Genomic DNA, 57,671 nt, shown 5'->3' with positions numbered 1-57,671 from the left:
AGAACAGCCGGTACGCCTAGGGCAGAGAACTGTAGGGAGTTGATGATGGTGGCCTCAATAAGGCGGGCTGTAAGGATAGCCCAAGAGGGAAGTGGGGTTGAAAAAAGGAGGGTATAGTCCTCGGCAAGCAGGAGAGTCGAGGCCACAAAGGGGACGGAGCCGGCCAGCAGCAGCAAAAAGAGGTAATAATAGAGCAGGAAGAGACTTTCTCGTAGGACGCCAAGTTTCTGAGCTGCGACTAAAGCCCAGAGAAAGAAGACACAGGTGAAGCCGAAAGTAGCCAGACCGGCGACGAGAACGGCCATCGCTCCAACCGGTTGGTTGTGTAGAGAGGTTCTACAGCTGTTTTTGAGCGTCAGCAGGTGTAGGCGCAACAGAAAAAAAAGCATTCCGTTTCCACTGTATCTCTGAGAATGACCGCTTCCATTTTAGCACAAGTCGGCGCGTTCGCCATTCGTCCTCCAACCTTTGAGCGTCCGCAGCCTGCACCGAGCCTCATTTTAGGTAGACATGCCTTCTTCCGGTTCCTTGTGCCAACACGTGTGAGAAGAAAGGCGACAGCCTTTTTCACTGGAAGCCCTAAACCGAGTATGATCGGAAGTTATCATCACGGGCTGCTGGTATAATTACAGAGAGATAAGCCGGGTTACCAATGACTCTGTAGGTTTCGGCGATTTTGCCGATACTTTAGAAAGCGCTGAAGCAGAGCAGGGTGGTGCGTTTGTGGCCTCATGATATGTGCGGAAGGGGAGAGGAGCGTAGACCAGGGTGACGGAGGTCGGTGCCGCACGGGCATCTGCAACAGAATGGCGTAGCATCTGTCTAAAAAAACGGAAGGGATGGTTTCGCCAAGCGTATACGATCCTGAGGAAAGACATAAAGGCCGAGTTGCGCACGCGGGTTGCTCTCTGTGCCGTAGGTCTCTTTACCTTTGCTGCGCTGCTATTGTTGGCGTTGGCTACGGAAAGTCTAAGACAAGAGTTCGTTGTCGATCCACGTGGCGTAATGCGACCGGCCTGGAACGCGCCGGCGAAGATGGGAATGCTGTGGGTGCTGCTCTGTTTTGCAGCGTTCTCCGGTTTGTCTCATGCCTTTGTACATGAGGAGGAGACCGGTACCGCGCTGACGTTGCGGCTTTATGCAACCCCAGAGGCTGTTTACGCCGGGAAGCTGCTTTTTAATCTACTACTGCTGTGCGGCGTCGCGCTCGTTGTGACACCAATCTATATGGCGATTACCGGTTTGCCGATGGGCGAACCCATCGCCTTTCTGGTGCTCATGCTGAGCGGTTGTTTAGGTTTGGCCAGCACGGCCACCATTATCGCCGCTCTCACGGCCAAAGCGCGAGGCAGTGGAGCGCTCTATGGAGCGGTAGGGCTGCCGATGCTGGTGGTATTTCTGCTGCTTTTGCTAAACGCTGCGGGGACACTTTATATACAAGGGGCGCCGACGATACTGCACGTAAAGAATATTGGGGGAGCGCTAAGTTTCGGTGTGCTGATCGTGGCGGTTTCGGCGCTCCTTTTTAACTATATCTGGGAAGATTAGGGATGACCGCTATACATAAAGAGCTGAGTGAGGCCCAAGTTCGGTCTGAACGACGTTCAGGTACACTGTCGGGCGCTTGGTGGAAGATCGGCACGGGTCTTTTGATGACCTATGTCATAGTAGGAGCCTTCTTTATTGCGAAAGGCGCCGTAGGGTTTGGAAAACAAGGCGATCCGGCTCGAATCGTCTTCTTCCACGTACCCTGTGCCGTTTTATCTTCTATCGCCTATTTTGTGGGGGTTGTCTATGCGGTTCTCTGTTTATCGGCCGTTCGGCGAGGAGAGCGAAGCAAAGCTACTCTGAACGATATAAAATCGGCAACGGCGATGGAGCTTGGGTTTCTCTTTTGTCTATTGGCTACAATTACCGGCTCCCTATTTGCTGGTGTGCAATGGGGCAGCTTTTGGAACTGGGACCCTCGTGAGACCTCGATTGTGATCATGCTGCTGCTTTATGCCTCTTATCTCGTGCTACGGGGTGCCCTAGCGGAGCGTTTAGACCGGAGAATGCGGCTTAGTAGCGTGTACGCTCTCGTGGCTCTAGTGCCGGCTCAATATCTTATTTGGGCTGTGCCGCGCTTGGTGCAGACAATGCACCCAACCACTACGCTCTCCGATCCGTCCAACACAAGTCTGAGCTACAAATTGGTGCTCTATCCGTCCTTTCTTGCGTTTACCCTGCTGTTTGTATGGCTTTTTCAGCTTCGCGTACGACAGGCACAGCTAAGCCTTCGACCAGGCACGCAGAAGGCTATGGAGCAGCAGGCTGCTGAAAAAATTAAGGAATAGGAGTATGTATTCTATGAGTCACTCAGCCGTTCTCTTTTTCGTGATGCTTGTGCCGCTGATTGTGTGGTTAGGCCTCTTCTGTTACCTCTTCATTATAGATCGTGCCATTCGGCGCATGGAAATTCGTATAGAGGAGAAGGAGGTTCTATAGCGTCCATGCAGGGTCTAGCGGAAGAGTTAGGTACTTTACCTGCGAAGCGTGGGGCGGGCGGGTTTAAGCTCGGACCGATCATCGCGGGGTTGATCATCAGTATCGCCATCGGTTTCACGCTTTGGGCGTTTACCAGTTCGATGACGCCCTATGTAGACATCGCCACCGCCCTGCGGAGTACTGGCCCAGTGCAGGTGCGTGGCAAGATTCTACACCAGACCGTGCGTTGGGATCCTCAAATGAAAGCGCTTACCTTCATTTTGCAGGACCCCCATAATCAGACCATTGAGGTGGTCTATAAGGGGGCGAAGCCAGAGAGCTTTGATACGGCGCCAGAAACCGCGGTCACAGGTACGGTACAGCACCTGTCAAACGGTCAGACGGTTTTCGTTTCTACGAGCATGGTGGTAAAATGTCCCTCGAAGTACGATGACACTCGAAAGCCCTTGCCCTATAGCAAGGGAGGGATATCTTAATGACACCGGGAACCATTGGCAGCACGGCCGTTTTTGTGGGGTTGGTTGCGTCTATTTTAGTTATTATCGCCTATGTCTTAGCGCTTTGGCGACCTTCTGGCGAAGCCCTGTGGCGTTCTATTGCCCGAGCTTGCTATGCGTTGACTTCGGTAAGTGTGCTCACCGCCTTTGGTGCGTTAGCTTACATCGTCTATCATCGCCTCTATCAGTACGATTATGCGGTGCAGCATACAGGCAACGATCTGCATAACCACTGGTTTCGTTTGGCTGCAACCTGGTCGGGCCAGGAGGGTAGTTTCCTCTTATGGGCTTGTTGGACGGCCCTTATCGGCTGCGTCGTGATGTTACGGGCGCGACGCTATGAGGCTCGCGTAATGCCAATCTATACTTCCGTCATCGCCTTCCTCTGCGCTATTCTCATAAAGCAGTCACCCTATACTCTGTTCCTCAAGGCACATCCGGGCCTACCAGGCGTTCCTTCGGATGGATTTGGGTTAACACCCTCGCTTCAGAACTATTGGATGACCCTCCATCCTCCCACCATTTTCTTTGGTTTTGCCTCATTAGCGGTGCCCTTTAGCTATGCAGCTGCCGCCCTTATTTGGCGGGATTATGAGGGGTGGGCTCCCCGTGTATTTCCTTATGCGTTGTTGTCGAGTGCAGTGTTGGGACTTGGGCTTTTTATGGGAGGCTATTGGGCCTATGAGACGCTAGGGTGGCACGGCTTTTGGGCATGGGACCCTGTAGAGAACGCCTCTTTCTTTCCCTGGTTAGCGGTGACGGCGTTAGCACACGGATTGCTGGCCCAGCGCACGCGTCGGACAATGGTGCGCACGAACTTGTTTTTCGGGCTTCTCGCGTTTTGGCTTTTTTTGGTGGGTACCTTTTTGACACGATCCGGAGCGCTGGCTTCGAAAATGCCTAATGGACAGCTGCTGTCGGTTCATGCCTTTGATAACATTGGTAAAAGCGGCCTAGTGCTGATGGTTACTATGTTGCTGTTTTATGGCATTGGTGGCCTAGCGTTATGGTTATGGCGCCTAAGGACAATGCCGAAGCGGCCCTCTATGGGGGATTCGCTTCTGTCTCGTGACTTCGCTCTCATGCTCTCCGTTTTGCTGATGGGTATCGCCTGTGCAATTGTGACGCTTGGCTCGACAACACCTCTCTTCCTCAGTTGGTTGCATCGTCCACCAAGTGCACCTGCACCGGTGTTTTATAATAAGGCGATGTTCCCTATCGTGCTAATCACCGCCTTCGTGATTGCCTGCGTTCCTTGGTTGGCATGGCGAAGAACCGACCCTGAGAAGTTTAAGCAGAAGCTCCTTATTCCTTGGCTTATCATGATCGCGTTCGGGTTTGGACTGTTCTTCTGGGTACTAAGCTCTCAACGTGCGATAGCTGCTGTGAGCGATCCGCAGGTATTGAAGGATACACTGCATCAATGGATGGGGCCGGGGGGCCAGCGGGTTTTGGTTATTTCTATGGCCTCATTGGGCTTTTTGGCTGCTTTATCGAACGCGATGCTAGCCTATCGGGTATTTCGCAAGAAGCCTTTATCGGCCGGGGCCTGGATCGCTCATGTGGGGGTTGGTGTGCTGATTATCGGTGTTATTCTCTCGAATACCTTTGAGCGAACCGCCCTAGTCACTCTAAAGGAGGGGCAAGGACCCGTTAAGGTTTTTGGCTATACCATCTCCTTTGAAGGGATGACCGGCAAGCCGTTACCAGAGCGTCCGCTCGATCCGGAGTACGACCCAGAAAATCGGGTGATGTTGCGCATTACTCCGCCTGGTGGAGATAGGATTGATGCTTCGGGCAACAGTCAAACGTTTTTGATGGAGCCTCGGTGGTTCGTGCCGCGCCCCTCGGTGGAGGAGGAGGCACAAGGCAACCCAGATACCATGATATGGCCTTCCATCAAGAAGTATGTGGGACATGATCTGTACATAGCACTGGCCAGTCAGCCAGGTGTGGAACTGCCCTATGTTACCATGCGACCGCGGTCGGTGACGCAGTTAGGCCCCTATCGCATCTACTACTATAAAGCTGTAACACGACCCCTGCAATACATGGGAGCCATCATCGGCATCACCGATCCCGAACAACCCTTTAATACACCTGACCATATTGTTGCAGCCGAGCCAGGCATTGAGTTCGTGCACGGCCCGGACGGTTCCCTCATGCGCACCCCACAAGGGATGCCCATGTTAGTAAAGACCGGTGAAGCTCTCCCGCAGATTACCGACTCGCAGGGAAGACCTGGGGTAGCTATTTTGGATAGCCTAAAGGTTGGAAGCGACGAGGCACGTATAGCGTTTAGCTTGCCCGATCTGCCTGCCATGTGGACGATTCCGCTTTCGGTTACCTATAAGCCCGGAATCAACTTAGTGTGGACGGGTGTACTTTTGGCCGTAGCCGGAATTCTTTTAGCCATGGTGCGGCGTGCTCGCGAGGCTCAAGAGGTTGAGGAGACCGGTTTCCTCTTACCGGCCGATCCTGATGATGAGGAGGGGATCGATAGGGAAAAACCTGCCCGAACTCCACCGACACAACAAGGTAAACCCTCCCGCCCTGAGCCGGTACGTGCTGCCATTCGGAGGGCAAGCCGTCCCTAACAAACGGTTTTGAGTTATTTCGTTCTCCTCTGTTAGTAGGCAGACCCGGTAGCTAGGGTCTGCCTTTTACCGTTTCACCAAAAAATGTAGCTACCGTGCGGAACTACGCGGTGAACAACGACGGATGATGTGCCTTCCGATGCTCTATTCAACGCCGGTTATGCTAAAAAGCAGGGGCCCCGCGAACGGGTTATCGGCACGAAAAGTAAGGGAGCGGATGTCTTTGCGCGGATAGGGGTTGTGCCAGCGAAAGAGGCGAAGTGCCACGGTACGTGCCCCGATGCTGTAGGGAATGGTAGAGACAAAATAGGAGCGTGAGTGCGTGAGATCGCTTAGCGCCGCTGTCTCATATCCCGAGCGAAGAGGGATGGTGATCTTAGTACCATCGGTATAGGTGACGATCAGAGAGGCTGCCACTTTTCCTGGCCCAATGTCGCAGGTGAGGGCGCTGAGAAGGGCAATAGTACGTGCAGGTCGGTCTATGGGAATGTTAAGACTTGTTGGGGGGGAGTTATCGGGGCCTGCAGTGTAAAGTCCGCGTAACAGAATACCGCGGCCATCGTTGGCATAGAGGATACCCGTCGTCGCGTCGTTCACTTCTGGAGTGGGCGTTTGCGATGGGGTAAGGACCGTCTGCCAAGGTAGGCCATTGTCTGCTTGTGCTAATTGAATGTTAGCCGAGTCTGAAAGTGAAACAAGCCACCCTGGACGCGATACTCCGGGAGGCGGTAGATCGCCGTAGAGCCGTGTAAAAAGCTCGGAAGGCGAGTAGGGCAGGGTATCCGCATTAGGGGACTGGCCTAGAGAGAGAGGCTTTAGATTTGAGCCGCTCCAAGCATATTCGGCGGCCAAAACGAAGGCGCTGAACTGTGGGAAATCTTCAGAGAGAAGGCTTTCATTGCTGTTATAGCCTGCCCAAGTCGTTTGGAGCGTGCCTAAGGAGCGGTTTTGTATGACCTGTTGAGCCCAGCCACGGATATTCTCCGGCTCGTACCATGCGCTGCCGATGGTCTGAAAACCATCCTTTTGAAAGAGATCAAGACCATTTCGCTGCTCACTACCGGGGGCATAGCGCCAATCACAGATAATGATGTCCTTTGGTAAGGCAGCACGCATCGCCTGAGCATCGGCTATTGTGGGAGCGTTGGCTGCAGATAGTGAGGGGTTTTGTGGTGTTGGCTTTCCCTCTAGTGGATTGAGCAGCATATCCGACCAGATCATAGTACGGATGTCACGCTTAGCGAGCCAGTCGTGCAAGCGTTTCGTGTCGGTTACAAAAAGTTTGACGAGTCCCTCCTGTTGATTTTCAGGTCGAGCCGGATACTTCCCAAAAAGGGTGACCTCGTCATGCCCGATATGGAAGAGATGAGGATGAAATAGAGAGATCGCCTCATTGAAAATATCAAAAACGATTTGGTAAGTACGTGGGTCATTTACGTTATAGGCATAAGGAGTGGTGACGTCTTCTGCAAGCTCTTTATGTTGGTTATTCACGAAGAGCCATTGGGCATGGCCTAGCGTTTCGATGAGCGGAATGGGTTCCATAAAGTGATCACGACAGAAAGCGATCTCTTTGGCAAGATCGTGAGGTGCCATTGCAAAGGGAACATGGAGCTCAGGATGCGATTTCCATGCCGTGTATTCACACTCGATTACCATTCTATTAAGCTTAAGGCGTGAGAGAACACGTTCGATGAGCTTTTCATGGAAAGGAAGCGCCTGCTTTCCCACAAAGAGATGGGCACCGCGAAAGGCGAGCGTAGGCCAATCTGAAATGGAGACTTGAGGTAGCATCGGTTGTCCAGCTTTATCTCGTTGTAGAAGTTGACGAAGGGTTTGCAGGCCGTAGAAGGCACCTGCTGCGTCTCTGCCGACAACCATAACAGCGGTTGGAGTTACCTCCAGTGCGTAGCTTTCGGGGACGACAGGAGGCACGGGCGCTTGCACGGGCAAAGGCCTATCCGCTATGGCCACAAGAAGCCCTTGGTTTTCCCAAGCGCCATGGGCGGTTACAAATTGAACGCCCTCCAATGCCCATTCACGTGCTAGCTCTATAAGGGCTTTGTTAACGCGCTGACCCTGCTGGTTATGCGGCAGATAGAGGTAGATCGGTAGCTTTTTAGGGAGTAGATAGTCGGTCTGTGAGAATTCCACCTGCTTGGGCTGGGGTACGAGGACGGGGTGCCCTTGCGCATCGGTGAGCGGTGGTGGGCCTACTTGGGCTTGTTGTGTATCGAGCCGCTTTGCAGGGAGCGTTTCGCCTCTCGCGACGGTCTGTAGAGACGGCAGAGTTGGAGAAGGAACGACTTTCAACGATAGCGTTTCGTTAAATGTCTCTCCTGGGGACAGTGTGCTCCCGGCAAGCCCACACCAGAAAAACGGCTCTCCTTCAAGGTAGGGGTCGGAGCGAGCATCAAAGCAGACCCCCTGATCTCCTTGAAAGGCTACATCTATCTCTCCGATGGCGGTGTGTTGGAAAGTAGTGTTAAGAAAGGGAATTTCGGCAGCGCGCCAGGGAACCGGAAAGTAAGAGATGGGCTGCTGGTTTTGCTGACCATCACGGGTAACCCATTTTTGGGTAGAACCGACCAGCAAGTAGGCCCAAATTCGAAGCGGATTCCACTCTATAAGCGCTGGAGTTGTATCTTGCCAGTTGGCTTGGAGGGTAGCGCGAATCGTCCCGTTTGGCGAAACCGTGATCTGTTGTACACCGGTGAAATGGCGACTGGCCTCATCGTAATGAAAGTCGGCACGATAGGTAAGACCGCCATCAGGCTGAGTGATTACGGAAACATCCGGAGGATGAGCCCCAGAGCTAAAGTAGCCTTGTGCATAGTTTGGAGCAAAAAGTTGTAGTTGACCACCACGGGCAAACGGAATGCCTTGGTAGTCTAAAGAAAGCGCCCCGTTTTCCATCCAAGCTTTCCACGGTCCAATAGAGGTAGGTGTTTCAGGATGAGGTGTAGAGGCTTGTGCCATGGCTGCAATGCTAGAGAAGAGCGAGAGGGCTAAAACCGCAAGAACAGACGTCACAGAACGTATCATACATTTTAATTAAAGAAAGCCCACGAAAAATCCTGCATGCTGTCTCGAACGAAAAATGGAAGCCCCTATCAAGGGGCTCTTATCTGTCGTTTTGATAGGGCAGCAGGTCTTCTTGACAGAGGAAGTGCAAAAATGCTACATTCCCAAATCCTAGCAACTCTGCCGGTTTTGGAGGAATAACTCTGTGAAGCGTATTGCAGCTATTATAGCACTTATCATCGGATGTTCATTCACGCTCCTACGAGCTTCTGCACAAACCTCCCCGCCTTCCAACAGCACGGCGTTAGAGTTGGCTGAGCCCGAGCGTCCTAATCGAGTTGTTGGCTATACAGGGTGGGACGATCAGTATCTCTACATTGGGGTCGTAGTCAATAAAGCGACGCTTCAAGGCACAAACTCGGCCCCTTTTAGCGATCCCCTCAAAGACGATGCGATCCTTGTGCTCATCCAAACAGATGATGACCACACGATTACCAAGCCGAATGCCAAGACTGTAATGGTGGCCGCAAGTGCCGTTGGTGGACTGCAGCTGTATCGCGGCCCTGATTTCAAGCCGTTATTTAACGGGATGGAGGATATCAACGATCGCCTCAAGCAGATACAGGAGAGCAAGGAAGATGAGAAGCAGCGCGAGGCCGCGCGCATTGCCTTGCTTTCGCAGATCATCAAATATGCTGTAGCACCTCACGGGGCACAGCGTATTACAGGAACCTATGTGCCGGGCTACACGCTAGAAGCAGCGATTCCTTGGGTAGATTTAGGAGTGAAACCATCGCCAGGATTGCGTTTGGGATTTACGGTTGCAACACAGTCTACCACGCCGGATAGCCCCAAGTTGCTCTGTTTGTCGCCTCGGATTACCAGCCGGGCAGACCTTTACAACCCTTCTTTGTGGGGGCAGCTTGTGTTGAGCGAGGCTGCAGAACCTGCACATATTGATACCCTTATTTGCCCACGTTTTGCAGCCGCCAAGCCGGTTATTGATGGCACTGTTAGCCCAGGAGAGTGGAATGCCGAATCGGCCTTTGTGTTCGGTGGAGAGACAAGTGCTGGCTTAGTAGTCCTCAACACACAACAGGCTCGTGAGCATCCACCGTTTCAGCCGCAAGCTCCCCGACCGATTATTCCAGTAACTTCTTATCCTAGCCGGCAGGTTGTTCCGCATAAGCCTCAGCCTGTTACACCTGCACTCATGGCCCTCTATTACTATAACTATCAAGCCGATCCAAGAAAAGAGGCGCCTCCTATGGGGGTGGTGGGTAATGATGGAAGTACTGCATTAGCTCATCATCCGCTAGATGGCTCAGGCCCTTGGTTTTCTTATGATTGCGCAGACTGGCACTTGCAGCAGATTGTGGCAGCACGTCAAGCGGGCATAGATGTGATTTTGCCGGTGTACCGCTTAACGGCACGAAAGGAATACGCAGATAAAGGGCTAAGTGCGTTGGTGGTGGCTTTGTTAGCTGCAAGGGCCTCACGCCAGGACTATCCTCTTGTTGCCCTCTACCTCGATCTGAAGGACGCTCGTGAACTAACAGAAGAGGCTTTATATAGTGGAATTCGTGACTTTTATCGGCACCTTCCGTCTGAGTTTCGCTTTAGTGTACCGCTAGATGCAGAGAATGGTGGTGGCATTGCCTATCCGATCTTTATCAACCATGAGGATGCTATTTCATCGCCCACACCCTCGCTTTTCGCCGACTTACGTCGGCGGTTTTCTGAGGAGTTTGCAGGAGCCGATCTCCTCTTTATCGGTACGCCCGATTACCGCGGGATGCCGTTGGACGGTTTGTTCGAGTTAGCTCGTGACAAAGGCGTGACTGCGGAGCAGGGAGGGTGGATACGACTTGCGACTTTGTCGCCAGGATATGACCCCACCGTGAGTGACCATAGTGCAGAGGCACTGAAGCGATATGTGTCTCGAAATGACGGCGCGACCTATCGCGATCACTGGAACGCAGCGCTTTCGGCAGACCCGAACTGGATTTTGGTGGATAGCTGGAATGGCTATACTGATGCCACAGAAGTGGCTCCCTCCCTAGAAGACGGTTACATTATGGTGGATATTACCCGCGAGTATGCTCAGAGGTGGATAGGACTGCATCGGACGTCGGCACGTTTCTTTGCGGTCGGGTTGCCACAGCGCGTTGAAGCAGGCTCCACGGTGGACGCCTTGATCCGTGTGGAAAATACCGGCACGGAGGTTTGGGGTGCAAAACAGGCACCGATAGCATTGGCCTATCGGTGGGTAAAAAACGGTACACCCGTTGCTTACGGTGAACCTATTCCGTTGCCCGAATCGGTGGCTCCTGGCCAAAACGTCAGTATTCCTTTGCAAGTACATGTGATTAGCCCCAATGGGGCCCCTCTGACGCCGGGTGCCTATACTCTTGAGATCGGTTTGACCACACTCCAACGCGCCACCGCAGATAGTCCCTTCCTCGATACGAATTTGCCAGGTGGAATGGTTCGTCTGCCGGAACAGGTTGAAAACGCATCCGAGTTGCCATCAATAGCTGCCGAGGTTATCCAATCCGATTTGCGCCCAATAATGGAGAGTGGGAGCGTCTATACGGTTCACGCGCTTCTAAGAAATGATGGGGCAGTGGCGTGGAAGGCCTCGGAAGGGTTTCGTGTAACGCTGCGGCTTTATCGGGTGGAGGAGGCGGTGTCGGGGCACGAAACGGAGATACCCGTTGATATGGCCGATGCTTCCATGACGCTCACTAAAGATGAGGTGCCCGGCAGTGTAATAGCGGTTACCCTACAGTTGCCTTTGATGACGCCGGATGGGAAACCGCTGCCAGTGTGGCATCAGCGTGACAACTGGACCTATCTCGCCCGTTGGGAGATAGCGGATGGCAAAGGGAATGGAGTCTCGATAGATGCAATGCCCATCTGCGTGGTACCCTACGATTTTGGTCCACGTTTTCTATCTACTCAGATTCCAGGCGAACTACCTGCCGCTCATCGGCTGCCGGTGCCGATCTCTTTGATGAACGACGGCCCGCAGATATGGAAGAAGAACCTTGTACGGGTAGGTTATCACTGGTACTACCTCGACGGCACGGAGTATGTATTTAACGATGAGACCACCCCGATCCCCCAGGATATCGCTCCGGGGCAAAAGCTGAACGGTTTCCTTGCATGGGTAACGGCGCCTCCTTATGATGGTCTGTACTATCTTGTTTGGGATTTACAAGTGGGCGATACCTGGTCATCTACAACGTCCTGCACACGCGTAGATGACCGTTTGGTGCAGCTTGTGCGTGTGGTGGACGGCAAGTTGCAGTTTGTGGATCTTTCAACACTCTACAATATTAAGGGTGTCACAAGTGAGATGATGCCTGGCATAGGGAGTTTTGATGATCAGGGGCTGTCGTTTCCTAGAGCGTTAATACCGAACTATGCCGTCAGCGGGCCCATACCCTCTAATATCTGGATGCCTGTAGACCATGGCGGACCAGACTCCAATCGCCGTATAGCCTTTCTATGGGGTAGCCCTAACGCGAAGGGGGAAGACTTTTTGGCCTGTATGGGTCAACGCCTTGAGCTAGGAAAGCAGAGCGGGGTCTATCGGTTTATTCACATTTTGGGCGCTAGCGCGTCGAAATCTCTTCCCACCCAGCTGCGACTGGTATTTGCCATTCCGGGAGGAGGTGATTCGGCCGATCTATGGGCACTGAGCGTGGACCCATGGAACGCTTTGGAGTCCAATTTGCAGAAGGTGGGGTTCTACTGTCGTTGGCACAATGGGCCGAGTGGCCCTCAGCCGGGGGCGGTTGGACTTTATCACTATGTGGTGCCAGTTACCGAGACGAGCAAGTTGGTTGCCATTCAGCTGCCGAACGCGCCTGATTTTCGTATCGCAGCGATCACGTTGGAGAAATAGCACAAGAGCTTCCTAATTTGGATACACCTTTAATTTCTGGCAATGCGTAGAGAGTCGAGAAACTCAACCGTGTGAAGAGGTCGCTCGGCGCGGAAGCGAATGAAACTTCTGAGAGCACGTTCGATGGAAGAGACCACCGTTTTAGGCGGCAAATAGTGGAGCAGCGCCTCTGGAGGGGCCGTTCGCAACGTTTGCAGCGCGATGAGGGTATCGGCGGGTAAAGGGAAGACATCAAGCGAGGTATGTCGGCAACGCGCGCACAGTGCGCCACCAGCCGCAGGGCTAAACCCAAAGGGGGGTTCCTGAAGCGGTTCGCCGCAGTGTGCGCAGTATTCAAGAGCGGGAGCGTAGCCTAAGATCTCCAAAAGGCGAATGTCATAGGCGTAGATGATGGAATCGAGCCACGCGGAGGGTTGTGTGAGGAGGAACAGGGCAGCGCAGGTAAGTTCGAAAACGGCTTCACTGGAAGAGGCATCGTGAGGGTGAGAGAAAGCGTCGAGCAGGTCACAGATGTAGGCAGCACGGGAGAGGCGTTCGATGTCGGTTCGTAGGGCAGGATAAGCATTGACGATCTCACATTGGGTAATGATGTCAAGACTGCGTGCGGTGGCAAGAAGAAGACGGACGTGCGTAAATGGCTCGGTGGCACCAACAAGGCGACTGGTAGTGCGTTGGGAACCTTTTGCAACAGCCGATATTTTCCCGTGTTCTTTCGTAAAGAGGGTGAGAATACGATCGTGCTCACCTAGACTTCGGCGATGAAGCACAAGGGCCTGAGCGGTGTAAGTCGGCATGGTGGTTCCTCATCGGGTAAACGATTTGAGATAGTTCTGCATCGATACGGAGAGATCGCTAAGTGCGAACCGCATAGCATCCCGTAGAACGGTCTGCACGGCCTGTTGATCGGATATGGGAGCCGATACGCGCATTGTGTCTATGACACGGTGGTGCCAAAGAGTCTGCAGATTCTTACCGTCTATAAGATACCCTACGGCTTCAGCGCTGCCTTCAAGTTGAGGGGTAGAAATATCCGTTGTGACGCTCTGCTCTATCCAACTGCGCAGTTCCAGGTCGGTTATCCGAAAGCAGAGGAGGTAGTCTGCTTTCATCTGTTTTTCGACGCTTTGAAGATGCTGAGTATCCGGTGTTTCATCGTGCCAAAGGGAGAGGGGAGTCAAGTGGAGCTCTACCAGAGTTTTTTTAGTTGCATCGGGTGTATAGATTTGCTGAGCTGAGAGAGGCAAGAGGTTTATGGAGAGCAGGTCACTACGATCGGTTGGGAGGTTTTGTGCGCCTACGAGCAGAACGCGACCGGAGGATTTAAAAAGGATGGCATCTGCCATTTGAGGGGCGGGGACAGGTAAGATGGCGAGGTGTACGGAGGGAGGAGCGAACGGCGAGGTCTGTCCTGTTTCTAAGGCATGAAGGCCCATTTGAGCAGCTTGTAGCGCCGCGAGGCGGATAGCATCAGCCTGGGTGAGTTCGTAGTTTGAGTGGAGGAAGACGTGAGCGATCTGTGCGAACCCAACGATAGGAAGCGGGGTGAAGGAGAGCTTGTCCGCAGATGAGACAGAGAGCACATGCAGGGTAGCGTGTAGGATGACGATGCGGAAGCTTCCATCTTGAATCTTCAGGTTATCTACGTGAAGGACAATCGCATAGTTCATATGCAATGCCCTACAAAGCTTACAAATTTGGACAGGATTAACAGGCCAGGTAAGCGGTATACCTAGAGTCCTAGCCTTCTGTTCAACGGTGCTAGCTGTTGGAGTTTCAATAGCGAAGCGTTGTTGGAGGAGCATCTGAAACGCGTCGTTCAGGAGCGTCTGTGCCACCGGCAGCTGCAAGGAGGAAGGCAGTTTATCTAGGGGTACAGCCTTCGGAGAACCGAAGAGAGGAAGATTGCGAATGAGCGTGTCATCTTTGTGGGGCGCGTTTGGAAGGCGAATTCCGATGGACTCTGCGAGGAGCTGTTTTTGATGTTCAAGCTCCTTTTGAATATCCGTTGGTAAGCTATGTGCTATGGGGCTGAGCACCACGATCTGACGGGCCGTAGACAGCACTGAGGAAGGTGGGATAGCTTTTAGGGGCAAGGTTAACAACATTAGCCCGATGAAACCAGCGGCACTTCCGCTTCGCCTATTGACAACTCTACTCCGCATTCGTATACTTTACCTTAACCAAAGGGTACTTAATAGCGAACGAGACGTTTTATCTCGGAACTCGTTTTAAGGATCGTAATAGATGTCTACTGAAGAGAGAGAACTCTATACGGTTGCCCAAGCGGCAGACTATCTTCAACTGACCTGTGCGAGCATTCGATCTTATATACGACAAGGAAAAATAAAAGCCTTTCGTGTGGCTGGAGGACGCAAGATACTTATTCCTCGGGAGGAGCTTCTCGGATTATTGGAACCTGTTGTGTGGAACGCTCGGCTTACGCGATCGGGCAAAGCCATAAAAGATGTCTGAAGAACTAAGAGAGCTTTGGCGCTACCGTTATCTACTCTATATGCTGGTTCGTCGCGAGTTGAAGGTGCGCTATAAAAACTCCGTACTCGGCTTTTTATGGTCTGGTATTCCGCTTTTACTGCAGGTATTTGTCTATACTTTTCTCTTTCGCAACGTGGTCGGAGTGCGCGCCCCCAACTACAGCGCCTATCTTCTAACTGGCATCATTCCGTGGACGTTCTTCTCTACAGCTATTTTGGATGCGAGCCAGTCCCTTTTGATCAACTACCCGATCATTCGGAAGGTCTATTTACCACGTGAGGTTATTCCGCTGGCAAGCGTTTTAAGTAACTTTGTCCATTTTTTATTGAGCTGGGCTCTCTATTTCATCGTTTTTTTAGGAGTTGCTCCGCTCTTTGGTTTAGGGACACCGCTACTTGGAAGCATGGTGTGGTTTCCCTTCATAACGATCATAGAGCTACTGTTGGTGATCGGATGTGCGCTTGTCGTGGCGTCACTGAACGTTTTTTACGAGGACGTCAAGTTCATCGTACAGACCGTGTTCCAACTTGGCTTCTTTCTTTTACCGGTGCTCTATCCAGCCGATCAGATATACTATACGTCGCATCTTATCCGAGCGCATCCATGGCTCTATAAGGTTTACCTTCTCGACCCGATAGCGGCCATTATCACGGCTTACCGGCGTATGCTCTTACAGCCGATAAGCCCTGTAGCGTTCAACGCTTCGTTGAGGGGAGCCAAGCCTTTGCCGTTCGACTGGACGCTCTGGTTTGGGGCATGTCTGCTTTCGTTTCTCATTGCATGGGCAGGATATGCCTATTTCAATCGCCGCAAGTGGCTTTTTGTGGAGCGGCCATGACAGAGACGATCGCGATGAGAGGTCTGGATGAGACCGAAGAGGGAAAGCAGTATGCTGTGGTGGTCTCCCATTTAACGAAAGAGTTTCGGGTTCGTTATCGGACATCGGTTAAGCGGCGATTGATCGGTCTCTTTGGAGGATCGGAGCCGACGTTAAAACGTTTCACGGCCTTAAGCGACGTGTCGTTTTGTGTGCCGCATGGGCAGACCGTAGCGATCATCGGGCGCAACGGTTCGGGGAAATCTACGCTAATGGGGCTTTTAGCACGGGTCTATAAGAAGACATCGGGGGAGATCCGTCTTTATGGGGTAGACGGAGGATCTGCACGGATCGCGCCGCTGCTGGAGTTAGGGGCGGGATTTCATATGGACCTGACTGGAGAGGAGAACATCGAGTTTTACGGAGCTATTTTAGGCATGTCAGCCCGTGAGATGCGCCAGAAGTTCGACCGCATTGTTGAGTTCGCAGAGCTTGGAGATAAAGTTCGGACAGCGGTGCGAAACTGGAACGACGGTGCACGGCTGCGGTTAGGGTTTGCGATTGCAATTCATACCGATCCGGATATTCTATTGATTGACGAGGTGTTAGCGGTTGGGGATGAGGCCTTTCAGGCCAAGTGTTATCGCAAGGTAGAGGAGCTACAACGCCAAGGTAAGACGATACTTTTTGTGTCGCACGATCTTGCAAAGGTGGAGCGGGTGGCTCAGCGGGTCATATGGCTTATGGACGGGCAGATCCACATGGATGGTGAGGTAAAGACGGTTTTAGAGGCCTACCGCCTCTATAGTGCCGAGCAGGCGGGTTCATAGCGGTGAAAGAGAGAATACGTTTATACCTAGGCATTGATGGTGGGGGCACAAAAACGGCGGTGACAATCATCACCGATACAAGGGCCGTTGTTGGTGAGGGAACGGGGGGGCCGGGCAACATCGCGGTTACCGCCGAGCCGGTGTTACGGCGTTCTGTGTTAGAGGGCGTGAGTCAGGCCTGTGCCATAGCCGGTTTAGAAATTGCCGACACTCACTTTGCTGGTGTTTGTGCCGCAATGGCGGGATATTCCGATGAGGAGAGAAGGCAGCGATTTTTTGAGCTATTAAAGGGTCTTGTAAAAGCCGATAGGTATCGTATAGAGCCAGATTATGTGGCGGCCTATTGGGGTGCTACTCTGGGAGAGCCTGGAATCGTTGTGATCGCTGGCACGGGAGCTGTGGCCTATGGGCGGAATGCAGAAGGCGAGAGTTATCGTGAAGATGGGCTTGGATATCTGCTCGGCGATCGGGGGAGTGGATTTAATTTGGGGCTTCATACTTTACGTTATACGTTAGACCGTATGAAAGAGGGGAATGTAGACCGGTTAGCGGCGGCCGTTTTAGAGTTTACGGGGGCACAGTCACAGAGTGGGATCGTGCGATGGTTATACGGCGATTTTGTTCCTGCAAAGGTAGCTGAACTTGCACCTGTTGTGGGCGCGTTGGCGGATGAGGGGGATAGGGCGGCTAGGGATTTAGTGGCCAAGATGGCTCGCTGTTTACGTCATTCGGTACGTCAGGTTAGGCACAAGCTTTGGTTACCGAGAGATGTACCTGTTTACATGCTGGGGGGCTTGTGGAACATTGGGTCATTTTTCCGTTCTGAGTTTATCCAACCTACTTGGCGTGTGGAGGGGGAAGGCGACGATTTATCTGGAGGTCGTTTCCTCATCGGGACCCCGCATGCCGACGCGGCATACGGGGCAGCCTTGTTGGCGTTGGAGGCATCTTTGACCGGTTCTTAAGGAGGGGTTTCTAGCCAGATACCCCAGCTGAAGGCAGGGCGGGTTGCGCCTAACCTTTGAGGCTCTGCCGTCTAAGACAGACGGGGCTGACACAAGAGGCCCTCTGAGGCAGGCAATAGCCTGCAGTCTCGCTTTGATGTTCAACGCAGCGTTCTTGTCAGCGTTGAGTTCAAAGCCACATCCGAGGCGTTTAAAGTGCGCCTGAGATTTGCAGTTGGCCTTAGACAATACCTACCACAGGAACAGGTGATGGACGTAGATTTCAGGGCTTTTGGGCGCCTGCCTCTGCGCCGACACGATGAGCCTGAGGGAAACGATGGGTAAGCAACGCGGAGGGGCTTGTAGGTGGCATGATGCAGCCGTGTCCCATTGCGTTCTCTGTTGTCCCACCTGTAACCGCATACGGTGTTGAAGCAGACCGTGGACTGCGCAGGGTCCCCACAGGGCTACTTTACCAGCGTCGTCGGTGTTCAGTTTCACGCGCAGGGTAAGGTTCACCTTTCGATAGTTTCTGTTCATTGAGGAGAGGATTACCGAAAAAGTAGTATGTGTCAAAGGACAGGAGATTGTGAAGGTGTCTTGACCGCTTCTGTCCTTCTAGGGAGGAGGCAGGGCAATTCCTCCCCCGCCTAAAGGCACGGAGGGGTCTTCTTGCCCTATTTTTATGAAAAAGCGGCGGGTGCAGGAAACCTGCTGATCCGCCGCTCGCAATAGATTTAGCTTCATAGTTTAAGGGTTTGAGCCTATTGGCCCATGACGTATGATATTGGGTGGGAGGGGTGGAGGAACGGCAGGTCCTGAAGGATGTGCTTGAATCCTGGGCTTTGGGCGGGGGATGCTTCGGAATGGATTAAAGAGCACGTAGAACAGGCCTCCTACAATCAGAATGGTCAGTAGGATCAGGAGCGTGGCCGTTTGTGGACTGATCTCTTTTCGCACGGTGTCATCTCCTTAATTATTGGCCCACCAAGGCCCCCAGTAGTCTATATCATAGCCTCCTTGCCCATTGATAGACTGTTCAGAGCCGTAGGGTGTATATTTGGCATGACCGTCTACAAAGACAGTGTTATAGCCTCCGCCTGCTCCGGGTACGGGAACCCCGTTTACCTGTTTAGCGAGAGGATGTCGGGGGTCTATGGCGTTCCAGTCGTTTCCAGGGGAGACGTTAGGATCTATGCTCCATGAGTATGCGTTGAAGAAACTCCAGGCACCGCTACCGATCGAGCGGTAGGTATCTCGGCTATAGCCCCACGCGGGCACCGAGAGTGTATCGCATAGATAGGCTCTTTGTGCAGGTTTGTCTATAGCGTCCATGAGGCGGATACGGAACACGGTGGGATTAGCGCTGAAATCGAAATAGCCAGTTGCACCCCAGGCATTGATACCTACATGGATTGTCCAGTCGGCGTAGACTTCATCTCCACCAAACCATCCCTGCCAGGCTGGGTCATGAGTTGGTTTTGGTAGATCGGGGCACCACCAAATGTCCTGGTTTTTTACATAAGGCTGAGTTAGATCCATCCAACCTGCCCAAAGTCCTTGGGAATCCGTGGTTTCATTAGGACACATCATCCCATCATAGTCTTGCACATACATAATCAGACCCATGGCGAGCTGCTTTTCGTTAGAGAGGCAGGTTGTTTTTCTTGCGGCCTCACGCGCTTGCGCGAAGACCGGGAACAGAATCGCCGCAAGTATCGCAATAATAGCGATAACAACAAGCAATTCTATCAATGTGAAGGCACGTGACGAAGGTTTCATGGAAAGAACTCCTTTCTTTAGGTTTTACTAGCAGGTGGTGCCGTCGATTCGCGCACCACAAGCTGTGATGGAACAACGATGCGAGTTGGTTCTGTTTCTCCTTCTTGATGAAGATAGGGGTTTTGAAGTCTCTCTAAGAGCAAGTTAGCGCCGGCTATGCCCATATCGGCCCAAGAGACATGCAGGGTCGTTAGTGGGGGATGAACAGCAACGGCAAAAGGTTCGTCGTCATAGCCTGTGAGTGAGAGATCATGGGGAATGCGTATGCCCTGCTTCTGGGCCTCTTGCGCCACGAAGGCGGCGATGATATCTGAACCTGCCGCCAAAGCGGTAGGACGTCGGGAGTCTGGTAAGGAAAACCAAAACTTAATGGCATCTGCTACACGTGGTTTCGGTCGCCGAATGGAGATAATAAGCTCCGGATCCGGTTGGATACCCGCTTGAAGTAGGGTGTCTTCGTAAGCTTTTTGACGCACAGAGTAGTGATAAGGGCGATCACCACGCAAGAAGGCGATCTTTGTATGGCCCAACTCTAGGAGGTGCTCAACCGCAGCCTTCATGCCTCCATAGTTATCGTGGACGACACGTGGGAAGGGGCCGATAGGTTCTGCATCTACCACAACCACTGGGTAGCCCTGATGATGAAGCCATTCAAGCCCACGTTCTGGCATGTGACCAAATACCAGGGCTCCATCGAACTTTACGCGATGGCACCACTTGGCGAGTTCGGCTACGGAGAAACCTTTTTTGATATCTCCGCTACCCGGATAAGCCCAGATGAGTCCCCAAAGATCTGAGGCGAGGCGTTGTGCTGCCGCCTGAGAGATCTGCATCTCTGACATCGTATGCGTGGGCTGAGTACCCCAAACTTCCCAACAAGAGATCAGGGCGATGACACGATGACGTATCGCGGGGCAGATTTGTTGGGTTTGCGACGAGAGGCATACCACTGTGCCTGAGGCAACGGAACGGCGTACAAGCCCGCGGCGAGCTAGTTCGGCGAGTGCTCGTTCCGCTGTTTGATAGGAGATGTGGTAGTGGGAGGCAATTTTACGTGCAGACCAGATCGGCTGACCGTCCGTAAGCCGGTTTGAGTTAATGGCCTCTTCGATTTGCTCTACGATTTGAAGGTAGAGTGGACGATCCCCAAGTGGATCCAGATGTAAAATCACCATCGTCTATGTCTCTACTATAGAACAAGAACATTCCAATACTATGACTGCTATGTGATAAGTATAGCACAAAATAGCACGAGCGTCAAGAATGGAGCCTGATAATTTCTTGCAGTGAGACAACTTACGTGTTAAGCTTGAGGGGAGAGCACAAAGGGAAGAGGTTGGCGAAGAATAGAGGAAATAAGAAGCAGAGGGCCTATAAGCCGGGTTCTGTCTTTGTGTGGCCATCTCTCTGGGGAGTCGGTTACCCGGCTCCTCAAGCGATCTACCGGGAGGGTCCGCGGGCCGCCTCAACCCCTCCCTTTGATCTTGCTCCCGATGGGGTTTGCCAGGCCGGTGTGTTACCACACCGCCGGTGCGCTCTTACCGCACCTTTTCACCGTTACCGCAGCCAAACGGCCACGGCTGTGTGTTTTCTGTGGCACTTTCCGTCGGGTCGCCCCGCCCGGATGTTATCCGGCATCGTGCCCTATGGAGCCCGGACTTTCCTCTGCAGCGTGCACACGCAATGCAGCTGCAGCGGCCACCCGGCCCTCTGCATCCTCTCTATTTTACTATTTACCACTGCTACACGATACGATGTTCCTATAAGCACAAGGGGCTTTGTTGTGCTAGAAAGAGTTTAGAGGAGTTCAAAGTGTGGAGCAGACGGCAAAGGTTGGGGTTTTTGGGTGATGCGGCGGGCGAATTGACAGAAGGTGCAGTTTGGCGAGTCGCAAAGCAGAGCGTCCGGCGCACCTTTCAAAAGCGCCACGGCCATTGAGACTACGGCTTGTACATTCATACGTTGTGCAGGCATGGAGCCAATCGTACCATAGCGGATAAGGCGGGCTTGACGAAGTAGGGGCTCGATTTTGACAAAGCCTTCCGTGCAGCCAGGCTTGCCGCGCATCGTTCGCCAACGCTCCTGTCCAACTTTTACACGGAGGGTAGAAAGGAGATAGGGTACCTCTGCCCAGACTTCTGCCAGATGCAGCAGCAGGTTAGAACGCTGATCGGTGTTAAGTAGCAGTAGCTCACCGTTTAGGCGATGAAGGTGTGCTAGGGGACTGTTGGAGCCAAATGGAAAGTGAAAGGGGGCTGTGTGGGTCAGAAGAGGGGCGTTAGGGCCGATAGCTGCAAAGGAGAAAACAGGATGACGACTTCGTCTGGCTTTAGGGCGAGTGCGGACAAGCTCCGGTAAAGGGCCTACGATCCGAGAGTCGGCAGGTGTAGAGCGAATGCGGAAAACGGATCCTGGCAAATATTGGGTTCCATTTTCGGTCGGCGTGGTAGTCGGTGACGGAGAGTCTACGGTAGTATAGGTAAAAGTCGGTACCATTAGTGTTCCGGTGGGGCCTAGTACCGTCAGAAGCGCGTCAAGGAGGGTTTGAGGCAAAGGGGCGGCCGATGACGGCCATGTGGAGTGCACTAACAGGGTTACGCCTGAACGCAGGCCAAGGTTTTGGAGATCGGTTACTAAGTGCTGCACGCTGAACATGCGATGCTCCTCTGTTTTCGCTGCTTCCTCGCAACACCACAACACAAGAAACATCAAATATAAAAAACGGGTTGGAACATCCAACCCATTAACGTTTATAGCGGAGGAGGGACTCGAACCCCCGACACTTCGGGTATGAACCGAATGCTCTAACCAGCTGAGCTACTCCGCCCCATGGAGTCAACCCTGCATTTCCTCGTGGTTCCTATTTTACCATGAGAAGGCTGCATTTTTCAAGGCGAATGGGTTACTTGTGCCACACCTTGAGAAGAAGACGAACAGGAGAAACAGAGAGGTTTGGAGAACAGAACATAGATAGATGGAGGAGGGTTCTGCTTCACTTTTATGAAGAACCAAGCGAAGAAAGCTCATGAGGGCGTTAGTGCGAAGGCGATCTGGATTGCGCTAGGTCTTATTTCCCTTAGTGTGTGGTGGATCGTCTATTCGGAAATGCGAACGCAGGTCACTGAGATCACCTCAACATCCTTGCCAATGGGGGTTATCTTTCTTCTTTTTCTGCTGTGTTTAGGAAACGCCCTTATTGCTCGCTATTTTGGCAAGAACCTGCTTTCTGGGCCGGAGCTGGCAATTATCTATACACTAACGGCAGTTGGCTCATCGTTGGCCGGCATTGGGATGGTAGGTTTTATGATGCCTGCCCTAGCAAACCCCTTCTATTACAACAATGCGACGAACCATTGGGCGAAGATTGCAAGCTGGGCGCCATGGTTTTGGGCGCCGCATGATTCTAAGGCCATTCGTGCATTCTATTTAGGCAACAGCACTCTTTATACGTGGGGGCACATTCGGGCTTGGTTGGCGCCTGTGCTCTATTGGGGTCTCTTCTTTATGGCCTTGCTGGGGTTTTTCCTTTGTGTGGCCTTACTGTTAAGGCGCCAGTGGATCGAGCAAGAGCGTTTGAGCTACCCTATCATTGTGTTGCCGATGGAGATGACGCTCTATCCCGATGGTTTCCTAGGGTTCCTACGGCAACGTGGTTTGCTGATAGGATTTCTCATTCCCGTGGTGCTTCAGACGATCAATAGCCTCAACTATCTGTTTCCCTCTGTACCCTATATTCCGGTAAAGCCGACTATCAACGGGCCCTTAGACCTTGGGCCTCTGTTTACGACACCACCTTGGAACGCTTTAGGCTATTTTCCGCTTGCTTTTCATCCGAATACCATTGGTTTGGCCTATCTTCTGCCAGCGGACGTGTCCTTTTCATGTTGGTTTTTCTATCTTGTACGGAAGGGGCTTGATGTTTTTTGCACCGCAATGGGTTGGCGTAGCCCACAGAGTAGCCCGATAGTGAATCGGATTCCCTATTCGCCCGAGCAGGGGGTTGGAGCTTGGATAGCAATGGCGATCATGGTATTATGGTTGGCGCGTCGAGAGTTGAAGCGCTACGGCTCAGCTGCATTTCGGTTACGCGGGTGTAGTGACAGGGAGGCAGCCTCGTTACGTTGGGCGGTATGGGGCGCTCTGGCATCGTTTGGCGGAATGGTCTTTTTAATTGGGGTCGGGGGAATGCCCATTACACTTGTAGTGGTGATGGTGCTTGTGGTGACTGCCTACCTGTTAGCACTTACGCGCATACGCGTGGATGCCGGCACGGCCTGGCATTTCGGGCCGTTTATTCCTGCCCAGGAGGTCGTTGCAAATTGGGTTGGACCGGCGACCCTGTCTCCCACCTCGATCAGCACTTTGGCATTCCATGAGTGGTACAACTTGGACTATCGTTCCATGACGGTGCCGCATCTTTTTGAGGGCTATCGCATGGCCTATGCAGGGAAAAGCTCGGTTCGCCGCCTCACTTGGGCTATGTTGCTCTGTATCATTGTGGGATACTTTGTGTCCTGCTGGGCTTCGTTGCAGCTCTACTATACTTATGGAGCGGCGACCGCCCATGTAAACCCATGGCGCATTCAGATGGGACAGATCCCTTGGAACCTGGCGCAGGCACACCAACAGTCGCTTCAGCACTACCCAGACTGGCCGGGGATCGAAGGGATGGTAGCTGGAGCGCTTGTTACCTTCCTGCTGTTTTACGCGCGCTCACAGTTCACATGGTGGCCCTTTCATCCGGCGGGTTATGCGATCGGCAATACGTTTATAACGGACCTGCTTTGGTGTCCGTTCCTAGTAGGATGGCTAGCTAAAGTGTTAATACTGCGCTATGGAGGGATGCAGTCGTATCGCAAAGCGCTTCCCTTCTTTATCGGGCTTATTCTAGGGGACTATGTGATAGCCTGTTTATGGTCACTAGCGGGAGTCGCCTTTCATATGAGTATGTACAGGTGTTTTCCAAACTAAGATGAACCGAACGAAACCTTCTATGCCTGACCCGCGCCTGCTCGGTCCTATAGTGACGACAAATACGCCTCGCGAGTTGGCCATGCCGAAAACTTTAGAGGATTGGCGGAAATGGCGTCTCTTTGTGCGCCGGCGTATTTTAACGGCTGCAGGGCTTTCTCCCATGCCTGCTCGCACGCCCCTTTATCCGCAGATATTTCGGCGTCTTGAGCGTGATGGCTACTCTATTGAGACCGTTGCGATAGAGTCGTTACCGGGCTTTTGGCTCTACGGCAATCTCTATCAGCCGTTGCCACTGCCGGAGGTACGGCAGCCGGGCGTCCTCATAGCTCATGGGCATTGGGCATCGGGGCGTTTAACCGATACAGACGAGGCCTCTTTCGTCGCATGTGGCATCGCGATGGCGCGAGCTGGGTGGACGGCTTTTGCTTATGACATGGTGGGGTATACCGATACCACTCTTGTAAGCCATCAATTCGCCTTGGATGCCGAAGAGGCTCTATGGGAAATAAGCCTCTTCGGTTTACAGACATGGAACAGCCTGCGTGCTCTCGATTTTCTTCTCTCCCTACCTCATGTTGACCCGGCTCGGATAGGGATGACAGGAGCCTCTGGCGGAGGAACACAGACGATGGTGCTTGCCGCCATTGACGATCGGTTAAAGGTGTCGGCTCCTTGTGTGATGGTTTCACATACGATGCAAGGCGGCTGTCTCTGTGAGAACGCGCCCGGCCTACGGATAGACTTTTCTAATCTCGACATAGCGGCGGCTCACGCGCCTAATCCACAGATTCTCGTTGGAGCCACCGGTGACTGGACCAAAGATACGCTCACCGTAGAGGGGCCTTCTATTGCACGTATCTATGCCCTTTACAGGCGTCCGGAGAGTTTTCGATATCGGCTCTTGGATTATGGACACAATTTCAATGAGGCCTCACGTAGGGAGGTTTATACCTTCATGGCCGAGCAGTTTGGGAGCAACGCAATTCCAACCGACCTTCCGTTTCCTAAAGAACGTGAGGAGGATATGCGCGCTCCGCAGTGGGCGAGAACACGCGGCATGGCTGAAACGGAAATCAAGGGGGCGTTACGACATCGGGCGGTGCAGATGTTGGAAGAGGCTGTTCGTTTTGCTTTTAAGGATAGAGAGGCTCTGCACGATCGATACTTCTCTTTATGGCAACATGTTCTGGCCATCGATTCTCCCAAGGATGTGGATATCGTGTGGGAGATAAAGGAAACCGAAAGCGAGATAGGAGGCCAGCGCTTGCAGGTCGTTTTCGGATATGAGGGGAGGCAGGAGCGCCTAGAGGCCATTCTGATGGAGCCTTATCTGCACGGTGGCGTGTGGGGAGCTATTCTCGTAGATGGCACGGCTGGGACTATAGGAGACGATCCGTTCCTTCTAATGCTCTTAAAGTTGGGGTTGCGTGTGTTGCGGCCGAAGCGGTTGACGCTTAACACTGAAGAGGAGAGACAGCGTTATGAAGACTACTCTAGGGACTTCTTTTGTACCTACAATCGTACACTGCTTCAAGAACGTTTGAAAGATCTGCGGGCCTCCATAGGCTTCATGAAGCGCCTTGGTGTGGAGCACCTCGTGGTTATCGGCAGGGAGGGGGCCGGTCTTGAGGCCTTGTTGATGGCGCCTTTTGTCACGATCCTGATCGCCGATGTCCAACATGCAGAAACAGAGCAACCAGCTTTCTGGAAGACTTCCGACCGATTCTTGCCTGGCATCATGCGCTTAGGAGGAACGGTGCTGCCCCTTGCGTTAGCCGCATCTCGCCCCGTCTACCTTTACAACGTGGGCGATCGGTTTTGTGCTCCGGAGCATTTCGATGAGCTTACGAAGGCCTATGGGAGCAGGCTGCATTGGACGCGAACAGAGCCTTCACATGTAGAGATAGTAAACTGGATAGCTCAGAATCTTCGTTTTCAATTAGAGACAGGTTAATGAATGGAGGATGCCTCAATTGTGGTGGTCTCCGTAGCCTCCTTATCTCGTTTTGATGAGGGGGTCATCGGTTTCAGTTGAAGGCTGAGCAGGAAGGCAACGGCCATAAGCAGTGCGGAGCAGAAGAAGGGGACTCCTGTAGCGTTTGGGAGACCAATGAGATAGTTATTGATGGGTGGTGCGATGATACGTGCAAGGCTGCCCAAACCTTGTTGAACACCGCTAAGGGCCCCTATCTCGGATGGGTCTGCAGCATGGGTAATAAGCGCATTAAGGGACGGGGTCATCACCCCCATTGCGATCGCGATACAGATGCTGAGGAGGTAGATACCCCATAAAGAGGGTGTTAGGCCGATGCCGATGAGCGTTAAGGTCATCAGCATGGCTCCAAATCGAACCAGGTAATGTTCACCGATAAAGTGAGCTAAGCCACGCACAATGAAGCCTTGCACAACGAGACTGGAGAGACCCACGATCAGGAAGATACGACTCGTTATGATGGCCTCTATTTTCTCAAACTGGTGACGGCGTACGATATCTGGTAGGGATGCCCAGGGTTGACCGAGATGATGTGTCTGCCATGTACGTATGGCAGTCTGTTCTAGAGTGTGGTGGAAGCGTAGAATAACAAGCCAAGAGAAAGAGGACTCAACAGCAGTAAAAGCGAAGGTAACGAAGGCAAACACCAGAAGTTGAGCACGAATATTTGGTTCATGGAAGGCCGCTGCGATAGATCGCAAGAGAGCGAGGGGGCCTTTTTCTGTTGTAGCGTTGGCTGAGGCTTCACGGCGAGCCAGTGAGAGGCTTTCTGGCAGCATAGCAAGTGCCCACAGGAAGTTGCAGAAGGAAAGAAAGGCTGCTAGCAGCGCGGGTGTGGCGATGGGAGAAAGGGATCCGATGGCGATACGGCTTGCGTAACCTCCGACGACAGGCCCGAAGGCGAAGCCAAGGCCGAAAGCGATACCGAGCACCGCCATCCCACTCGCGCGTTTTTCGGGTGGGGTGACATCGGCAATATAGGCTTGGGCAGTTGGAAGGCTGGCGGAGGTAAGAGCACCCGCGGCCACGCGAGCTAAGAAAAGGACCAAAAGGTTAGGAGCTAGTCCAAAGGTAAGAAAGGTGCCAGCAGATCCGCAAAGCCCGATAAGAATAACAGGTCTACGCCCGATACGATCGGAAAGACGGCCCCAGATGGGGGCTGTGAGAAACTGCATGAGGGAGTAACACCCCAGCAACATACCTCCTACCCATGCGCCACCGCCATAGTGAGAGATATAGACGGGGATAAGGGGTAGGATAAGCCCGAAACCGAGCATGTCTATAAACAGCGTGAGCGCCAAAATGAGCAGTGGCGAACGCCGCATCTCTCCTGATTTACTTTGCCTTCTCAATTTGAACTCCCTATCTATTTTACCGATAAACTCCTCTATTTCGTGGCAGGTTGTCGGCGTTTGACGTCCATAAGAGAAGAGAGCTCATTGGAACAGGGAACGATCAGATTTGATGCGCTGCATGTTGTAGTAGAACTTGGTTTGTGATAAGATGGGGCGGCTGCATAAGAATTTGATAGATGGTCTCGGCGACCTCTTCTGGTTTTAGAAGCAGCTCCACACGCGGCCTGCCTTGCAGCGCATCCCAAAAGGGTGTATCTACTCCAGAACAGCAGATGTTAGTGATGCGGATATTATGGCGCTTCACCTCCTGTAGAAGGGCGTTGCTGAAGCCGATGACGGCATGCTTTGTTGCGCAATAGAGAGCAGCATTTGGGATAGTTTTTATTCCGAGGATGCCGGGCAGATTGATGATCAACCCCTGTTTCTGTTCGATCATGTAAGGTAGGACAGCTTGAGTAAGGAGCATTGTGCCCAAAACATTTACCCTCCACAGTTGTTCCATGGTGGAGCTATCCACCTCCAAAAAAGGACCGATGGCACCGATGCCAGCACTATTAACCAGCACGTCTATCCGGCCGAATCGACGGAGTGTAGAGCTAACAAGGCGTTCGACATCTAGAGGGTTTGTAACATCGGCTTGGACGGCATGGAAACTATCGGCGGGAGGCATTAGCTCAGAAAGGGCTGTTTCGAGACGTTCTACGGTACGGCCTGCGATGGTCACGGCAAATTTGGGAGAGGTCAACAGCCGTTTCGCGGTGGCCTTGCCTATCCCACTGCTTCCGCCTGTAATGAGAACAACCTTTTGATCGTCGTGCATCGTTTGCTCCTTTCATGGTGACTGTTATTAGAGAATACGAGGACGTCAAACATATTTCTCCATAGTAATATTTTGCTCATTTTCTCTTTCGCTCCCGGGCAGGATTTGGTAGAGACGTTGAAGAATCAGCGAAGAAATTTCAACAGACGAGATCATCAGGAGGTGTGGAGTTAGGAATGAATTTCTACATGCGAACCGTGGGACTGTTTGGGGTGCTGTTTGGGTTAGGGATGGCTATCATCCAAGATGGAACGAACAAAATGCCGCCGATACCCTCTTATGCGTCGCTGAAAGATCCGGCCTCGCTCGCGGCCATTGCCTGCGGTGAGCCACCGTTACAAATCATCCTTTTGCGTCAAGGATATAAAGTAGATACCGTTCGAGATGAGATAGAGGCTCAGCGTTTTGTGAAGGCTGGCAGGGGGCCAGTTATTTTCAAGCCGATTGCAGCCTATGGGCTTTATAAAGTTTGCAGTGCGGGTTGGTACCCTGTAAAGCCAGCTTCAGCGACCTCCAACAATTTACCTCCGCCGCCAGAGAAGCACCTGCTCTGGCGCATAGATGCGCCCTACAATAAGCAGGACTTTCCACCGGTGATGGCTGGTAGTAGCCTTCAGTTCGACCCTGGTCGACAAAGATTCGGGCTGTGGGTTTCTACCGCTGGGTTCCCCAACGAGACGATCTGTACGGAGGATATCTTACAGGTTTACGATCCCCGTTTTAAGCCAAACGACCGGCACAAGGCCCACGTGATTCCCGCGCGGGATGCATCGGGTAAGCTGATTCCTAACACCTATCTCATCGGTTGGGAGTACTCGACAAATAACGATGATCAGGATGTAGTGACATTGGTAAGCAATGTGAAGCCTGTGCATTGAGGTGATCTGCTGTAAGGAGGTCGGATATGGAGCGAGAAAGAAAAAACGGAAGCATGCTGACCGTTACCTCGCCTGTTAGACAGCCCGAGGCATCGGAAGTTCAGAATAGGCGTGAGGCTTTAGGGATCATCATAGACGGGTCGTTGAGTAGAGGTTTGGTGATGCGTCTTGCCGCCGACAAGAGTGTAGAAGACCTACGGGCGGGGGAATTTGTAGTGGTGGAAGGGCAAAAGAACCGATTCTTTGCCATTCTGGGCGACATAGAGCTGGCAGCGATTCACAAGGATATTCTTTTAAACCCTCCTCAACCGGAAGAGCGATTACGGTGCGCCGTGTTGGCCGGAACGAGCGCTTACGGTTTGGTGCACTTACGCCCTATGGTTCTGTTTCCTATTGACGAGGCGGGGGCGGATGCCTCGGGATGCAAGGATGAGCTGTTGCCGGTTCGCACGGTACCTGCGCACTTCAGCGCCGTTTATGAGGCAACCCAAGAGGATGTCAGCCGTGTGTTTGGTATAGAAGAGGAGGGAGAGCCCTATTTCTGTGTGGGCACGCCACTAGATATGGATGCGCAGGTATGCATCAATATGGACCGGTGGATTGAGCGCTCGAATGCCATTTTCGGCAAATCCGGCACAGGGAAGACCTTCCTGACTCGTCTTTGCCTCTGTGGAGCTATCCGGGCTAGAAAAGCCGTGCATCTGATTTTTGACATGCATAATGAGTATGGTTGGGAGGGGCGATCGGAAACCGCGCAAGGCAAGAAGGTACGAGGGTTAAAGCAAATTTTTGGTTCTCAAGTTGTCATCGCGACACTAGATAGTACATCCTCAAAGATTCGAGGAGTCAGGCCAGATTTCGAGGTCAAGATAGGTTATGATCAGGTGGAGGTTGACGATATTCTTCTATTACAAGACGAGTTAAATCTCAACGAGGCTGCGCGTGAGACCTGTTATCTTTTGGAAAAGATTTACAATAAGGACTGGTTGCGTAAGCTTCTGGAGTTGGATCTATCGGCTATAAAGGAGCTTTGTGCGGAGTATAACATTCACTCGGGAGCCTTAAGTGCGCTCCAGCGCAAACTAACTAGTTTGGAAAGGGACTGTAAAGGTTTTCTCGTTCGTGACTTACCTCCTGGAGAAGACCCCGTTCAGCGCATTCTAAGCGAACTGCAGCGCGGGCATGATGTGGTACTGGAGTTTGGCCGCCACGACAAGCCAAGGCAGTACATGCTGGTTGCCAACATTCTTACTCGCCGCTTACATGATCTCTATGTGGAGCAAACCGAGAAAGCGTTGGGCGGCGAAGGAAGCGAGCCGCATCATCTCATCGTGGTAATAGAAGAGGCACATAAGTTCCTTTCACCCTTGTTAGCGAATCAAACTATTTTTGGCACGATCGCACGGGAGATGCGTAAGTACCATATGACGCTGCTGATCGTAGATCAGCGTCCAAGTCAGATCGACCGGGAGACGCTTTCGCAGGTCGGGACGCGCATCTGCTGTCTGCTTGATGAGGAAAGCGATATGGATGCGGCTCTCACGGGTATAATGGGCGCATCCGATTTGAGGGCGGTGCTGGCAAGTTTAGAGACACGTCAGCAAGCGCTTATCTTTGGTCATGCCGTCCCCATGCCGGTGGTCATACGTACCCGCACCTATGACGATGCCTTCATACAGGCTATGACGTTCCCGGGGACTGGTTCTCGGCAAAATAAGGATGCCGATTTTGAGCGAGAGCGAGACAGAGATTTTTAATTTAAAGCATTCGGGAGGTACTGTTTGAAGCGTTTTCGGCGAGCGTGGTGGTCTCTATCTCTGGCGCTTTTGCCGAATCTCCTTGCCGTTCGTGCTGCTGCAAGCGAAGCTGTTGAATCTTCCTCTGAAAAACAGCAAACTTCTGTTCAAACAAACGGAACCCTTGTGGTATCAGGAGCGAAGTTATTGCGTCAGAACCTCACTAACGGTAGTTTGGAGGCACCAGAGGGAGCAACCGTCGTCTACACAGCTCCAGATGGAACACAGACGACGCTGAAAGCCGGGTCTTTTTTTTACGATGGCATGACAGCAATAGCGGAGGCTAGGGGGCCGATCACTTTGCAGCGTGCGGAAGGTATGTTTACCGGTGCGAAGCTTACCTACAACTTCCGCGATCGTAGGGGCACGCTTGAGCAGGCCCGCCTTGAGACAGACCTCTTTCGAGCCAGCGGCAGTCGCATCGAGCTTTTACCTGATGGGCGTGATACACTTTACGATGCCCAATTCACGACCTGCACTTTAGTTCATCCAGACTACCTCATACGCGCGCGACGTATTCAGCTGGTGCCAGGTCAATATGTACAGGCCGACGGCATTACGTTTCAGGTTGGCCATACTGTTTTGCCCTCGTTTCCTTCTTATCGGTATAGTTTGGGGACGGGAGGCGGCTCGCCGACGCTACTGCCGGGCTACGATCGAACCGATGGGCCCTACGTTTCCATTAGCCAGAGTTTGCTAGGGGGCCTCCACAGCAGTCTGGATGTCAACGCCCGTGTAGGAGTAAAGACGTTACCCGTCGGCACAGTGGATTATGTGTTAGCCCTGCAGTCGGTAACCCGCAGCTTTTCTGCTCGCTCGGTACTAGGAGATGTGGCCGATCCGTTGCAAGGTACTTTGGAGCGGCTTGCTCCCGCAATATATAGTCGTGACCCTCATGAAATTACCTTTCAGCCTCGTAGCAGTTTTTTCTACGCGATGTTGCAGAACCGGCAGTTCGTGTACAACCGGAATTTTAATAATATCTCGATCTCCCGTTTTCCGGAGGTGGGGGTGCGATTCGTGAATATGTTTGGCAGTCACGAGCCGCCAGCAGGGCAAGCCTTTTCGTTAGAAGCGCCACTGCAAGTAGATGTTGCGGCCTATGGGGCCGAAATCAACGAGCTGCCAACGCATGTAACTGCTGCGCGTTTCGGGCTGCGCACCGATCTTATCAGCCCCGCTATCGTCATTGGACGTCGAATTGACCTGCGCTTTGCTTTTACCAACTGGGTAAGCTTCTATTCAACAGGAACCGCTTATGCCATTCTTTCGCCAGAGGCCGGGTTGGACTATCTTCCAACCCGAACTTCGCGCCTTAACGTGTCGCTGCGTCATTTAGCGGATTTAGGGAGAACCCCCTTTCTGTTTGATCGCAGAGATGTGCGCAACGAGCTGCGTCTTCAGTATCAAGTAGGAGGAACGTGGGCGTTTGGCTTGATGAGCCACATTGATTTAGACCACAACCGTGCCTACGATAATGAGTTAGCCATCATCCGCAATTTCGATTGTATGCAGGTAGGGGTGTACTACCGTACGCGCTCGCAGCAGTTTGGAATTCTGTTCAATCTTCTCCCTGCCCCTCGGAGAGCGGTGGGGAAGCAGACGCTGGTTGCACCCCAACCCGATGGCGTTGGGGACTAAGCCAGAAGATAACCAGAGAAATAAGCCCAATTCCCAAAAGCGCATTGATGGCTACCGCTCGAGGGGCGCCGAAATGGTCGGCGGAGAGACCGATCAGCAGTCCTCCTACTGGTTGGAGTGCATTAAAGACAAGGGTATAAAGGGCCATAACACGTCCGCGCAGGGCGTCGGGGACTTGCTCTTGTACAAAGGTGTTAGCGGAAATTCCGCAAAGGATCATACAGAAGCCTATAAGAAGCAGGCAGGCCAACGCCAGCCGATAAGAAGCGGCACTTATGAACATCAGACTTGAAAGACCCAATCCGATAGCGCCGGCGAAGATGGTATAACGACGTGGGATACGCAGCCCGAACCAGGCTAAAGAGAGACCAGCCAAGGCAGCACCGAGACCGTTGGTTGAGACCATGGTGCTGTAGCCTTGCTTGCCCACGTGAAAAAGTTGAGCAAAGACCGGTAAAAGGGTAGTAACCGGCCATAGGAGAAGGCTGGCGGTGGCAATGAGCACGATCACTTGCAGCACGGAGCGAGTACGGAGAACGTAGGTTAGGCCCTCTTTAATAGGCTGGCGATGCGGTTTTACGCTTTGGTTTTCCATGCGCATAAGGAGCAATGAGAGGATAACCGCGAGGAAGCTTATTCCGTTCCAGAAGAAACAGGCTTCAGCACCCTGTTGTACAAGAACGAAGCCGGCGAGTGCTGGGCCGATGAAGCGGGCTAGGTTAAAGCGAAGTGAGTTAAGGGCGATGGCTCCGGGCAAAGCACGTCTATCATCCACCATGTCGGTGACAAAGGCCTGCTGTGATGGCATGGTATAGGCGCGGACAATGCCCAATAATCCTGCCATAAGGGCAATGTGCCAGGGCTGGATGGGGATAGGTGAATGGGGCCACGCTAGAAAGGCCAAGGTGAAAGCAAGGAGCATAGCTGCGGTCTGTGTGATGAGCAGCACATTGCGGCGGGGGTAGCGGTCGGCGACCTGTCCACCCGCAAAAGCGAAAGCCACATAACATAGCGCTCCTGTACCTGATACGATGCCCAACCAAGTAGCTGATTGCGTTAGGTGATAAACGAGCCAGCTTTCAGCTACCTGTTGCATCCAGGTGCCGGCCACCGATATAAGTTGTCCTATGAAGAAAAGGCGGAAGTTCCGAAAGCGAAAAGGATAGAAAGGGCCGATCCGCTCTTCGATAAGCACGGCCTCCCCGGCATGGGCAGAGGTAGAATGGTTTGAAGGAGCTTTTGTTTCGTCCATGGAGTTCCACCAATATGTTACCCTTCTTGAGAGGGTTTTGGGAAAGTTCCCGTTGCTGGGAGGAATAGGGTATACTAATTCTATCGAAAAAGTAAGGTTTCGACCCTTTTTAGGGAACGGAGCCTATGAGGAAAGCGTAAATTCAGTCATGAGCACACTACTCAGGTTATCTGAGGGAGCCGGTTCTGAGAGCGCTTACACCCCTTCCACATCGCCCGACCCTGCTTTGCGACCACATCCGGTGGGCCTATTAGAGCTAATCGGAAACACACCGCTATTGCGGCTGCGGCGAGTGGTTCCGAAGAACCCGCGCGTAACCATCTATGCAAAAGCCGAGTGGGCTAATCCGGGAGGGTCGGTGAAAGATCGTCCGGCACTCAACATGATCTTGGAAGGGGAGCGTAGTGGCGCCTTACGGCCTGGAAAGATCATTCTCGATGCCACCTCTGGGAACACGGGCATTGCTTATGCCATGATCGGCGCGGCTATGGGCTACGAGGTACATCTCTGTTTGCCGGCGAACGCAAGTGAGGAGCGCAAGCAGATACTACGTGCCTATGGTGCGCAACTTATTCTCACCGATCCACGACTCTCTTCCGACGGGGCGATTTTAAAAGCGCGCGAGCTCTATGCAGCGCAGCCAGATCGCTACTTCTATCCGGATCAGTATAATAACCCGGCCAACTGGCGTGCGCACTACCTCACTACGGCACCGGAGATCTGGCAGCAGACGAACGGCCGAATAACTCATTTCGTGGCCGGCCTGGGCACAAGTGGAACCTTTGTGGGAACCGGGCGTCGTTTAAAAGAGTTCAATCCAGCCATCCGCCTGATTTCGTTCCAACCGGATTCGCCCTTCCACGGTTTGGAAGGGATGAAACACATGGCCAGCTCTATTGTGCCCGGAATCTACGATCCCAATTTAGCGGATGAGAACCGTGAGGTATCCACCGAGGAGGCCTATGCCATGGTGAAGCGGCTTGCGCGTGAGGAGGGCGTTTTGGTGGGCATCTCTGCGGCAGCAGCGATGGTCTGCTGCTTGAAGTTAGCGGAGGAGTTGGACGAAGGGGTCATTGTAACGATCTTTTGTGATACCGGAACGCGTTATCTTTCGGATCGCTTCTGGCATGAGGGGGAGTAAGTGATTCGTATTCCAAAATGTGTAGAGGAAGCTATCCATACCCATGGGGCAAAGGATTATCCTCGTGAGTGCGTAGGAGCGTTGCTAGGGCAGTTGGATGGCGAGATTCGCATCGTGCAGGAAGCAAGACCGCTGCCAAATACATTTGATCCCTCTTGGGAGGCCAGTCTGCGCGGAGAGGCCATTGAAAGTGTGCCAGGGCAGGAGCGGCGCTACCTCGTTTCGCCGAACACCATGTTTCAGCTGCTGCGCGAGGAGCGAAAGACCGGGATAAAGGTTTTAGGGTTCTATCACTCACATCCCGATCACCCGGCGCTCCCAAGCGACTTTGATAGGGAGTGGGCGTCGCCGTGGTATATCTACTGTATTCTCTCTGTGCGGCGGGGTGAGCCACAAGAGTTAACCGCCTGGCAACTCAACGAAGCCGGCGATGCCTTTTTAGAAGAGCCTATAGAGATCGTATCAGTTCATGAAGAGGGAAGAGACAATGCCTAAAATACTTGTGCCCACATCACTACAGCAGTTTGTTGGCGGAAACGACGAGATTAGCGTAGGGGGAACTACCGTCAAGGAGGCTTTAGATCAGCTACTGGAGCGTTACCCCGATCTGAGAAAGCATCTGTATAACGATAAGGGCGAGCTGCGTCACTTTGTTAACATCTACAAGGGAGCCGACGACACACGCGCTTTGCAGGGCTTAGAGACACCGGTGACCGATGCTGATGAGCTGAGTATTGTGCCCTCCATTGCTGGGGGGGTGGGAGTAGAGACAGCTCGGATCAACCCAAACGCTCTTTTGCCGGAGGAGCGCGTAGAGGCCGTTAGCTTTAGTAATGAGGAGATATTACGCTACAGCCGCCATCTTATTTTGCCGGAGGTCGGGCTGGAAGGACAGAAGAGGTTGAGGGCGGCGAAAGTGCTGTTGATCGGTGCCGGTGGCCTTGGGTCTCCACTCGCCCTCTATCTCGCCGCAGCTGGTGTAGGCACTATTGGCCTCGTAGATTTTGACGCTGTGGACTTAACCAACCTTCAACGCCAGGTTATCCACGGCACTAACGACGTAGGGCGTTCTAAGCTTGAATCTGCCAAAGAGACCATCCTGGATATCAACCCCCATGTAGAGGTTATCGGATTTGAGGAGCGATTTACCTCGCAGAATGCCTTAGAGATCGCTCGGGACTTTGACATCATTATAGATGGAACCGACAACTTCCCGACCCGCTACCTTACTAATGATGTCTGCGCACTGCTGGGGAAGCCTAATGTTTACGGATCGATCTTTCGTTTTGAGGGACAGGCCTCTGTATTTTGGGCCGGACACGGCCCGTGCTACCGGTGCCTATTCCCTGAACCTCCTCCTCCTGGATTGGTGCCCTCTTGTGCTGAAGGCGGGGTATTAGGTGTGTTGCCCGGCATTGTTGGGTGCATTCAGGCTATTGAAGCCATTAAACTGATATTAGGTATCGGCAACCCGCTTATTGGGCGGTTGTTAACTTTTAATGCACTGAAGATGCAGTTTCGTGAGCTGCGACTGCGTCGTGATCCAGCCTGCCCTCTATGTGGGGAGAATCCTACTATTCGTGAACTGATTGACTATGAGGAGTTCTGCGGTATTCGTGGTGAAGAGGCTCCTCCACCACAACTCGATGAGGTTGAGGAGATCACGGTTCAGGAGCTAAAGCGTCGTATGGATGCGGGCGAGAGGCTCACTATCATTGACGTTCGTGAGCCACACGAGTACGCGATAGCCCGCATTCCCAGGACACAGCTTATTCCTCTAGGGCAGATCGAGGAGCGTGCTCATGAGCTGGACCCGAATCAGGAGATCATCTTGCATTGTCGCAGCGGTAAGCGCAGTGCGGAGGCCCTGCTTAAGTTAAAGGCAAAGGGATTTAAGCACCTTAAGAACCTCAAAGGGGGTATTTTGGCTTGGAGTGAAGAGATAGATCCAAGCGTGCCGAAGTACTAAACCAATGCGCCTAGAGGCCGATGCGATCACTGCTGGATATGGCGGACGGATGGTTCTTCATGCCGTCCGCCTTGTTTTTCAGACAGGGGAGTTTGTAGGGCTTTTGGGGCCGAATGGCAGCGGAAAGTCCACTCTGTTACGCGTGCTCTCCGGGGTTTTACCGCCGCAATCGGGGCGTGTGGTTCTGGATGGAGAGGTTTTATCGCAGATTCCGGCTCATATCCGCGCCCAGAAAATCGCTTTTGTGCCTCAATTCGAGCCAGCCCTGTTCGATTTTAGCGCACTCGATGTGGTGCTGATGGGGCGCTATCCACATCGCGGTGGAAAGGGCTTTACTGGGGAAGATTATGCGATCGCTCGACGTTGTATGGCAGAGTTGGATATTCTTTCCTTGGCCGAGAGACCGATCACCCAGCTCTCAGGAGGCGAGCATCGGCGCGTCCTGATCGCACGCGCTTTAGCTCAAGAAGCTCCTCTTTTGCTTTTAGATGAGCCAACCGCTCATCTCGACATAACGCATCAGATAGAGTTGCTTCAGCATATTCAGAAGATGGTCGAACGTAGTCAAGGTAGGGTAGGTGTTATTGCTGCTCTGCACGATATCAATCAAGCCGCAGAGTTTTGCGAGCGACTTGTATTGCTGCGCGCTGGTCGCGTGGAAGCTTATGGCACGCCGGAGTCGGTACTAACACCGGCACATCTTCGTCGCGTCTACGACGCGGATATACAGGTGGGTCTGAACCCGGCCACCGGTAGGCCTACGCTGTTAAGCGTACGGCCGGCGCGTGCTAGGGAAGCGTGTGAGAGACCTCATGTCCATTTAGTATGCGGCGGTGGGTCGGGGATAGCTATTATGGGCACACTTATTCATCACGGATACAGGGTAAGCGCTGGGCCGCTCAATCTCTATGACAGCGATCAGGTTGCTGCCGAAGTGTTGGGGATAGAGGTTGTATTGGAGGCGCCATTTGCACCAATTCGCCAAGAGGTCTGCGCAACTGCCAAAACGATGATGCAGCGGGCTGACCTCGTGTGTGTAGCGCCGGTTCCCATCGGGCACGGCAATCTGCCTGTGTTGAATTTGGTGCAGGAGATGCAGGTAATGGGGAAGCGGGTTGTGTTGTTGGGCAACGAACGATTTGAAACCCGCGATTTCACAGGGGGAAAAGCCGCGCAGCTTCTGGCACAACTATGCCATCAGGGAGCAGAGTGTTATGCAACGGTGGAGGACTGGCTAGCCCATGAGGAATCAAATCAATCAATAGAAAACCCCTCCTACACTTGCTAATTAGGGGGAGTAAGTGAAGAGGATCTAGGATCGGTAGGAGGTGTTGATTTCCTATTCAATTGTTTAATAGGGCGACTGTCTCCTGATTCAATAGAACGTAGAGGCCGTAGATGCCTAAAATGGTGCCCAAGGGAAAGTTGAATAGCTCTAAGATCGAGAGCACGATGCCCAATATTCGGCTCCAACGTCTTCGAGTAAGCAGGCCATAGCCCAAGATAAGGCCTGGCAAGCCTACAATGAGAAGGAATATCCCAATCACTGACCCAATGCCGCTCGCCAAAAGTCCGCCAGCTGAATGATGTTGTACGCTACTTCCTACGTCGGCCGCTAGGCCTCCTAGAATAGTTATTACGCCTAAGATGGCGAATACTGCGTTAAGCAGGACATAGAGCCAACCTAGAATTTTTACGTGTAGTTCCATGTTCTCGATTTTGCCTCCTTTTAAATAGAGTAAAGGGATGCTACTAGAGCGACGCTGTATGCTTCTCAAATTTTTAAAAACTCCTGCTTTCCTTGCGAACGTTCTGATTTGAACGATCAGCTATGATGTTCTTGTATAATTGTAGGGTGCGCTCCCCTGCCTCTACGCAGGAGAGAGACACCACGACCGCCTTTCATCGGGATTTTTGGCATCTTAGGCGCAAACCCTTACCTTCAGGAAGGGGTGTCTGACTCGGGAGTTCATCGGGAGAGAATGAGGCTGGTCTCCTCATTGAAGAGCACGATGAGCCCATAAATGCCTAAGATCGTACCCATAGGGAAGTTGAGGAGATCGAACAGCGAAAACACGATGCCGAGTGCGCGGCTCCAGCCTCTCTCGGTCAACAGCCCATAGCCGAGCACGAGACCTGGTAGTCCAAAAATAAGGAAGAAGAAGCCAAAAAACGCTCCCATTCCGCTCACCAGAAAGGCTGGAACGATGTCTCGACTAAGCGCACTAGCTCCTAGCCCAAAGAAGAGAAACAAGAGAAAGATAGAGATCCCTAGCACAGCATAGACAGCATTGAAGATAATATGCAACCACGCTAATATTTTGATATGAACTTCCATACGAGCTTCTCCTGTTGGATATAGGGTGATATCATAATACATTTTATGGCTAATTAATTAGAGAAGGCTAATGACAGAGTATTATCTTGGCTTTCTCCGTTGTGAGAATGGCAAAGGTGTAGACGCCGAGCAGAGTTCCTAGCGGGAAATAAGCTAGCAGCATGGGCGACAGAATAAGGCCAAGCTTGCGACTCCAGCAGGTTTTTTGAAGCAGGCCGTAGCCGAGTATCATGCCAGGAACTGCTATCGTACACAAAAAAAGACCAATGAGCAGTCCTGGAATATAGACGAGCAGAGGAGTCAAGTGGGCCCATTCGCTGATGGTATGGCCTAGAAACAGCACCAAAAGTAGGATGGCACCCCCGACAAGCAGTGAAAAACTATGAAGCGCTATATGCAACCATCCAAGCACTTCAATATGCGTTGTCATATCCATCTGTCGGTTTCTTTCTACCCTTCATTTTCGGATAAGGCCTACTAGGGAAAGGGTTCTGTAGTTATTGACGGAGGAAAAACAGGTGGGGTTTCAGCGATGCAAAAGCATGTATTGCTGGAGCCTATCAAAGCGGAGTGCAGCTTTACCGCAGACGCTTACATGCGGCAGAGCAGCCACAGGGGAGTGAGGAGTACGGAAGGCTTTAGGCTGCTCTGCGAAACTCGATGTGAGATGCTTAGCTCTTACGATAGGGTTTTGAACTAGCCAACACCCGGGATTTTGATGGGAACGTCGTGGATCGTCATGCCTGCCTGCTTGGAGAGCGAATCAACGCTTGAAAGGGAGTTATTGGCGTTGTCAATGCCTTTTTGGTCGAACACTTTGTTTTTCAGATTTTGTCCCACGCTCGCAAAGGCGGCTTCCATGCGATCGATGGCTCCGGCGAGTTTATGTAATAAGGGGCTTTTGCTGGTGTGAGCTAAGTGATCGGCTGCTTTGAGACGATTGACAGCGAAGAGGGTGGCCAGACCGGCTTTCACAAGGGCGGCGGTTCGGTGGGGAGCACCTGGCTGAAAAGCACCGTGTTTGTAGGGGTTCCAAACCCAGTGATGGAAGGCGAAGAAGGCGACCCCTACGTCTGTAATGAAGCGCGTCTTATCGAAGAGCGCAGAGGCCGGTTTGCTAAACAGGGTAAAGCTGGTGAGTGTTGTAGCCGCGAGAGCGACAGCAAGCAAAGGACGCTTGTGGTGAGTCAGCATGTTTCAATTCCTCCTCATTGAAAGTAGTATCACATCACGAGAACCCTACGAGGGGATCGTGTGCAGTTGTTAAGACGGAATTCGGTTCTACTGCGTTTCATGAGATGGTCTTTGTAGACTATCGGCCACGATTACCGAATCTCCGTTCACAAGTGCTATTTTTCCTTCAATGCGATACCAGGCGATACGGTCTACGTAATCATCTTCGGCAAAGACGTCCCAACCGTGGTCGAGGGGGTTATGCGTGACGGCCACGCAGGCATGATTATCGAACCAACCGCTTTGGTTGCCCATAGCTGCACCGGGAGCCATTTTGCCTACAAGCAGACCATTCGACGTATAGTGATATATGTTGGCACTACGACCTCCTCCGGCTAGGCATCCGCCGCCAGGGAGGAAACAGATGCCTGGGCAGACCTCGGGCAACGGCACAGCCCAAAGCCGCCTACCGAGCTTATCAAAACGCACTAGCGTTGTACCACCCATCCAGAATGGGTTATTAGGAGGTGAGGGCCAGGTGTGGCTCCAACCCAGAGCATAGATGCTGCCGTCGTCGGCTCTTTGTGCCATAGTGGGGTCGAACCCGAGTGAAGAGACATCGCGTGGAATCACCTCATGTGCTTTAGCCCAGTCGTAGGTGGGATTACCGTGGGTGTCTAGCCTTCCCTTAGGCAGTTCCCAAATGCTATGGGTATCGAGGTTCGCAAACCATATGTTGCCCTGATCGTCCACATCCATCCCGAAAACGTTAACCGTTCCTTTTCCTGGGGGTTTAAACCAGAGGATCTCGTTCATCTGTGGGTGACCGGTTCCGTGTTGATCGTGCCATGTCCACTGTTGTGGCGGGCTAGGATGCGGTTGTTGCCAGTAGTGGCTCTTGCCTGTTGCATCGGGGTCGCGTCCGCCAACAAGCGCAGCGAGGTGAAGTACATGCCCTTCGAGGCGATAGACTTGAACACCATCTCCAGTTGGTAGAAAGAGAAAGCGACGGCCTTGAAAAGTAAGGATACGGGGTACACCGTGAACGTCACTGTGATACAGTACTGGATCGTTCAAACCATCTGCGACATAACGACTTTTGCCATGTTCAAAATCGTCGAGATGAAATAGATGTCCGCTCATAGAGAGAAAGAGGGTAGGGGAATCTGGAGCATTGATGCCAAGCGAAACGAATTCGGTGCACCACTGTTCCCACTGCAGCTTGCCGTTTGGCGACCATTTTGCCAGTCGGGCGCCGGAGATAGGCTCTTTTTGTGTGGTGATAATGCTACCATCTGGAGCGATGGCTACACCGGTGAGATGAAAGAAGCGATCGGGGGCACGATCGCCTGCTTTTGCTTTCTGACCAAGGGCACCGATCCGTCGAGCCTTAAGGCCATGGATAGCGTATATTTTCACTTGTCCTGCTCCCGTGTCGGCTACATAGAGTTTATTGAGGGGGCTGAAGGCGATCTCAACCGCCTCAGATAGATCGTGGATAGGTACGGCGAGTTGCTGGCCGGTAGCGGAGTAGACACGAATTTCGTGTTTCTCGGCGCTAACCCAAACGTGCCCTTGTGGATCTACGGCGATGGCTCGCGGCGTAGGCACCGAGAAGCTGCCCAAAAGATCACCGCTCTCCTTGTCGAAACGCCACACTCGGTTGCCGAGAAGGTCGGTTACAAAGAGGTTCTGCTGATCTACGGCGATGCCGCGCAAAGGCGTTTTTAAGAGCTCCGCTTCATCAGGAGGTACGTTTTGAGGAAGAAGGTGGCTCGGCCACTCATAGATTTGGATATGGCCATCCACGAGATGCTGACCGGAGAATGGGACTTCTTGGCCGTCGCTAAGGCGAAAGCGCTCGACCTGTTGCCGTTCATTCCATGGTGGGGAAGCCCATCCACCTACGGTGCAGTAGAGGTAGTCTTTGTCCACAGCGATTGCGTAGGGGATGCCGTTAGGCTTTCCGTTACGAATTTGAAAGTGGGCATCGTAGACAGAGTGTCCGTATTTATCCCATTTTTTGAAGTCGGCGCCGGCTTCGTCCCAGCCGTTGGCAGTGTAGATATTTCCCTCCTGATCGGTAGCAACGCAGAGAATACTAGCTGGCGTGTGTCCTTGGGCGTTTGGGGGCAAGCCACTGTTTCCAATGACACCTACATTGCGGTAGACACAGAAATTAGCAGCTACCAGTAGATGATAGCGTCCTGGCGGTGCCGGCTGGTCGCCCATGTCGAGACCATTCCATGTCGCGGTATGTTTGCCAGCAGAAGTGGGCTGCATTTGCCATAGAACACGAATGAGATGACCGTTGCTGTCATAGACGCCGGCGCTTGTAATGGCCTGCTGAGAAAGGGTGTAGTAAAAACGCTGGGTTTGAGAGGGTGTAGAGCTGTTTTGAGGTGAGCCAGAGTCGCCAAGTGATAAAAGAACGAGCATAGGTAAAAGGATAGCTTGCTGTCTAAGCCCCGATTTCATCGTGTTTCTCCTCATTTGTGTTTGAAAACAGATTTCGATGAAGGATTTCAAAAAACCTCTTTGTCAGTCCCTAGCCTCTGCCGCCTACTTCGAGAGAGGTACCGAATAGAGGTAAGCATCGCACATGCCTCCTAAAGCATCAGGCGCCATGGAGAGGAGCGGCAAGCCATTGCTTATTGAATGGATTGCGCAAAGAAAATCTCCTACCCATCATAACGATGGATTGGTAGACGGTGACTGCCCTATAAAAACGCCAATAATAGAGGCAACGACAGATGACCGTTTCTACGAAGGATCCATCTCTTGAGGAACCTTATCTAAATCGAAACCTTGGGGTGAGGTGCCATAAGAACTGAATTATGGGACGAGGTAGAAATCAGGCACACATGTGAAGACTCCTGTTTTGCAGTAGGGGCAGGTTCGACCTTCGAGCCGGAAGGTATCGGAAAAAGTGGTTGAGCCGCATTTGGGGCAACAATCCACTGGAGCGCGAGTATCCACGAGAAACTCTTCGCCACAATCGAGGCAAAGATGGGGAACGTCGTTACCGATGAGGCGGGCGGAGCACTCACTGAACAAGCAACGTGTGTAGCGTTTCACGCCTTGGTCATCGAGGTAGTAAGGGTTTCCCTCATCCCAAGCGTCTATGGTCTTCCCGCAGTTCCCGCAGGCATATCGAATACAGACGGGCATAAGGCACCTCCACTGTGCATTTCCCTTTACCCTTGGGGCGTCTAGCCCTCTCAATGAGAGAACAGAGGACGATCTGTCTGTCAGAATTCGCTGACTCTCCGCAATCGAGGTACACTGTAGAACTTAGAGATTGCAAGATATATCGCGAATTATAGCACTATGGAAAGGAAGAATGCAAGAGAAAAAGTTAGGACGCGATAGAAAGGCACACATAGAGACCTCGTCTGCATGTTGTTGACAGCAGTGCCAGAAGGCGAAGGCTACCCTAAGCAAAATAAGAGGTGATGAAGCAGTTGAACAGATTGTATCAAAACGCCGTTTATAGCTAGATCGATCTATCGATCTCTTGATCCAGCTGACGAGTCAGAAAATAGGAAAGGGATGCGCTCCAGTGGTTGGTCAACGATAAGGTAGATTCTAAGTAGGGGCGTGATAGCCTTTTCTCATAGGAGGCATAGAGATGACTGAAGATCAGCGATTCGCTTTCGATGTGCAGGGTTTTCTGCATCTACGCGGGGCGCTGACGCCGGAAGAGCTTGCTGAATACATGAGGTGGATAGAAGAGGTGGAGAAGACGGATGTACGGCGGCTGAATGCGGACGAACCAAGTAGGATGCAGCACCAGTTAAACCGACCGGTATCACGGGTGATTGATGCCGACCCGCGGTTTGCTCGGTTTCTAGACCACGAAGCGGTCGAGCCGTTGCTGGTTGAGATCCTTGGGGAAGACTATAAGCATATTGACAACGAGCTGTACTACACCTATCCGGGATATCCGGGTGGGGAATGGCATCGTGGGGTACGTGCGCATCCTACCGGGCATGTGATAAACGGGAGGTTTCTATGTCCGATGGTGAAGGTATTCTATTGCATAAGCGATGTCGGGCCGAACGAGGGGGAGTTCGTAGTTATTCCAGGTTCTCACCGTGCGCAATTCGACCTTGATACGCGCGGCAGGGTTGACTTACCAGCACAGTATATTTTCAACGACGTGTGTGCCGGGGACATCATTCTATTCAACGAGGCTCTGTTGCACAACGGGCGCCCGAACCCCTCGCAGAAAACGAGAAAGACCATTATTATGAATTTTGGCCGCGAGGATGCTGGCCCGTGGCCAGGCTATGCTCCAAAGCCGGAGACGCTCGAAAAGGTGACGCCGCGGCAGCGTCGCATTTTAATGAATCGGACACCGATTTGGCGCGAGCCGGATCGAATAGGATAGATGGCCAACTATGCGCGAAGAGGCCGGATGTATCAGCCTGATACTGCGCCAAGGCCTAAAAAAACTCCCTCCCCAACAAGGGGAGGGAGTAAGGTTTAACGAGCCGTTTACATTTCGTAGTCCATGCCACCGGGTGGGTTGGCGCCATTAGCTGGCTTCTTTTCGGGTTTTTCCACCACCAACGCTTCGGTGGTAAGCACGAGGCTGGCGATCGATGCGGCATTTTGCAGCGCGAATCGAGTTACCTTTACGGGGTCAATGACGCCAGCAGCGATCATATCGCCGTATTCCTCGGTAGCCGCGTTGAAGCCGTGGCCTTTGGGCAAAGTCTTCACCTTTTCGACGACAACGCTTCCCTCGAAGCCAGCGTTCTCAGCGATTTGACGTAGCGGTTCTTCGAGAGCGCGCCGGACGATGTTGATGCCGTGCTGCTCGTCCTGAGTATCTGCTTTAAGGTTATCGAGGGCCGATTGCACATTTAACAAGGTAACGCCACCCCCAGGCACAATGCCTTCTTCTACGGCAGCACGGGTAGCGCTGAGAGCATCCTCAAAGCGGTGTTTTTTCTCTTTAAGCTCCGTTTCGGTAGCCGCACCCACTTTGATGACGGCCACACCACCGGCGAGTTTGGCGAGGCGCTCTTGTAGCTTCTCCTTATCGTAGGAGCTTTCTGTCTCTTCGATCTGGCGTTTAATTTGGTTGATACGCCCCATGATGGCGGCCTCGGTGCCGCCCCCATTGATGATAGTGGTCTCTTCTTTACCAATGATCACCTTCTCTGCGGTGCCGAGGTAGGAGAAGTCAACGTTTTTGAGCTGGACGCCAAGGTCTTCGCTGATGAACTTACCGCCGGTAAGGATGGCGATATCCTCGAGCATAGCTTTGCGCCGGTCGCCAAAACCAGGAGCTTTGACCGCGGCGCAGCTGAGGGTTCCACGGATGCGGTTAAGCACGAGAGTCGCCAAGGCATCTCCATCTACATCCTCTGCGATGATGACGATCGGTCGGCGCTGTTGTGCGATCTTCTCCAGTAAGGGGATAAGGTCAGTTGCGGAGCTGATCTTTTTCTCGTAGATGAGGATATAGGGATTTTCGAGGACGGCCTCCATGCGCTCGGTGTCGGTGACGAAATAAGGGGAGATATAACCCTTGTCGAACTGCATACCGTCCACAAACTCGGTGTAGGTTTGAAGACTTCGGCTCTCCTCAACGGTGATCACCCCATCTTGTCCAACACGCTCAATGGCATCGGCGACGAGCTGACCGATCTCAGCGTCGTTGCCGGCGATAGCGGCGACGCTAGCGACCTTGGCTTTATCCCCACGCACTTCCACAGCGAGCTTTTTAAGCTCTTCTACAGCGCGTTCTACAGCGCGCTCAATACCATGCTTGACCTGCAGGGGATTGCCGCCGGCCGCTACGTAGCGGAGGCCTTCCTTAAGAATAGCTTGGGCTAATACGGTGGCGGTAGTGGTACCGTCGCCGGCCACATCGTTGGTTTTACTAGCGACCTCTTTGACGAGTTGCGCCCCCATGTTTTCGTAGGGGTCTTCCAGCTCGATCTCTTTGGCGACGGTTACGCCATCTTTGGTGATGGTGGGGGAACCCCATTTTTTATCGAGAACCACATTTCGGCCTTTGGGGCCAAGGGTGACTTTTACGGCGTTAGCAACGGCCTCGGCGCCTCTTTCGAGAGCACGACGGGCCTCTTCATCATACAATAACATTTTTGCAGCCATGGCTTCGTTTCTCCTTACGATGGTTTCGGAAAATGGTTACAGATTTTTGCGCTTCTAGAGAAAACTAGTAGCTAGAAACTTGACGTCCTACCCCTCGATAATGGCGAAGACCTGGTCTTCATCGAGCAGAACGTAGTCTTGGCCATCAATAGTAACTTCGGTGCCGCCATATTTGGCATAGAGAACGGTATCACCGACCTTAACGGACATGGGCTTGATCTCGCCATTTTCGAGGATGCGCCCGTTTCCTACAGCCACCACTTTGCCTTCTTGGGGCTTTTTCTTAGCGGTATCGGGTAACAGAATACCGCCAGGAGTCTTCTCTTCTTCCTCGCTCGGTTTCACGACAACTTTGTCACCCAAAGGACGCAGACCCATCTTGTGTCTCCTTTCTTGGTATTGGCTTCAAAGGGGAGCAGTCCCGTTTTAGCGCTCTCCACCTTCGAGTGCTAACAAAGAATACTCGATAGGACGAAGTTTTGTCAAGGTTTGCCTCAAGCAGAGTGATGGGGAAAGAAAGCAGCAGTTTTTCAGTTTTAGAGTTACTTAGAGGAGCTTTGCTATGTTCTAAAGAGTATCTCCTATAAGGTATCCTATATATCCCTCAAGCTAGCCTGTCAATCCTTAGGAGGGAGCTTGAGATTGCACCTTGAGGTGAGGTTGCCAGCGTGGCCGAAAAGATCGCCTTTACAAAGATGCATGGCGTTGGAAACGATTTCGTGATCGTAGATGGGAGGGATTCGAACGATCACGACTGGTCGGCGCTTGCGGTCGAAATGTGCGATCGGCATATGGGCATTGGTGCGGACGGTCTCATTATTTTGGAACGCACGCTTTTCGCAGATCTGATGATGCGTATGTACAATCCAGACGGCACCCCTGATGTTTGCGGCAACGGTCTACGGTGTGTAGCTCGTTATGCTGTGGAGGAGGGGATAGTAAACAAAGACATACTCTATATCGGCACTTTGGCAGGAGTGCGCCGTGCCCAGTTGCACCGAGATGAGTCAGGGCAGATCGTTGCGATCACAGTGAGCATGGGGCAACCGCAGTTTGAACCGGCCTCCATTCCTATGCACGTAGCTCAGGAGCCTGTGATAGATTTTCCGTTGGAGGTCATGCCAGGTGAGACGCTGCTCATCACAGCACTTTCAACTGGCACAACCCATGCTGTTACATTTGTGCCGGAGCTGCCGGACGATGAGCGCTTTTTGGCTATTAGCCCTCTCGTTGAGAGGCACCCTCTATTTCCAGAGCGTACCTCGCTGATGTGGTGCGTACTGGAAGCACCCAATGTGCTTTCGATGCGCATATGGGAGCGCGGGGCGGGGGAGACCTGGGGATGTGGAACGGGTGCTTGTGCGGCAGCGGTAGCGGCAGTTCTCAAGAACTGCGCGTCTCCTAATGTTCCGATAACTGTTCGCAGCAAAGGAGGGGAGCTGATCGTTCGTTGGCGTCCTGGTGCTGAGATCGAGATGACGGGCCCTGCAGAGCGAGTGTATCGCGGCTTTTATCCTCTTTGCCAATAAAGCGCAAAGACCTAATAAGTAGATACTTGTGTAAGGCAGGGAAGAGCTAGCTCTTCCCTGCCTATAAACAAAGCGGTTATCCTTTTAGGGCCTCTGCGCCGCCAACGATCTCGGATATTTCGCGGGTGATGTTGGCTTGTCGTGCACGGTTGAGTTGCAGTGTAAGCGTTTGAATCATTTTTCCTGCATTATCGGTGGCGGCGCTCATCGCCGTCATGCGGGCACCATGCTCGCTCGCTGTCGATTCAAGGAGGCATTGATAGATTTGACCATCTATGTAACGTGGTAGAAGCGCGCTCAGGATCTCGGTGGCGGATGGCTCAAAGATATAGTCATCATAGTACTGCGGTGTCTCGGCGCTCTCCTCACGCTTCTCCGGTGGTTGAATGGGAAGAAGTTGAAGATCGGTCGGTCGAGTAGTGATAGCGGTGTAGAAGCGTGTATAAAGAAGGTAGAGTCGATCGATCTCGCCGTTAAGGAAGGCGTCACGTACGACACGAGCGATATCCTGTGCATCGGCAAAGGTCGCACCGGTTCCGGGAATGCTGAACTCCGCGGCGATCTGATAGCCTCGGCGACGAAAGAACTGGATGCCCTTGCGACCCACGAGGTAGAGTTTGATCTGAGAGCGGTCGTAGGGACGAAGCAGTTCAGTGGCGCGGCGCAGCATGGCGGAGTTATAGGAGCCGGCCAAACCCCTATCGGAGGTGATAATAAGAAAGCCGATATTCTGCAGCTCCCGCTGTTGCAGGAGGGGGTGATCAAGCAGTTCTCCTGCGGAGCTAGCAAGTCGCACCATCATGTCGCGCATAATCTGTGCGTAAGGACGAGCAGCCTGCACTCGGTCTTGCGCCCTCTTGAATCGGGCGGCTGCCACCATTTTCATGGCTTTGGTGATCTGTTGGATATTTTTTGCAGCCCGAATACGGGCACGGACTTGTCGAATGGTTGCCATTGTTATCTTCTATCCATTAAGGTTCATATCAAGTGTTGTATTCGGATTTTCTTACCGCAGAGAGAAGTGTTTCTACAAGCGCATCATCTGCAGCTTGAGGATCGTTGGGATAGCGTTGGGCGATGGAGCGTGCAAACTCACGAAACTCATCGAGATGAACGGCACGCCGACCATTCTTTTCAGAGAGATAAGCAGCTCCGACGATGGCGGAGCAATCGGCACCGAATTGAGCATCACAGAGGGGTGGGCGGCCGGTGCGAACGCATTGCACCATGTTAAGGATTTCGCCGTAGAAGGAGGATGGCCAAAACTGCCAGGTAGGGCCGGTTGCTTCGATACGTCTGACTTCTCGGTCATAGGCATCGGTTATGACGACATAGCGGCGTCCCTCTTGAGAGGTGAAATAGAGGCGGCCTGTTGTTCCGATGACCACGGTATCAGGAGAATCCCGGTGGCTCCACGACCCTTCAACGTGTGCATTCGTCCAGGCTCCTGTGTCTGCATCTTCAAAACGGATGAGAATATGAGCGTCATCATCCACGGTGACGGTTTGATAGTGTCCATCAATAATGCGCAACGGCATTCGGATGGTCATGCCAAAAGGCTCGACCGCCTTGACCATGGTTGGACGTTTTTTCAAGCCGCTCAGAAACCAGGCGGCACCGATGGCGTGAATGCCATTATCGAGAAGTGAGCCACCACCACCGAATTCAGGGTTCCAAAATTTGGGATTACCTTCTGGTCCGCCATGGGCTGTGGCCAGGAACATAAGCAGCGGTTCTCCGATGGCTCCGGCATGAATGAGTTTGCTAGCGGTATAGTAGTCCGGGTCGAAGAGCCAGTTTTCGTTATGCTGGTAGAAGCGACCCGTGCGTTGAATGGTAGAGATGAGACGTTCGCTTTCCAGCCAACTACGGCAGAGCGGTTTTTCACACATGACGTGAATGCCGGCTTCAAGTGCCTTAATGGCCAGAGGAACATGGAGAACGGGTTGGGTGCAGATGTCTACGAGATCGGGCTGAATCTCATGGATGACCTCACTGATATCGGAGAAGAGGCGAACCTCATCGAGGTCACGCATGAGGCGTTCGATAGCGTCGTCATCATGGCGTTCGCGAGCCCGTTCGATCTGTTCTGCGGTAAGGTTTTGAAGGCGGCGATATGCTTGTTGAAGTGCATCCTGATCCGGATCGCACAGGGCCACGAGTTTGGCTTGTGGAATAAGTGGGTAGCAGGGTAGATGGGCGCCACGAAAGATGCCACCTGTGCCGATAGCGGCAACGCGGACGCGATAGGAGGGATCGTAGCTCACCGGTTTCGGCGTAGGTTGGGTAACGGGATAGAAGGCGACCTCTTCTTTGGGCTGTTCCACACCTTCGGGGGCTATCGTCTCGCTAGGCGGTTCAACAGATGTGGGAGCGGCTGGAGCTTCTACCGTGGCAGTTTCTTCCATGGCGATGGGTTGAGATACTTCTATATCTTGGCCTTCGATAGTCGCTTGAGGAGGTTCCATCTGCTCTTCTTCGACGGGGAAAGAGACAACTTCTAGGGTTTCGGAGGAGGCTGTAGTTGACGTTGTATAGTCCCAAGGGGAGGTAGAAGGTTGAACGGCTTGCTCGTCTACGGTAGAGGGAGAAGTCGATTCGGTTTGTCCTGGCTGATGAGAGAGGAGGGCCTCCATCTCTTCCGGAGTAATGCCGGTTACGGACGGTGTGGATTGAGCGAGCTCCTCTGGGACAGGGATGGACACCGATGGTTCCTCAGGTGATGTAGGTGCTTCAAAGGCCACTGGTGGTTCAGAAACGGCAGGTTCGGCTTCGGGGGAGGCGGCAGTTAGAGGGGATGAACTGGGTTCTGCCGGCTCTACAGATTGGGTTGCAGGAGTTTCGGTAGGAGAAAGGCCTAGTCGGCGCTCAAGATCGGAAAGCAACTGCTCTGCTGATTGGGTAGGACTAGGGGTGTGAGGTGAAGCACCGGTAACCTCCTGCCGAGCTGCCGCTTCGGACTGCAGGCCTTCAATTTTATCGCTAGCCCGTTGAAACATCTCTTCGGTTTCGCCCACTCCGGAGCCTGGTTGTCGGTTCTCCACTACAGTGGTGTAGCCCATCGCGAGGCGCGCCTGTAGATCGCGCAACACAAGATTAAGGCGAGCTTCTTCTGCAGGCCGTTGCGCTTTAAGTGTTTCGGCTTCGACCTCCGCTTTGGCAAGACTGTCTTTAAGCGTTTGAAGCTCTTTTTCTAGGGTGGCGATCTCCTCGCGCAGTTCATTCGCTACAGATGGATCTTGCAGTTTACTGGCCTGAACAAGCTTCTCTTTTCTCATGGCGAGGTCGCGCTCTCGTTTGGTGACCTCTTCTTGCAGGCGGTTGCGCTGCATGATAGCAGTAACTACTCGTTCCCGTAGCTGTTCGATCGCGCGTTTTGTTTGTTCGATAGCCTCTTGTAGGGATGTCTCCGGGTTCATAGAAAACCTCCTTGTGAACGATCTCTCTTAGCGTTTTAAGCTAAGAGAGATCGTACGAAACCCTTACTTTGTAAAACGACCCTAGGGTTGGAACTGGGCTTTAAAGGCTTGAATAGCCTTATTCAACTCTGCTTCCGTGGTTTCATCCAAATCTTTGGTAATTCGGATTTTTTCAAGGATGTCGGGGTAGTTCTTTTCCATGAAAGGATGGAACTCCGCCTCGAACTTGCTTACAGCGTTTACAGGAATATCATCCAGATAGCCGTTATTGCCGGCATAGATGATGGTAACCTGTTTTTCCACGGGCATTGGTTGGAACTGAGGCTGCTTAAGTATCTCAATGAGTCGAGAACCACGCTCGAGCTGATCGCGGGTCACCTTATCAAGATCGGAGGCAAATTGGGCAAACGCTTGAACTTCGCGGAATTGGGCGAGGTCAAGACGTAGGCGTCCTGCCACTTTACCGCTTTTCATGGCTGGGATTTGTGCTGAGCGTCCCACGCGAGAGACCGAGATACCCACGTTGATAGCTGGGCGCACACCGGCGAAGAACAGGTCTGGTTCAAGGAAGATTTGGCCGTCCGTGATGGAGATAACGTTGGTGGGGATGTAGGCAGAGACGTCGGAGGCCAACGTTTCAATGATAGGCAGCGCCGTGAGGCTTCCTCCAGTACCGGGCTTTTTGCGAATTTCGAGGGAATCGGCATTAGGCATGGCGGCAAGGTCTTTTTTAGCCTCGCTAAGCCCATGGCTACCCTCATAGAGTTTGCCATTGATGCCTTCTTTCGTATCTTCGGGAGCCGTTTTATCAACAATGATATAGTCTTCGCGAATTTTTGCGGCTCGTTCGAGAAGGCGGCTATGCAGGTAGAAGATATCGCCTGGATAAGCCTCGCGTCCGGGGGGGCGTCGAAGAAGGAGAGAGACTTGGCGATAGGCGACGGCATGTTTAGAGAGGTCGTCGTAGATGACGACGGCATGTTGTCCTTTATCGCGGAAGTACTCGCCAATGGTACAACCGGTGTAGGGGGCGATATACTGCATTGGAGCCGGGTCGGAGGCATTGGCGGCTACGATGATGGTATAGTCCATAGCGCCGGCAGCTTCTAGGGTACGACGCACGTTTTCTACGGTTGAGGCCTTTTGACCGATGGCAACGTAGATGCAGATGACATCGCCGCCCTTTTGATTGATGATGGTATCGAGGGCGATGGCGGTTTTTCCAATACCGCGGTCACCGATAATCAGCTCACGTTGTCCACGTCCGATTGGCACGAGAGCATCTATCGCTTTAAGCCCGGTTTGTAGGGGCTCTTTTACGGGTTGTCGCTCCACAACTCCGGGAGCTCTGGCTTCGATATAGGCATAGCGCGTTGCCGTGATAGGGCCTTTGCCATCGAGGGGGTCACCTAGGGCGCTTACTACACGGCCTAACAGGCCTTCGCCCACGGGCACTTCGATGATGCGGTTCGTTCGCCGAACCGTTGTGCCCTCGAAAATCTGTTCGCAGGGGCCGAGGATAATGGCACCCACGTTATCTTCTTCGAGGTTGAGGGCAATCGCACGAATGACGGCACCGTTTTCATCCACAATGGGGTTCCCTTTTTCGTCGAGGAACTCCAGCAGTTCTGAAACCATGCAGCCTTGCAGGCCGTAGATTCGGGCGATGCCGTCTCCTACCTGAAGGACGGTTCCAGCATCGTAAGTGGCAATTTCACGTTTTGTGGTTTCGAGCAGCTCTCGCTCGAGTATTGAAGTTATCTCTTCTGGTCGAATGGCCATCGTTATCTCTATCTCCAGCGCAACGTCGTAATTTAGACGTTTCGGGTTTTTCCGTTAGAACTAAGCTTTTTGTAGGAAGCGCTCGCGCAATCTCTCAAGGCTTCCACGCACGCTTCCATCAAGGATGGTATCTTGAAGTCGGATAACGACTCCTCCGAGGATTTCCGGATCGAGCCGTACACGCAGCTCCACGTTAGCGCCCGTTCTTTTCTCCAGGCTTTCACGAAGTGCCTGTTCTTCCTCGGGAGTGGGCGGCACGGCAAAGACAGCCTCTGCACGAAGCAGGTGCCGCGCCCGATCAACAAGGCGTCTAAAATCGGTATAGATATATTCTAACAGCTCTTCGCGACGTTTGTTAACAAGCAGGTTCAGGAAACCGATGGTTAAGGGATGTAGCCTGTTGGCGAAGGTTTTTTCGATGAGCGAGCTTTTCTTGGGTGCCGGCACGAGAGGACTGTGCCAGAACTCTTTGAGTACAGGTGTATTATGAAGAGTTGTTAGTAGCTCCTCAAGTTCGCGCTCCACCACTTCGAGAACGCCTTCTTTTTGAACCGCTTGAAAGAGCGCTGCTGCATAACGGCGAGCTGCACGCACATCACGAGTTGCCATTTAGGGTTCTCCTCCGCCATGGGCCAGGCTATTACGGTTTACAGGAGTATAGCCATTGAGAGCACTCTGAGCAAGTTGGTGGATGAAATCGCTCACAAGTTTATGTTGCGTCTCTTCAGAGGCCATCGTACGGATGGCATTTTCAGCGGCATCGAGAACGATCGCAACGATCTGTTGGCGCATAAGGATTTGATGATAGGTACGTTCTCGTTCGACCTCTTGTTGGGCGCGTTGTAGAATGGTTTGTGCCGCCTGTTGGGCTTCGGCAATGATTTGAGCCGAGAGCGCTTCTGCTTCGCGCACGGCCTGTTCAACACGGGCGCGATGCTCCTCTTCAATGTGTGCAAGGCGCTGAGCGTAGTCGTCATGTATGGCCTGTGCCTCAGCGAGAAGGGCATCGGCCTGTTTGTAGGCCTGTTCGATGCGTTCCGTACGCGCTTTTAGCAAGTCACGCCCCATAGGATAGGCGTACTTGTAGGCGAGCCATAGCAGGATCAGAAAGCCCAAAATAAGCGCGAGAAACGCATCGGGCTGTTCTATTTTAAACGGTCCGAGGCTGACCTCAGGAATCACGCTGACAACTCCATAGAAAATAGATTCATCGGTTTACCATTCATGGGTGCTACTCGCGGTGGTTGTTGCCTGAGCCACACGAGCTTCAATCGAGCGCCTCAGTTCTTCTTTCGGGTAAAGAGAGCCGAGAGCATGATCTGCCACATCGGTCGCCATAGCGATCATCTGCTCTTTGAGGGCTTGGAGGGTCGCTTCGCGTTCTCTCTCGATGCTCTGGCGACCTTGAAGCAACACCTGTTCGGCCTGGGTGCGCGCCTCTTTGATCAGACGTTCCCGTTCTCCTTGCGCTTTTTTGACCGCCTCTTGAATATGGGCGCGGGCTTCGGCATCCACAACAGCGATACGCTGCTGATACTCAGCCCGCAGGCGCTCCATTTCTTGTTGAAGCTCCTCACGACGGCGATAACGGGCTTCGATGTCTTCTGTGCGCTTCTCCATATCTTTTAGGAAGGGACGCCAAAAGACTCTTGTAAGTATCTGCAGCAGGAGCAGAAAGATCAGAATCTGTATGCCGAAGTAGACCGGATTAAATTTTATCGCTTGCTCGATCTGTAGCATCGGTTATCTCCTTCGGCTCCCAGAAGACTCTGGGAGCCGAAAAGGCTATTTGCTTACCTGTGTGCTCTGAATAGTTTGCAGCACCTGATTGGTGTTGGGCAGGCGGGAGCCAAGAAAGATGAAGACGAGCACGAGGGCAAAGAGCACGAGCGACTCGATGAAGGCGAGGCCGATGATCATGTTGATAAGAAGTTGGCCTGCCATACCGGGCTGGCGAGCCATCGACTCAAGCCCGGATGCCACCGCACGTCCTTGTCCAATACCGGCTCCAATAACCGCGATCGGGACAGCAAGCCCCGCCGCAATTGCAAGTGCAGCGAAATAGATCATATTCTTTCGAAACCCTTTCTGTCGTAATGTTTGGTTTTGATTGGTTATTTTAAAAGATGATTAGTGCGCATGGGCGAGCGCCTGTTCCGATTCTGCCTCCTCCATCCCCTCTTCATGGGTCATGAGAGCGAGATAGATGCAGGCGAGCACCATGAAGACGAGAGCCTGTACAAAGTCGGTAAGATAGGCTAAGAGAAGCACCGGAAACTGTAATGGGAACCAACCCAGCCATTTGAAACCGATCATGGTAAATAGGCTGGCGAAGACAAGGATGATGACATCCTCGCCGAAGATATTGCCGAAAAGTCGGACGGAGAGAGTGATCGGCTTAAAAAGTTCTGAGATGACCTCGATAATAAACAGGAGCGGCTTCAGGAAGATGGCCATAAGGAAGGGCAGAGGAGGGCCAGAGAAATGTTTGATATAGCCGAACAGCCCACGGGCACGTATTCCCTCCCACTGAACGTAGCAGAAGACGGTGAGACCGAGAGCAAAGGTATAGGTAAGGTTGCTGGTGGGGGCATGAAAGCCGGGGATATCGCCGAGAACGTTCATAACAAAGATGAACAGGAAGAGCGTTCCGGCGAAAGGGACATACTTTCTGCCATGGGGCCCCATAAGCTCTACCACAAAACGATCTATCGTTTCAACGATGAACTCGCCGATATTTTGGAGGCCACGCGGTATTTTTTGAAGGTTTCGCCGGGAAAGGAGCGCAAAAAGGAGGAGAAGGAGGGCAGCCAGCACAGCGTTTTCGAGCAGCAGGGTAGGATCAGGTATATCTCCAATCTGCGCTTTTTCTGAGGCTTGTTCGGTATGTTGAGAGATGGGAGTATCTGTGGAAGGGCTGGGAGCACCGCCTGCCTGTACGATCTGGATGGGCAGGTGACCCCGATGTACGCTACCGATCTGTTGTGTGTGTTGAAGACTGCTCGGCATGAAAACCTTTCTTCCTCTAGTGAACTAGCTGTTAAATTTGTTGGACGCTTCGTGACACGGTTTTCAGAACCGTATGGATGAGCGAAAGAAGGACACAAAGAATGCCCCCGACGCTGCCTAAGGCAAGGAGGAAGGAACCGCCGAAGAAGTGCATAAGAAGCAGTATTCCGCCTACATAGACAGGTAGGCGAAAAAGAAGAGCTATCCCCATAGTGCGACCAACGCGAGATGGCGAAGTCGCATGAAAGCAGCGCAGGGACGCGCGTTCGAGGCCGTAAAGGCCAAAGAGCGCCAGCCCTATGCCCATCAGAAAGCCTGCTGCAGCCGCGTAGCTGTGGAGGGCAATGAGCCCTAGAGCTACGAACACTGCACAAAGACCGCTGTGTTTGATGGTTTGAAAGATCAGTCTGTTATCTGCCATCGTCGCGACTCCGTTATGGAGACCTCCGTTTCGATACGACGGTTTCACTTAGCCTACTTGCAATGCGGCTAATATTATAGCACATCAGGCTCAGATTTCTGTCTACGGTAGGCCAAAGTGAACTATTTTTTAAGCCTCCGTAGGATATCCATAACCGACACAAGCCCGGCGAAAAAGCCGACGATGCACCCGATGCCAGCGAGATAGGCCACCTGGTGATGGAGTTTGCCATCGAGCCAAAAGCCCACGAGCGCAAACACGATCATCGGGCCGATAAGGCTCGTTGCTACTGTGGCGGCCATAACGACTTTTGAATAGGTACGTGTAGCGCTATCAGGGCTATCGGTGCTAAAACCGAAAAGACGGCCACCGCTCTTACGCGATGGTCTGCTAAGCTGCCAAGACGGTTTCTCTGCTTTTTGCAGTTGAGGTACCTCCGGCAATTGCGGAGCTGGGGGAACCTCTGGTGGAGGCTGCGATTGCGCTGATTCGATATCTTCCAAAGAGTCATCTTCATTTTCAGATTTCATGAAAGTGCCTCTATGGGTTTGGGCGTCTGCTCACACAGCTCTGCGTGAAGGAGTCGAACGGCTCTTTCAACTTCGCTTTCAGGGATAAGGCAGGAGACGGACATGTCGGAATCGGCTGTTTGATAGACGGCGATT

At 52.7% G+C, this 57,671-nt stretch carries 52 protein-coding genes, 1 tRNA gene and 1 other RNA gene (2 of these 54 running past the window's edge); 21 read left to right on the top strand and 33 right to left on the bottom strand.

Annotated features, from left to right (window positions below):
• Positions 1–389: the 5' portion of a putative ABC transporter permease subunit gene (locus CCALI_RS02795; RefSeq protein WP_016481956.1), read on the bottom strand. It extends 1,252 nt beyond the left edge of the window; 389 of the gene's 1,641 nt are visible here — the first part of the coding sequence; its start codon is at positions 387–389; its stop codon lies off the left edge, out of view.
• A 379-nt stretch (positions 390–768) separates the two neighbouring features.
• Here CCALI_RS02795 and CCALI_RS02790 point away from each other — a divergent pair, with 379 nt between their 5' ends.
• The 5 genes from CCALI_RS02790 to CCALI_RS02775 are packed head-to-tail and all read left to right on the top strand — an operon-like array spanning position 769 to position 5,581.
• Positions 769–1,548, top strand: a complete 780-nt coding sequence (locus tag CCALI_RS02790; protein ID WP_016481955.1) for a heme exporter protein CcmB — start codon at positions 769–771, stop codon at positions 1,546–1,548.
• A 2-nt stretch (positions 1,549–1,550) separates the two neighbouring features.
• Positions 1,551–2,336, top strand: coding sequence for a cytochrome c biogenesis protein (locus CCALI_RS14740; protein ID WP_016481954.1), 786 nt, complete (start codon positions 1,551–1,553; stop codon positions 2,334–2,336).
• Positions 2,337–2,349: 13 nt separating this feature from the next.
• Positions 2,350–2,487 (top strand): CcmD family protein, encoded by a 138-nt coding sequence (locus CCALI_RS15640; RefSeq protein WP_016481953.1) that lies wholly within the window; start codon positions 2,350–2,352, stop codon positions 2,485–2,487.
• A 5-nt stretch (positions 2,488–2,492) separates the two neighbouring features.
• A complete protein-coding gene (locus CCALI_RS02780) occupies positions 2,493–2,963 on the top strand; it encodes a cytochrome c maturation protein CcmE domain-containing protein (protein WP_016481952.1) in 471 nt (156 codons plus the stop codon).
• Entirely contained in the window at positions 2,963–5,581 is a 2,619-nt protein-coding gene (locus CCALI_RS02775) for a cytochrome c-type biogenesis CcmF C-terminal domain-containing protein (protein ID WP_016481951.1), read from the top strand. The genes CCALI_RS02780 and CCALI_RS02775 overlap by 1 nt, the downstream gene beginning before the upstream one ends.
• Positions 5,582–5,725: 144 nt before the next feature.
• Here the strand turns inward: CCALI_RS02775 and CCALI_RS02770 are convergent, their stop codons facing one another.
• A complete protein-coding gene (locus tag CCALI_RS02770; protein ID WP_172636617.1) occupies positions 5,726–8,614 on the bottom strand; it encodes a glycoside hydrolase family 20 zincin-like fold domain-containing protein in 2,889 nt (962 codons plus the stop codon).
• A gap of 196 nt (positions 8,615–8,810) precedes the next feature.
• Here CCALI_RS02770 and CCALI_RS02765 point away from each other — a divergent pair, with 196 nt between their 5' ends.
• Positions 8,811–12,518, top strand: coding sequence for a cellulase and CBM (locus CCALI_RS02765; RefSeq protein ID WP_016481949.1), 3,708 nt, complete (start codon positions 8,811–8,813; stop codon positions 12,516–12,518).
• Positions 12,519–12,547: 29 nt separating this feature from the next.
• Here CCALI_RS02765 and recO read toward each other — a convergent pair whose 3' ends face one another.
• Both recO and CCALI_RS02755 read right to left on the bottom strand, forming a co-directional pair.
• The gene (gene recO, locus CCALI_RS02760; RefSeq protein ID WP_016481948.1) at positions 12,548–13,312 is read right to left on the bottom strand and encodes a DNA repair protein RecO; all 765 of its coding nucleotides are present in this window, start codon (positions 13,310–13,312) and stop codon (positions 12,548–12,550) included.
• Between the two features lie 9 nt (positions 13,313–13,321).
• On the bottom strand, positions 13,322–14,680 hold the full coding sequence (locus CCALI_RS02755; RefSeq protein WP_016481947.1) for a hypothetical protein: 1,359 nt from the start codon (positions 14,678–14,680) through the stop codon (positions 13,322–13,324).
• Between the two features lie 82 nt (positions 14,681–14,762).
• Between CCALI_RS02755 and CCALI_RS02750 the strand changes: the two genes are divergently transcribed.
• From CCALI_RS02750 to CCALI_RS02735, 4 genes are read left to right on the top strand one after another with little or no spacing between them, the layout of a single operon-like run.
• Positions 14,763–14,990: a helix-turn-helix domain-containing protein gene (locus CCALI_RS02750; protein ID WP_016481946.1), complete on the top strand. Its 228-nt coding sequence runs from the start codon at positions 14,763–14,765 to the stop codon at positions 14,988–14,990.
• The gene (locus CCALI_RS02745; RefSeq protein ID WP_016481945.1) at positions 14,983–15,849 is read left to right on the top strand and encodes an ABC transporter permease; all 867 of its coding nucleotides are present in this window, start codon (positions 14,983–14,985) and stop codon (positions 15,847–15,849) included. The genes CCALI_RS02750 and CCALI_RS02745 overlap by 8 nt, the downstream gene beginning before the upstream one ends.
• Positions 15,846–16,658: an ABC transporter ATP-binding protein gene (locus tag CCALI_RS02740; RefSeq protein ID WP_016481944.1), complete on the top strand. Its 813-nt coding sequence runs from the start codon at positions 15,846–15,848 to the stop codon at positions 16,656–16,658. The genes CCALI_RS02745 and CCALI_RS02740 overlap by 4 nt, the downstream gene beginning before the upstream one ends.
• 2 nt (positions 16,659–16,660) lie before the next feature.
• Positions 16,661–17,623, top strand: a complete 963-nt coding sequence (locus CCALI_RS02735) for a BadF/BadG/BcrA/BcrD ATPase family protein (protein ID WP_016481943.1) — start codon at positions 16,661–16,663, stop codon at positions 17,621–17,623.
• A 231-nt stretch (positions 17,624–17,854) separates the two neighbouring features.
• Here the strand turns inward: CCALI_RS02735 and CCALI_RS15905 are convergent, their stop codons facing one another.
• From CCALI_RS15905 to CCALI_RS02710, 7 genes are all read right to left on the bottom strand, one after another.
• A complete protein-coding gene (locus CCALI_RS15905) occupies positions 17,855–18,142 on the bottom strand; it encodes a hypothetical protein (protein WP_155850458.1) in 288 nt (95 codons plus the stop codon).
• A 210-nt stretch (positions 18,143–18,352) separates the two neighbouring features.
• Positions 18,353–18,562: a hypothetical protein gene (locus CCALI_RS02730; protein WP_016481942.1), complete on the bottom strand. Its 210-nt coding sequence runs from the start codon at positions 18,560–18,562 to the stop codon at positions 18,353–18,355.
• 12 nt (positions 18,563–18,574) lie between these two features.
• Positions 18,575–19,384, bottom strand: coding sequence for a DUF1559 family PulG-like putative transporter (locus tag CCALI_RS16575; protein WP_016481941.1), 810 nt, complete (start codon positions 19,382–19,384; stop codon positions 18,575–18,577).
• Positions 19,385–19,401: 17 nt separating this feature from the next.
• Positions 19,402–20,559, bottom strand: a complete 1,158-nt coding sequence (locus CCALI_RS14730; RefSeq protein WP_016481940.1) for a GntR family transcriptional regulator — start codon at positions 20,557–20,559, stop codon at positions 19,402–19,404.
• A 183-nt stretch (positions 20,560–20,742) separates the two neighbouring features.
• Positions 20,743–21,098, bottom strand: an RNA gene (gene rnpB, locus CCALI_RS15595) — RNase P RNA component class A.
• 83 nt (positions 21,099–21,181) lie between these two features.
• On the bottom strand, positions 21,182–22,039 hold the full coding sequence (locus tag CCALI_RS02715; RefSeq protein ID WP_016481938.1) for an AAC(3) family N-acetyltransferase: 858 nt from the start codon (positions 22,037–22,039) through the stop codon (positions 21,182–21,184).
• 98 nt (positions 22,040–22,137) lie between these two features.
• Positions 22,138–22,211 (bottom strand) — tRNA-Met (locus CCALI_RS02710).
• 173 nt (positions 22,212–22,384) lie between these two features.
• On the opposite strand from CCALI_RS02710, the gene CCALI_RS02705 reads away from it, so the two are divergent.
• Together CCALI_RS02705 and CCALI_RS14725 are read left to right on the top strand one after the other, a co-directional pair.
• Positions 22,385–24,355: a DUF6785 family protein gene (locus tag CCALI_RS02705; protein ID WP_016481937.1), complete on the top strand. Its 1,971-nt coding sequence runs from the start codon at positions 22,385–22,387 to the stop codon at positions 24,353–24,355.
• Position 24,356: 1 nt separating this feature from the next.
• Positions 24,357–26,312, top strand: coding sequence for a dienelactone hydrolase family protein (locus CCALI_RS14725; protein WP_052572316.1), 1,956 nt, complete (start codon positions 24,357–24,359; stop codon positions 26,310–26,312).
• On the opposite strand, the gene CCALI_RS14720 is transcribed toward CCALI_RS14725, so the two are convergent.
• Both CCALI_RS14720 and CCALI_RS02690 read right to left on the bottom strand, forming a co-directional pair.
• Complete coding sequence (locus CCALI_RS14720; protein ID WP_052572315.1) at positions 26,309–27,676, bottom strand: MFS transporter; 1,368 nt, start codon at positions 27,674–27,676, stop codon at positions 26,309–26,311. The genes CCALI_RS14725 and CCALI_RS14720 overlap by 4 nt on opposite strands.
• A gap of 130 nt (positions 27,677–27,806) precedes the next feature.
• The gene (locus CCALI_RS02690) at positions 27,807–28,526 is read right to left on the bottom strand and encodes an SDR family oxidoreductase (RefSeq protein ID WP_016481934.1); all 720 of its coding nucleotides are present in this window, start codon (positions 28,524–28,526) and stop codon (positions 27,807–27,809) included.
• Positions 28,527–28,702: 176 nt separating this feature from the next.
• On the opposite strand from CCALI_RS02690, the gene CCALI_RS02685 reads away from it, so the two are divergent.
• The 3 genes from CCALI_RS02685 to CCALI_RS02675 are packed head-to-tail and all read left to right on the top strand — an operon-like array spanning position 28,703 to position 32,841.
• Positions 28,703–29,404, top strand: coding sequence for a hypothetical protein (locus tag CCALI_RS02685; RefSeq protein ID WP_016481933.1), 702 nt, complete (start codon positions 28,703–28,705; stop codon positions 29,402–29,404).
• Positions 29,405–29,430: 26 nt separating this feature from the next.
• Positions 29,431–31,161 carry a helicase HerA domain-containing protein gene (locus tag CCALI_RS02680; RefSeq protein WP_016481932.1) on the top strand — a complete coding sequence of 577 codons (1,731 nt, stop codon included), beginning with the start codon at positions 29,431–29,433 and terminating at the stop codon, positions 31,159–31,161.
• 24 nt (positions 31,162–31,185) lie between these two features.
• Positions 31,186–32,841 (top strand): LPS-assembly protein LptD, encoded by a 1,656-nt coding sequence (locus tag CCALI_RS02675; protein ID WP_016481931.1) that lies wholly within the window; start codon positions 31,186–31,188, stop codon positions 32,839–32,841.
• Here CCALI_RS02675 and CCALI_RS02670 read toward each other — a convergent pair.
• Entirely contained in the window at positions 32,762–34,093 is a 1,332-nt protein-coding gene (locus CCALI_RS02670; RefSeq protein ID WP_052572314.1) for an MFS transporter, read from the bottom strand. The two genes, CCALI_RS02675 and CCALI_RS02670, sit on opposite strands and share 80 nt — an antisense overlap.
• Here CCALI_RS02670 and CCALI_RS02665 point away from each other — a divergent pair.
• Genes CCALI_RS02665 through CCALI_RS02650 form a run of 4 tightly spaced genes read left to right on the top strand, consistent with a single transcriptional unit; the run spans position 34,092 to position 38,491 of the window.
• Positions 34,092–35,234, top strand: coding sequence for a PLP-dependent cysteine synthase family protein (locus tag CCALI_RS02665; protein WP_016481929.1), 1,143 nt, complete (start codon positions 34,092–34,094; stop codon positions 35,232–35,234). The genes CCALI_RS02670 and CCALI_RS02665 overlap by 2 nt on opposite strands.
• Positions 35,235–35,729 carry a M67 family metallopeptidase gene (locus CCALI_RS02660; RefSeq protein WP_016481928.1) on the top strand — a complete coding sequence of 165 codons (495 nt, stop codon included), beginning with the start codon at positions 35,235–35,237 and terminating at the stop codon, positions 35,727–35,729.
• Positions 35,722–37,203, top strand: a complete 1,482-nt coding sequence (gene moeB, locus CCALI_RS02655) for a molybdopterin-synthase adenylyltransferase MoeB (RefSeq protein ID WP_016481927.1) — start codon at positions 35,722–35,724, stop codon at positions 37,201–37,203. The genes CCALI_RS02660 and moeB overlap by 8 nt, the downstream gene beginning before the upstream one ends.
• 4 nt (positions 37,204–37,207) lie before the next feature.
• Positions 37,208–38,491 carry an ABC transporter ATP-binding protein gene (locus CCALI_RS02650; RefSeq protein ID WP_016481926.1) on the top strand — a complete coding sequence of 428 codons (1,284 nt, stop codon included), beginning with the start codon at positions 37,208–37,210 and terminating at the stop codon, positions 38,489–38,491.
• A 55-nt stretch (positions 38,492–38,546) separates the two neighbouring features.
• On the opposite strand, the gene CCALI_RS02645 is transcribed toward CCALI_RS02650, so the two are convergent.
• The 6 genes from CCALI_RS02645 to CCALI_RS02620 all read right to left on the bottom strand — a co-directional run bounded on the left by CCALI_RS02645 (position 38,547) and on the right by CCALI_RS02620 (position 43,885).
• Positions 38,547–38,912, bottom strand: coding sequence for a DUF7144 family membrane protein (locus CCALI_RS02645; protein ID WP_016481925.1), 366 nt, complete (start codon positions 38,910–38,912; stop codon positions 38,547–38,549).
• 260 nt (positions 38,913–39,172) lie between these two features.
• Positions 39,173–39,541 (bottom strand): hypothetical protein, encoded by a 369-nt coding sequence (locus CCALI_RS14715; RefSeq protein WP_016481924.1) that lies wholly within the window; start codon positions 39,539–39,541, stop codon positions 39,173–39,175.
• Between the two features lie 67 nt (positions 39,542–39,608).
• Positions 39,609–39,977: a hypothetical protein gene (locus tag CCALI_RS02635; protein ID WP_016481923.1), complete on the bottom strand. Its 369-nt coding sequence runs from the start codon at positions 39,975–39,977 to the stop codon at positions 39,609–39,611.
• A 260-nt stretch (positions 39,978–40,237) separates the two neighbouring features.
• The gene (locus CCALI_RS14710) at positions 40,238–40,735 is read right to left on the bottom strand and encodes a hypothetical protein (RefSeq protein ID WP_016481922.1); all 498 of its coding nucleotides are present in this window, start codon (positions 40,733–40,735) and stop codon (positions 40,238–40,240) included.
• Positions 40,736–40,822: 87 nt separating this feature from the next.
• Positions 40,823–43,192 (bottom strand): FlgD immunoglobulin-like domain containing protein, encoded by a 2,370-nt coding sequence (locus tag CCALI_RS02625; RefSeq protein WP_016481921.1) that lies wholly within the window; start codon positions 43,190–43,192, stop codon positions 40,823–40,825.
• Positions 43,193–43,549: 357 nt separating this feature from the next.
• Positions 43,550–43,885: a hypothetical protein gene (locus CCALI_RS02620; RefSeq protein ID WP_016481920.1), complete on the bottom strand. Its 336-nt coding sequence runs from the start codon at positions 43,883–43,885 to the stop codon at positions 43,550–43,552.
• A gap of 460 nt (positions 43,886–44,345) precedes the next feature.
• Between CCALI_RS02620 and CCALI_RS02615 the strand changes: the two genes are divergently transcribed.
• Complete coding sequence (locus CCALI_RS02615; protein ID WP_016481919.1) at positions 44,346–45,107, top strand: phytanoyl-CoA dioxygenase family protein; 762 nt, start codon at positions 44,346–44,348, stop codon at positions 45,105–45,107.
• A gap of 107 nt (positions 45,108–45,214) precedes the next feature.
• On the opposite strand, the gene groL is transcribed toward CCALI_RS02615, so the two are convergent.
• Together groL and groES are read right to left on the bottom strand one after the other, a co-directional pair.
• Positions 45,215–46,846: a chaperonin GroEL gene (gene groL, locus CCALI_RS02610; protein WP_016481918.1), complete on the bottom strand. Its 1,632-nt coding sequence runs from the start codon at positions 46,844–46,846 to the stop codon at positions 45,215–45,217.
• Positions 46,847–46,933: 87 nt separating this feature from the next.
• Positions 46,934–47,224, bottom strand: a complete 291-nt coding sequence (gene groES, locus CCALI_RS02605) for a co-chaperone GroES (RefSeq protein ID WP_016481917.1) — start codon at positions 47,222–47,224, stop codon at positions 46,934–46,936.
• A gap of 290 nt (positions 47,225–47,514) precedes the next feature.
• Between groES and dapF the strand changes: the two genes are divergently transcribed.
• Positions 47,515–48,375, top strand: coding sequence for a diaminopimelate epimerase (gene dapF / locus CCALI_RS02600; RefSeq protein WP_016481916.1), 861 nt, complete (start codon positions 47,515–47,517; stop codon positions 48,373–48,375).
• A gap of 76 nt (positions 48,376–48,451) precedes the next feature.
• Here dapF and atpG read toward each other — a convergent pair whose 3' ends face one another.
• The 11 genes from atpG to CCALI_RS02545 form a co-directional block, all read right to left on the bottom strand.
• Positions 48,452–49,330, bottom strand: coding sequence for an ATP synthase F1 subunit gamma (atpG, locus tag CCALI_RS02595; RefSeq protein WP_016481915.1), 879 nt, complete (start codon positions 49,328–49,330; stop codon positions 48,452–48,454).
• Between the two features lie 28 nt (positions 49,331–49,358).
• On the bottom strand, positions 49,359–51,794 hold the full coding sequence (locus CCALI_RS02590) for a Gfo/Idh/MocA family oxidoreductase (protein WP_016481914.1): 2,436 nt from the start codon (positions 51,792–51,794) through the stop codon (positions 49,359–49,361).
• An 81-nt stretch (positions 51,795–51,875) separates the two neighbouring features.
• Positions 51,876–53,576, bottom strand: a complete 1,701-nt coding sequence (gene atpA, locus CCALI_RS02585; protein ID WP_016481913.1) for a F0F1 ATP synthase subunit alpha — start codon at positions 53,574–53,576, stop codon at positions 51,876–51,878.
• A 60-nt stretch (positions 53,577–53,636) separates the two neighbouring features.
• Positions 53,637–54,185 carry an ATP synthase F1 subunit delta gene (gene atpH, locus CCALI_RS02580; protein ID WP_016481912.1) on the bottom strand — a complete coding sequence of 183 codons (549 nt, stop codon included), beginning with the start codon at positions 54,183–54,185 and terminating at the stop codon, positions 53,637–53,639.
• Complete coding sequence (locus tag CCALI_RS02575; protein WP_016481911.1) at positions 54,186–54,758, bottom strand: F0F1 ATP synthase subunit B; 573 nt, start codon at positions 54,756–54,758, stop codon at positions 54,186–54,188. It lies immediately after the preceding gene.
• 33 nt (positions 54,759–54,791) lie between these two features.
• Positions 54,792–55,316: a F0F1 ATP synthase subunit B gene (locus CCALI_RS02570; protein WP_016481910.1), complete on the bottom strand. Its 525-nt coding sequence runs from the start codon at positions 55,314–55,316 to the stop codon at positions 54,792–54,794.
• A 45-nt stretch (positions 55,317–55,361) separates the two neighbouring features.
• Positions 55,362–55,646, bottom strand: coding sequence for an ATP synthase F0 subunit C (gene atpE, locus CCALI_RS02565; protein WP_016481909.1), 285 nt, complete (start codon positions 55,644–55,646; stop codon positions 55,362–55,364).
• A 60-nt stretch (positions 55,647–55,706) separates the two neighbouring features.
• Positions 55,707–56,585 (bottom strand): F0F1 ATP synthase subunit A, encoded by an 879-nt coding sequence (gene atpB, locus CCALI_RS02560; protein WP_016481908.1) that lies wholly within the window; start codon positions 56,583–56,585, stop codon positions 55,707–55,709.
• Positions 56,586–56,616: 31 nt separating this feature from the next.
• Positions 56,617–57,006, bottom strand: coding sequence for a hypothetical protein (locus CCALI_RS02555; protein WP_016481907.1), 390 nt, complete (start codon positions 57,004–57,006; stop codon positions 56,617–56,619).
• A gap of 122 nt (positions 57,007–57,128) precedes the next feature.
• Complete coding sequence (locus CCALI_RS02550; protein WP_016481906.1) at positions 57,129–57,536, bottom strand: AtpZ/AtpI family protein; 408 nt, start codon at positions 57,534–57,536, stop codon at positions 57,129–57,131.
• Positions 57,533–57,671: the 3' portion of an aspartate kinase gene (locus tag CCALI_RS02545; RefSeq protein ID WP_016481905.1), read on the bottom strand. It continues 1,262 nt past the right edge of the window; only the last 139 of its 1,401 coding nucleotides appear in the window; its start codon lies beyond the right edge, outside the window — the gene reads right to left on this strand; its stop codon occupies positions 57,533–57,535. Before CCALI_RS02545 ends, CCALI_RS02550 begins: the two co-directional genes overlap by 4 nt.

It is taken from the genome of Chthonomonas calidirosea T49 (assembly GCF_000427095.1).
Taxonomy (GTDB): Bacteria; Armatimonadota; Chthonomonadetes; order Chthonomonadales; family Chthonomonadaceae; genus Chthonomonas; species Chthonomonas calidirosea.
Note: the sequence above shows the minus strand (reverse complement) of the source record. Positions and strands in the feature narration are given on the sequence as shown.

Coding starts and splice junctions, on each gene's coding strand:
- CCALI_RS14740 (WP_016481954.1), top strand. CDS start 1,551: ATGACCGCTATACATAAAGAGCTGAGTGAGGCCCAAGTTCGGTCTGAA.
- CCALI_RS15640 (WP_016481953.1), top strand. CDS start 2,350: ATGAGTCACTCAGCCGTTCTCTTTTTCGTGATGCTTGTGCCGCTGATT.
- CCALI_RS02780 (WP_016481952.1), top strand. CDS start 2,493: ATGCAGGGTCTAGCGGAAGAGTTAGGTACTTTACCTGCGAAGCGTGGG.
- CCALI_RS02775 (WP_016481951.1), top strand. CDS start 2,963: ATGACACCGGGAACCATTGGCAGCACGGCCGTTTTTGTGGGGTTGGTT.
- recO (WP_016481948.1), bottom strand. CDS start 13,312: ATGCCGACTTACACCGCTCAGGCCCTTGTGCTTCATCGCCGAAGTCTA.
- CCALI_RS02755 (WP_016481947.1), bottom strand. CDS start 14,680: ATGCGGAGTAGAGTTGTCAATAGGCGAAGCGGAAGTGCCGCTGGTTTC.
- CCALI_RS02750 (WP_016481946.1), top strand. CDS start 14,763: ATGTCTACTGAAGAGAGAGAACTCTATACGGTTGCCCAAGCGGCAGAC.
- CCALI_RS02745 (WP_016481945.1), top strand. CDS start 14,983: ATGTCTGAAGAACTAAGAGAGCTTTGGCGCTACCGTTATCTACTCTAT.
- CCALI_RS02740 (WP_016481944.1), top strand. CDS start 15,846: ATGACAGAGACGATCGCGATGAGAGGTCTGGATGAGACCGAAGAGGGA.
- CCALI_RS15905 (WP_155850458.1), bottom strand. CDS start 18,142: ATGAACAGAAACTATCGAAAGGTGAACCTTACCCTGCGCGTGAAACTG.
- CCALI_RS16575 (WP_016481941.1), bottom strand. CDS start 19,384: ATGAAACCTTCGTCACGTGCCTTCACATTGATAGAATTGCTTGTTGTT.
- CCALI_RS14730 (WP_016481940.1), bottom strand. CDS start 20,559: ATGGTGATTTTACATCTGGATCCACTTGGGGATCGTCCACTCTACCTT.
- CCALI_RS02715 (WP_016481938.1), bottom strand. CDS start 22,039: ATGTTCAGCGTGCAGCACTTAGTAACCGATCTCCAAAACCTTGGCCTG.
- CCALI_RS02705 (WP_016481937.1), top strand. CDS start 22,385: ATGAAGAACCAAGCGAAGAAAGCTCATGAGGGCGTTAGTGCGAAGGCG.
- CCALI_RS14725 (WP_052572316.1), top strand. CDS start 24,357: ATGAACCGAACGAAACCTTCTATGCCTGACCCGCGCCTGCTCGGTCCT.
- CCALI_RS14720 (WP_052572315.1), bottom strand. CDS start 27,676: ATGCGGCGTTCGCCACTGCTCATTTTGGCGCTCACGCTGTTTATAGAC.
- CCALI_RS02690 (WP_016481934.1), bottom strand. CDS start 28,526: ATGCACGACGATCAAAAGGTTGTTCTCATTACAGGCGGAAGCAGTGGG.
- CCALI_RS02685 (WP_016481933.1), top strand. CDS start 28,703: ATGAATTTCTACATGCGAACCGTGGGACTGTTTGGGGTGCTGTTTGGG.
- CCALI_RS02680 (WP_016481932.1), top strand. CDS start 29,431: ATGGAGCGAGAAAGAAAAAACGGAAGCATGCTGACCGTTACCTCGCCT.
- CCALI_RS02665 (WP_016481929.1), top strand. CDS start 34,092: ATGGAGTTCCACCAATATGTTACCCTTCTTGAGAGGGTTTTGGGAAAG.
- CCALI_RS02670 (WP_052572314.1), bottom strand. CDS start 34,093: ATGGACGAAACAAAAGCTCCTTCAAACCATTCTACCTCTGCCCATGCC.
- moeB (WP_016481927.1), top strand. CDS start 35,722: ATGCCTAAAATACTTGTGCCCACATCACTACAGCAGTTTGTTGGCGGA.
- CCALI_RS02650 (WP_016481926.1), top strand. CDS start 37,208: ATGCGCCTAGAGGCCGATGCGATCACTGCTGGATATGGCGGACGGATG.
- CCALI_RS02645 (WP_016481925.1), bottom strand. CDS start 38,912: ATGGAACTACACGTAAAAATTCTAGGTTGGCTCTATGTCCTGCTTAAC.
- CCALI_RS14715 (WP_016481924.1), bottom strand. CDS start 39,541: ATGGAAGTTCATATCAAAATATTAGCGTGGTTGCATATTATCTTCAAT.
- CCALI_RS02635 (WP_016481923.1), bottom strand. CDS start 39,977: ATGGATATGACAACGCATATTGAAGTGCTTGGATGGTTGCATATAGCG.
- CCALI_RS14710 (WP_016481922.1), bottom strand. CDS start 40,735: ATGCTGACTCACCACAAGCGTCCTTTGCTTGCTGTCGCTCTCGCGGCT.
- CCALI_RS02625 (WP_016481921.1), bottom strand. CDS start 43,192: ATGAAATCGGGGCTTAGACAGCAAGCTATCCTTTTACCTATGCTCGTT.
- CCALI_RS02620 (WP_016481920.1), bottom strand. CDS start 43,885: ATGCCCGTCTGTATTCGATATGCCTGCGGGAACTGCGGGAAGACCATA.
- CCALI_RS02615 (WP_016481919.1), top strand. CDS start 44,346: ATGACTGAAGATCAGCGATTCGCTTTCGATGTGCAGGGTTTTCTGCAT.
- groL (WP_016481918.1), bottom strand. CDS start 46,846: ATGGCTGCAAAAATGTTATTGTATGATGAAGAGGCCCGTCGTGCTCTC.
- groES (WP_016481917.1), bottom strand. CDS start 47,224: ATGGGTCTGCGTCCTTTGGGTGACAAAGTTGTCGTGAAACCGAGCGAG.
- atpG (WP_016481915.1), bottom strand. CDS start 49,330: ATGGCAACCATTCGACAAGTCCGTGCCCGTATTCGGGCTGCAAAAAAT.
- CCALI_RS02590 (WP_016481914.1), bottom strand. CDS start 51,794: ATGAACCCGGAGACATCCCTACAAGAGGCTATCGAACAAACAAAACGC.
- atpA (WP_016481913.1), bottom strand. CDS start 53,576: ATGGCCATTCGACCAGAAGAGATAACTTCAATACTCGAGCGAGAGCTG.
- atpH (WP_016481912.1), bottom strand. CDS start 54,185: ATGGCAACTCGTGATGTGCGTGCAGCTCGCCGTTATGCAGCAGCGCTC.
- CCALI_RS02570 (WP_016481910.1), bottom strand. CDS start 55,316: ATGCTACAGATCGAGCAAGCGATAAAATTTAATCCGGTCTACTTCGGC.
- atpE (WP_016481909.1), bottom strand. CDS start 55,646: ATGATCTATTTCGCTGCACTTGCAATTGCGGCGGGGCTTGCTGTCCCG.
- atpB (WP_016481908.1), bottom strand. CDS start 56,585: ATGCCGAGCAGTCTTCAACACACACAACAGATCGGTAGCGTACATCGG.
- CCALI_RS02555 (WP_016481907.1), bottom strand. CDS start 57,006: ATGGCAGATAACAGACTGATCTTTCAAACCATCAAACACAGCGGTCTT.
- CCALI_RS02550 (WP_016481906.1), bottom strand. CDS start 57,536: ATGAAATCTGAAAATGAAGATGACTCTTTGGAAGATATCGAATCAGCG.